This window comes from Variovorax defluvii, assembly GCF_039541515.1.
Lineage (GTDB): Bacteria > Pseudomonadota > Gammaproteobacteria > Burkholderiales > Burkholderiaceae_C > Variovorax > Variovorax defluvii.
Genome location: NZ_BAABGJ010000076.1, coordinates 247,510 through 304,658 on the forward strand (window position 1 = coordinate 247,510; position 57,149 = coordinate 304,658).

48 protein-coding genes and 1 tRNA gene (2 of these 49 only partly in view) are annotated in these 57,149 nt (G+C 68.5%); 23 read left to right on the top strand and 26 right to left on the bottom strand.

Features of this window, described 5'->3' with window-relative positions; translation table 11 throughout:
• Positions 1-142, bottom strand: partial view of a protease HtpX gene (gene htpX / locus ABEA07_RS21510; RefSeq protein WP_345540400.1) — the start only. It extends 737 nt beyond the left edge of the window; the window shows 142 of its 879 coding nt (coding positions 1-142); its start codon is at positions 140-142; the stop codon falls past the left edge of the window.
• Positions 143-330: 188 nt separating this feature from the next.
• Positions 331-1,110, bottom strand: a complete 780-nt coding sequence (locus ABEA07_RS21515) for an IclR family transcriptional regulator domain-containing protein (protein WP_345540401.1) — start codon at positions 1,108-1,110, stop codon at positions 331-333.
• A 107-nt stretch (positions 1,111-1,217) separates the two neighbouring features.
• Between ABEA07_RS21515 and ABEA07_RS21520 the strand changes: the two genes are divergently transcribed.
• From ABEA07_RS21520 to ABEA07_RS21540, 5 genes are read left to right on the top strand one after another with little or no spacing between them, the layout of a single operon-like run.
• Positions 1,218-2,186 carry a Bug family tripartite tricarboxylate transporter substrate binding protein gene (locus ABEA07_RS21520; protein ID WP_345540403.1) on the top strand — a complete coding sequence of 323 codons (969 nt, stop codon included), beginning with the start codon at positions 1,218-1,220 and terminating at the stop codon, positions 2,184-2,186.
• 10 nt (positions 2,187-2,196) lie between these two features.
• The gene (locus ABEA07_RS21525) at positions 2,197-3,438 is read left to right on the top strand and encodes an aromatic ring-hydroxylating dioxygenase subunit alpha (protein WP_345540539.1); all 1,242 of its coding nucleotides are present in this window, start codon (positions 2,197-2,199) and stop codon (positions 3,436-3,438) included.
• Positions 3,439-3,463: 25 nt separating this feature from the next.
• Positions 3,464-3,928, top strand: a complete 465-nt coding sequence (locus ABEA07_RS21530) for an aromatic-ring-hydroxylating dioxygenase subunit beta (RefSeq protein ID WP_345540404.1) — start codon at positions 3,464-3,466, stop codon at positions 3,926-3,928.
• Between the two features lie 5 nt (positions 3,929-3,933).
• Complete coding sequence (locus ABEA07_RS21535) at positions 3,934-4,905, top strand: PdxA family dehydrogenase (RefSeq protein WP_345540540.1); 972 nt, start codon at positions 3,934-3,936, stop codon at positions 4,903-4,905.
• Positions 4,902-5,933: a 2Fe-2S iron-sulfur cluster-binding protein gene (locus ABEA07_RS21540; protein ID WP_345540405.1), complete on the top strand. Its 1,032-nt coding sequence runs from the start codon at positions 4,902-4,904 to the stop codon at positions 5,931-5,933. Before ABEA07_RS21535 ends, ABEA07_RS21540 begins: the two co-directional genes overlap by 4 nt.
• Here ABEA07_RS21540 and ABEA07_RS21545 read toward each other — a convergent pair.
• The 3 genes from ABEA07_RS21545 to pyrC are packed head-to-tail and all read right to left on the bottom strand — an operon-like array spanning position 5,905 to position 8,538.
• Positions 5,905-6,648: a DUF3025 domain-containing protein gene (locus ABEA07_RS21545; protein WP_345540407.1), complete on the bottom strand. Its 744-nt coding sequence runs from the start codon at positions 6,646-6,648 to the stop codon at positions 5,905-5,907. The genes ABEA07_RS21540 and ABEA07_RS21545 overlap by 29 nt on opposite strands.
• On the bottom strand, positions 6,645-7,481 hold the full coding sequence (locus ABEA07_RS21550) for an NYN domain-containing protein (protein WP_345540408.1): 837 nt from the start codon (positions 7,479-7,481) through the stop codon (positions 6,645-6,647). The genes ABEA07_RS21545 and ABEA07_RS21550 overlap by 4 nt, the downstream gene beginning before the upstream one ends.
• Before the next feature lie 16 nt (positions 7,482-7,497).
• Positions 7,498-8,538, bottom strand: coding sequence for a dihydroorotase (gene pyrC, locus ABEA07_RS21555; RefSeq protein WP_345540409.1), 1,041 nt, complete (start codon positions 8,536-8,538; stop codon positions 7,498-7,500).
• A gap of 857 nt (positions 8,539-9,395) precedes the next feature.
• On the opposite strand from pyrC, the gene ABEA07_RS21560 reads away from it, so the two are divergent.
• The gene (locus tag ABEA07_RS21560; RefSeq protein ID WP_345540410.1) at positions 9,396-10,868 is read left to right on the top strand and encodes an ATP-binding protein; all 1,473 of its coding nucleotides are present in this window, start codon (positions 9,396-9,398) and stop codon (positions 10,866-10,868) included.
• Positions 10,869-10,948: 80 nt separating this feature from the next.
• On the opposite strand, the gene ABEA07_RS21565 is transcribed toward ABEA07_RS21560, so the two are convergent.
• Complete coding sequence (locus ABEA07_RS21565) at positions 10,949-11,863, bottom strand: LysR family transcriptional regulator (RefSeq protein ID WP_345540412.1); 915 nt, start codon at positions 11,861-11,863, stop codon at positions 10,949-10,951.
• Positions 11,864-12,008: 145 nt separating this feature from the next.
• Between ABEA07_RS21565 and ABEA07_RS21570 the strand changes: the two genes are divergently transcribed.
• The 6 genes from ABEA07_RS21570 to ABEA07_RS21595 all read left to right on the top strand — a co-directional run bounded on the left by ABEA07_RS21570 (position 12,009) and on the right by ABEA07_RS21595 (position 21,085).
• Positions 12,009-14,144, top strand: coding sequence for a 3-hydroxyacyl-CoA dehydrogenase NAD-binding domain-containing protein (locus ABEA07_RS21570; RefSeq protein ID WP_345540413.1), 2,136 nt, complete (start codon positions 12,009-12,011; stop codon positions 14,142-14,144).
• A gap of 22 nt (positions 14,145-14,166) precedes the next feature.
• Positions 14,167-15,357 carry an acetyl-CoA C-acyltransferase gene (locus tag ABEA07_RS21575; protein WP_345540414.1) on the top strand — a complete coding sequence of 397 codons (1,191 nt, stop codon included), beginning with the start codon at positions 14,167-14,169 and terminating at the stop codon, positions 15,355-15,357.
• Positions 15,358-15,428: 71 nt separating this feature from the next.
• Complete coding sequence (locus ABEA07_RS21580; protein WP_345540415.1) at positions 15,429-16,637, top strand: acyl-CoA dehydrogenase family protein; 1,209 nt, start codon at positions 15,429-15,431, stop codon at positions 16,635-16,637.
• A gap of 163 nt (positions 16,638-16,800) precedes the next feature.
• On the top strand, positions 16,801-17,949 hold the full coding sequence (locus tag ABEA07_RS21585) for an acyl-CoA dehydrogenase family protein (protein WP_345540417.1): 1,149 nt from the start codon (positions 16,801-16,803) through the stop codon (positions 17,947-17,949).
• Between the two features lie 15 nt (positions 17,950-17,964).
• Positions 17,965-19,893: an acyl-CoA synthetase gene (locus ABEA07_RS21590; RefSeq protein WP_345540418.1), complete on the top strand. Its 1,929-nt coding sequence runs from the start codon at positions 17,965-17,967 to the stop codon at positions 19,891-19,893.
• Positions 19,894-20,017: 124 nt separating this feature from the next.
• Positions 20,018-21,085, top strand: coding sequence for an NUDIX domain-containing protein (locus ABEA07_RS21595; RefSeq protein ID WP_345540419.1), 1,068 nt, complete (start codon positions 20,018-20,020; stop codon positions 21,083-21,085).
• Between the two features lie 28 nt (positions 21,086-21,113).
• Here ABEA07_RS21595 and ABEA07_RS21600 read toward each other — a convergent pair whose 3' ends face one another.
• From ABEA07_RS21600 to ABEA07_RS21630, 7 genes are all read right to left on the bottom strand, one after another.
• Positions 21,114-21,590: a hypothetical protein gene (locus ABEA07_RS21600; protein ID WP_345540420.1), complete on the bottom strand. Its 477-nt coding sequence runs from the start codon at positions 21,588-21,590 to the stop codon at positions 21,114-21,116.
• A 290-nt stretch (positions 21,591-21,880) separates the two neighbouring features.
• Positions 21,881-22,624, bottom strand: coding sequence for a lysophospholipid acyltransferase family protein (locus ABEA07_RS21605; protein WP_345540421.1), 744 nt, complete (start codon positions 22,622-22,624; stop codon positions 21,881-21,883).
• 15 nt (positions 22,625-22,639) lie between these two features.
• Entirely contained in the window at positions 22,640-23,911 is a 1,272-nt protein-coding gene (locus ABEA07_RS21610) for a dihydroorotase (protein ID WP_345540422.1), read from the bottom strand.
• A 117-nt stretch (positions 23,912-24,028) separates the two neighbouring features.
• Entirely contained in the window at positions 24,029-24,991 is a 963-nt protein-coding gene (locus ABEA07_RS21615; RefSeq protein ID WP_345540423.1) for an aspartate carbamoyltransferase catalytic subunit, read from the bottom strand.
• The gene (gene pyrR, locus ABEA07_RS21620; protein WP_345540424.1) at positions 24,991-25,485 is read right to left on the bottom strand and encodes a bifunctional pyr operon transcriptional regulator/uracil phosphoribosyltransferase PyrR; all 495 of its coding nucleotides are present in this window, start codon (positions 25,483-25,485) and stop codon (positions 24,991-24,993) included. Before pyrR ends, ABEA07_RS21615 begins: the two co-directional genes overlap by 1 nt.
• Positions 25,482-25,904: a Holliday junction resolvase RuvX gene (gene ruvX, locus ABEA07_RS21625; RefSeq protein ID WP_345540426.1), complete on the bottom strand. Its 423-nt coding sequence runs from the start codon at positions 25,902-25,904 to the stop codon at positions 25,482-25,484. Before ruvX ends, pyrR begins: the two co-directional genes overlap by 4 nt.
• 11 nt (positions 25,905-25,915) lie before the next feature.
• On the bottom strand, positions 25,916-26,515 hold the full coding sequence (locus tag ABEA07_RS21630; protein ID WP_345540428.1) for a YqgE/AlgH family protein: 600 nt from the start codon (positions 26,513-26,515) through the stop codon (positions 25,916-25,918).
• Between ABEA07_RS21630 and ABEA07_RS21635 the strand changes: the two genes are divergently transcribed.
• The gene (locus ABEA07_RS21635; protein WP_345540429.1) at positions 26,514-28,028 is read left to right on the top strand and encodes a cryptochrome/photolyase family protein; all 1,515 of its coding nucleotides are present in this window, start codon (positions 26,514-26,516) and stop codon (positions 28,026-28,028) included. The genes ABEA07_RS21630 and ABEA07_RS21635 overlap by 2 nt on opposite strands.
• Positions 28,029-28,100: 72 nt before the next feature.
• Here ABEA07_RS21635 and ABEA07_RS21640 read toward each other — a convergent pair whose 3' ends face one another.
• From ABEA07_RS21640 to ABEA07_RS21665, 6 genes are all read right to left on the bottom strand, one after another.
• Positions 28,101-34,202: an Hpt domain-containing protein gene (locus tag ABEA07_RS21640; protein ID WP_345540431.1), complete on the bottom strand. Its 6,102-nt coding sequence runs from the start codon at positions 34,200-34,202 to the stop codon at positions 28,101-28,103.
• A 23-nt stretch (positions 34,203-34,225) separates the two neighbouring features.
• A complete protein-coding gene (locus ABEA07_RS21645; RefSeq protein ID WP_345540433.1) occupies positions 34,226-36,577 on the bottom strand; it encodes a methyl-accepting chemotaxis protein in 2,352 nt (783 codons plus the stop codon).
• A gap of 40 nt (positions 36,578-36,617) precedes the next feature.
• Positions 36,618-37,148 carry a chemotaxis protein CheW gene (locus tag ABEA07_RS21650; RefSeq protein ID WP_345540434.1) on the bottom strand — a complete coding sequence of 177 codons (531 nt, stop codon included), beginning with the start codon at positions 37,146-37,148 and terminating at the stop codon, positions 36,618-36,620.
• An 18-nt stretch (positions 37,149-37,166) separates the two neighbouring features.
• Complete coding sequence (locus ABEA07_RS21655) at positions 37,167-37,532, bottom strand: response regulator (RefSeq protein ID WP_345540436.1); 366 nt, start codon at positions 37,530-37,532, stop codon at positions 37,167-37,169.
• Positions 37,533-37,931: a response regulator gene (locus ABEA07_RS21660; protein ID WP_086924244.1), complete on the bottom strand. Its 399-nt coding sequence runs from the start codon at positions 37,929-37,931 to the stop codon at positions 37,533-37,535.
• A gap of 77 nt (positions 37,932-38,008) precedes the next feature.
• Positions 38,009-38,179 carry a rubredoxin gene (locus tag ABEA07_RS21665; RefSeq protein ID WP_007838397.1) on the bottom strand — a complete coding sequence of 57 codons (171 nt, stop codon included), beginning with the start codon at positions 38,177-38,179 and terminating at the stop codon, positions 38,009-38,011.
• A 110-nt stretch (positions 38,180-38,289) separates the two neighbouring features.
• On the opposite strand from ABEA07_RS21665, the gene thiD reads away from it, so the two are divergent.
• Together thiD and hemL are read left to right on the top strand one after the other, a co-directional pair.
• Complete coding sequence (thiD, locus tag ABEA07_RS21670) at positions 38,290-39,255, top strand: bifunctional hydroxymethylpyrimidine kinase/phosphomethylpyrimidine kinase (protein ID WP_345540439.1); 966 nt, start codon at positions 38,290-38,292, stop codon at positions 39,253-39,255.
• Positions 39,256-39,269: 14 nt separating this feature from the next.
• On the top strand, positions 39,270-40,568 hold the full coding sequence (gene hemL, locus ABEA07_RS21675; protein ID WP_345540440.1) for a glutamate-1-semialdehyde 2,1-aminomutase: 1,299 nt from the start codon (positions 39,270-39,272) through the stop codon (positions 40,566-40,568).
• A 147-nt stretch (positions 40,569-40,715) separates the two neighbouring features.
• On the opposite strand, the gene purH is transcribed toward hemL, so the two are convergent.
• From purH to dusB, 3 genes are all read right to left on the bottom strand, one after another.
• On the bottom strand, positions 40,716-42,293 hold the full coding sequence (purH, locus tag ABEA07_RS21680) for a bifunctional phosphoribosylaminoimidazolecarboxamide formyltransferase/IMP cyclohydrolase (RefSeq protein ID WP_345540441.1): 1,578 nt from the start codon (positions 42,291-42,293) through the stop codon (positions 40,716-40,718).
• A gap of 133 nt (positions 42,294-42,426) precedes the next feature.
• Positions 42,427-42,663: a Fis family transcriptional regulator gene (locus ABEA07_RS21685; protein WP_286539439.1), complete on the bottom strand. Its 237-nt coding sequence runs from the start codon at positions 42,661-42,663 to the stop codon at positions 42,427-42,429.
• 30 nt (positions 42,664-42,693) lie between these two features.
• Positions 42,694-43,752 carry a tRNA dihydrouridine synthase DusB gene (dusB, locus tag ABEA07_RS21690; protein ID WP_345540444.1) on the bottom strand — a complete coding sequence of 353 codons (1,059 nt, stop codon included), beginning with the start codon at positions 43,750-43,752 and terminating at the stop codon, positions 42,694-42,696.
• A gap of 173 nt (positions 43,753-43,925) precedes the next feature.
• On the opposite strand from dusB, the gene ABEA07_RS21695 reads away from it, so the two are divergent.
• Positions 43,926-44,396, top strand: coding sequence for a YqaA family protein (locus tag ABEA07_RS21695; protein WP_345540445.1), 471 nt, complete (start codon positions 43,926-43,928; stop codon positions 44,394-44,396).
• 58 nt (positions 44,397-44,454) lie between these two features.
• On the opposite strand, the gene ychF is transcribed toward ABEA07_RS21695, so the two are convergent.
• Positions 44,455-45,546, bottom strand: coding sequence for a redox-regulated ATPase YchF (gene ychF, locus ABEA07_RS21700; RefSeq protein ID WP_345540447.1), 1,092 nt, complete (start codon positions 45,544-45,546; stop codon positions 44,455-44,457).
• A gap of 96 nt (positions 45,547-45,642) precedes the next feature.
• The gene (locus tag ABEA07_RS21705; protein ID WP_345540448.1) at positions 45,643-46,527 is read right to left on the bottom strand and encodes an MOSC domain-containing protein; all 885 of its coding nucleotides are present in this window, start codon (positions 46,525-46,527) and stop codon (positions 45,643-45,645) included.
• Positions 46,528-46,581: 54 nt separating this feature from the next.
• Between ABEA07_RS21705 and ABEA07_RS21710 the strand changes: the two genes are divergently transcribed.
• The 4 genes from ABEA07_RS21710 to ABEA07_RS21725 are packed head-to-tail and all read left to right on the top strand — an operon-like array spanning position 46,582 to position 51,060.
• Positions 46,582-47,691 (top strand): FAD-dependent monooxygenase, encoded by a 1,110-nt coding sequence (locus ABEA07_RS21710; protein ID WP_345540449.1) that lies wholly within the window; start codon positions 46,582-46,584, stop codon positions 47,689-47,691.
• Positions 47,692-47,714: 23 nt separating this feature from the next.
• Entirely contained in the window at positions 47,715-48,440 is a 726-nt protein-coding gene (locus ABEA07_RS21715; RefSeq protein WP_345540450.1) for a DsbC family protein, read from the top strand.
• On the top strand, positions 48,440-50,233 hold the full coding sequence (locus tag ABEA07_RS21720) for a M61 family metallopeptidase (protein WP_345540452.1): 1,794 nt from the start codon (positions 48,440-48,442) through the stop codon (positions 50,231-50,233). Before ABEA07_RS21715 ends, ABEA07_RS21720 begins: the two co-directional genes overlap by 1 nt.
• A 47-nt stretch (positions 50,234-50,280) precedes the next feature.
• The gene (locus ABEA07_RS21725) at positions 50,281-51,060 is read left to right on the top strand and encodes an enoyl-CoA hydratase (protein WP_345540453.1); all 780 of its coding nucleotides are present in this window, start codon (positions 50,281-50,283) and stop codon (positions 51,058-51,060) included.
• Between the two features lies 1 nt (position 51,061).
• On the opposite strand, the gene ABEA07_RS21730 is transcribed toward ABEA07_RS21725, so the two are convergent.
• Together ABEA07_RS21730 and ABEA07_RS21735 are read right to left on the bottom strand one after the other, a co-directional pair.
• Positions 51,062-52,252, bottom strand: coding sequence for a hypothetical protein (locus ABEA07_RS21730; protein WP_345540454.1), 1,191 nt, complete (start codon positions 52,250-52,252; stop codon positions 51,062-51,064).
• Positions 52,249-52,914, bottom strand: coding sequence for a sigma-70 family RNA polymerase sigma factor (locus ABEA07_RS21735; protein ID WP_345540455.1), 666 nt, complete (start codon positions 52,912-52,914; stop codon positions 52,249-52,251). Before ABEA07_RS21735 ends, ABEA07_RS21730 begins: the two co-directional genes overlap by 4 nt.
• Positions 52,915-53,051: 137 nt before the next feature.
• Between ABEA07_RS21735 and ABEA07_RS21740 the strand changes: the two genes are divergently transcribed.
• The 3 genes from ABEA07_RS21740 to hsdR form a co-directional block, all read left to right on the top strand.
• On the top strand, positions 53,052-54,605 hold the full coding sequence (locus ABEA07_RS21740; RefSeq protein WP_345540456.1) for a vWA domain-containing protein: 1,554 nt from the start codon (positions 53,052-53,054) through the stop codon (positions 54,603-54,605).
• A 21-nt stretch (positions 54,606-54,626) separates the two neighbouring features.
• Positions 54,627-54,703 (top strand) — tRNA-Met (locus ABEA07_RS21745).
• Positions 54,704-55,109: 406 nt separating this feature from the next.
• A protein-coding gene (hsdR, locus tag ABEA07_RS21750; RefSeq protein WP_345540457.1) for an EcoAI/FtnUII family type I restriction enzme subunit R crosses the window boundary here: on the top strand, positions 55,110-57,149 show its 5' portion. It continues 330 nt past the right edge of the window; 2,040 of the gene's 2,370 nt are visible here — the first part of the coding sequence; it begins with the start codon at positions 55,110-55,112; its stop codon lies beyond the right edge, outside the window.

A 57,149-nucleotide genomic window follows, 5' to 3' on the forward strand; every position in this document is an offset into this window, starting at 1 on the left:
TCACCAATGCGAAGCCCAGCAGCGCCGACAGGTTCAGGCCGTTGGCCGTGAGGTAGCGGTTGACGCCGAGCAGGCTGGCGACGATGCCCAGCACCGCGACCACGAGTACGTTGGTCAGGACGAACAGAATGATGCGTTTCAAGCTGATTTCTCCGTGGGTTCGGACGAATGCGCCCGCCTTGGCGGGCCATCTGGGGGCCTCGACAGTCATTTCAAGCCGGGCCCTGCCCGGGCGGCGGGCGTGGTTGTGGGTTCTGGCGCCCCTGGCGGCGGCCGGCTCGGCGCGATCATAGGAGCAAAAAATCGCTCTCCCGGGACACGCCACTACGTTCACTCGGGATAAAGCCGGCCCCCCAGCGTGGCGCCGGCCTTGCGCAGCGCAGGCAGGAAGGCATCGCGAAACTCGATGAAGCTCATGCGCTCCGCGCGTACCGCAATGCTCATGGCGGCGACCATCGCGCCGCTGCGGTCGTGCACCGGCACGGCCATGGAGCGCACGCCCAGCTCCAGTTCGCCATCGTTGCTGGCAAAGCCTTCTTCGCGGCAGCGCGCGATCCGTGCCAGCACCGGCCTGGCCTCGTACACGGTGCGGGCGGTGAGGGCATGGCGGGCCATGGCGCGCACCCGGCGCTCGGCCTCCGCCGGCGGCAGGCTGGCGAGCAGCACCCGCCCCAGCGCCGAGCAATAGGCCGGCAGGCGCGAGCCGATGCCCAGGCCCACGCTGAGGCTTCGCCGCGCAGTGGAGCGGGCGATGATGATCGCGTCGTCGCCGAGCAGTTTGCCCAGCGAGGCCGATTCGCGCGTGCGCTCCGACAGCGCATCCAGCAGCGGCTGCGCCAGCGAAGGCGTGGCTCGCGAGGCCAGGTAGGCATGCGCGACCAGCAGCGCCTTGGGCAGCATCCAGTAGCGCTTGCCGTCGCTGTCCAGGTAGCCGAGCGCATGCAGCGTCAGCAGCGAGCGCCGAGCGGAGGCCGGCGACGAGGCGGTGAGCCGCGCCACCTCCGACACCGTGAGGCGGCTGTGCTGGCGGCCGAAGCAGGTCAGCACCTCCAGGCCCTTCTGCAGGGACGCGACGAAATTTCTGTCGTGGACAGCCTCTTCTCCAGGCACGTCTGCTTCCTTTTTGCGCATTGCGCAAATCTAGCTTGTTCGCCGGGGGCTCGCACCGGACACTGTCCCTACCCCTCGATGACCGTCTTCCACGGAGACAAGACCAGATGATGATGACCCCTGTGCGGCGCCTGGGCGCCGCCTGCCTGGCGGCAGCGTGCCTGCTTGGCAGCGCCGCGGCGCAGAACCCGCAATCCCTCAAGATCGTCGTGCCCTACCCGGCCGGCGGCACCGCCGACATCCTGCCGCGCGTGGTGGCCGAGAAACTGCGGCCGCTGTTCCCCGGCGGCGTGGTGATCGACAACCGCACCGGCGCCGGCGGCAACATCGGCGCCGAGGCGGTGTTCCGTGCCGAGCCCGACGGCGGCACGCTGATGGCCTCTCCACCCGGCCCGATCGCGATCAACCAGCATCTCTACAAGAAACTGGGCTTCGATCCGGCGAAATGGGTGCCCGTGACCGTGCTCGCCACCGTGCCCAACGTGCTGGTGGTCAACCCCAAGCTGCCGGTGAAGAACGTGCAGGAGTTCATCGCCTACGCGAAGGCCAACCCGGGCAAGCTGAGCTACGGCTCGCAGGGCAACGGCACCACCTCGCACCTCACGGCGAGCCTGTTCATGCAGCTCACGGGCACGGAGATGGTCCATGTCCCGTACAAGGGCACGGCCCCCGCGCTGGTGGACCTGGTCGGCGGCCAGATCGACGTGTTCTTCGACAACATCAGTTCCTCGCTGCCCTTCCATCAGGCCGGCAAGCTGCGCATCCTGGGCGTGGCCGACGAGCAGCGCTCGCGCGCCCTGCCGGAGGTGCCCACCTTCGCCGAGCAGAAGCTGCCGGCCATGAACGCGGTGACCTGGTTCGTGGTGGTGGCGCCGCCCGGCACCCCGCCCGCCCGGGTCGCCTCCACGCAGAAGGCCTTTGCCGATGCGCTCGCGCATCCCGATGTGAAGCTGAAGTTCGACGAGCAGGGCGCCGAGCCGCGCGGCTGGGACAGCGCCCGCAGCGGGCAGTTCATCCGTGCCGAGGCCGCCAAGTGGGACAAGGTCATCAAGAGCGCCCATGTCAGCCTCGACTGACGACCGCATCATGAACGACATCGCATCCCGACCCATCCATTGGTCCGGCCCCGGCCTGACGCGCATCCCTTTCGGGCTCTACAGCGACGAACGGACCGCCGCGCAAGAGCAGGCCCGCATCTTCCGCGGCGCGGTGTGGAACTACCTGTGCCTGGAGGCCGAGCTGCCCGAGGCCGGCAGCTACCGCAGCACCTTCGCCGGCGAGACGCCGGTGGTGGTGGTGCGCGACGAAGACGGCGAGATCTACGCCTTCGAGAACCGCTGCGCCCACCGCGGCGCCTTGATCGCACTCGAGAAATCGGGTCGCGTCGACAGCTTCCAGTGCGTCTACCACGCCTGGAGCTACAACCGGCAGGGCGAGCTGACCGGCGTCGCCTTCGAGAAGGGCGTCAAGGGCCGGGGCGGCATGCCGCCTTCCTTCTGCAAGGAGGCGCACGGCCCGCGCAAGCTGCGCGTCGCCACCTTCTGCGGCCTGGTCTTCGGCAGCTTCAGCGAGGACGTGCCCGGCATCGAGGACTACCTGGGCGAGTCGATCTGCGAGCGCATCGAGCGCGTGCTGCACAAGCCGGTGGAAGTCATCGGCCGCTTCACCCAGGCGCTGCCCAACAACTGGAAGCTCTATGTCGAGAACGTGAAGGACAGCTACCACGCGAGCCTGCTGCACCTGTTCTTCACCACCTTCGAGTTGAACCGCCTGTCGCAAAAGGGCGGCGTGATCGTCGACGAGAGCGGCGGCCACCACGTGAGCTACTCGATGATCGACCCGGCGGCGGAGAAGGACGCCTCGTACAAGGAGCAGGCCCTGCGCTCCGACAACGACCGCTACCGGCTCAGGGACCCGAGCCTGCTGGCGGGCTTCCAGGAGTACGGCGACGGCGTGACGCTGCAGATCCTCTCGGTCTTCCCGGGCTTCGTGCTGCAGCAGATCCAGAACTGCCTGGCGGTGCGCCAGGTGCTGCCCAAGGGCGTCGATCGCACCGAGCTGAACTGGACCTACCTGGGCTATGCGGACGACACGCCCGAACAGCGCCGGGTGCGCCTGAAGCAATCGAACCTGATCGGCCCGGCCGGCTTCATCTCGATGGAGGACGGCGCGGTGGGCGGCTTCGTGCAGCGCGGCATCGCCGGCGCGCACGACCAGGAGGCGGTGGTCGAGATGGGCGGCGACGCCGTCGAATCCAGCGAGGGACGGGCGACCGAGGCCTCGGTGCGGGGCTTCTGGAAGGCTTACCGCCGGCACATGGGCGCCTGAATTCCATCCGACGAGAGACAGCACGATGATCGACCTGCTGGCGCTGTGCGCCTTCAACGCGGCCTATGCCCACGCCATCGACAGCGACGCGCTGGAGCAGTGGCCCGACTTTTTCACCGAGGATTGCCACTACCGCATCACGCACGTCGAGAACGAGCGTGAGGGGTTGCCGTCCGGCATCGTCTATGCCGACTCGCGCGCGATGCTGGAGGACCGCATCGCGGCCCTGCGCGAGGCCAACATCTACGAGCGGCAGCGCTACCGGCACCTGCTGGGCATCCCGCTCGTCGAGCAGGCGAGCGCCGACGGCGCCGAGGCGCGAACGCCCTTCCTGGTGGCGCGGATCATGGCCACGGGCCAGACCGAAGTCTTCGCCACCGGCGTGTACCGGGATCGCTTCGTGCGGCAGGATGGAAGGCTGCGGCTGCAATCGCGCGTGGCGGTGTGCGACAGCACCGTCACGGACACCTTGCTGGCGCTGCCGTTGTGAGTGAGATGGTCTCCATGGCACCGGCGCGCCGCCTGGCGCTCGCGGTCGGTGATCCCAACGGCATCGGGCCGGAGATCGCGCTGAAGGCGCTGGCCGCGCTGCCGGCCCAGGCGCGCGAGCGCATCACGCTCTTCGGGCCGCGCGCCGTCATCGGGCGCAACGCGGAACAGCTCGGGCTCGGTGCGCTGCTGCGCGACTTGCGCCTCGTCGAAGCCGGCGCACTTCCCGACAGCGCCGCGCAGCCCGGCCGCATCGACGCGGCCGCAGGCGCCTCGGCCGTGGCCTCGGCGACCGCAGCCATCGCAGCCTGCCGCCGCCGGGAGGCCGACGCGGTGGTGGCCTGCCCGCACCACGAGACCGCGATCCACCAGGCCGGCATCGCCTTCAGCGGCTACCCCTCGCTGCTGGCACGCGTCTGCAGCGAGCCGGAGGACCGCGTGTTCCTGATGCTGGTCGGTGGCGGCCTGCGCATCGTGCACGTGACACTGCACGAGAGCGTGCAACACGCGCTGTCGCGCCTGCGTCCCGAGCTGATCGCGGCCGCGGTGCGGGCCGGCGCGCGGGCCTGCGCGCGGCTGGGCATCGCCGCTCCGCGCATCGGCGTGTTCGGCATCAATCCGCATGCCTCCGAGGGCGGGCTGTTCGGCCCGGAGGATAGGGACCATGTCGAGCCAGCCGTGCGCGCGCTGCGGGCCGAGGGCTTGCGCATCGACGGTCCGCAGGGCGCCGACACCCTGCTCGCGCAGCGCGGGCACGACCTGTACGTCGCGATGCTGCACGACCAGGGCCACATCCCGGTCAAGCTGCTGGCGCCGAACGCGGCCAGCGCACTTTCCATCGGCGCCGAGGTGCTGCTGTCCAGCGTGGGCCATGGCAGCGCGATGGACATCGCGGGCCGCGGCATCGCCGACCCGGGCGCGGTGCTGCGCACCATTCACCTCCTGTCGGGCATGGCCCCGGAGAACATCCCGTCATGAACCATCGCATCGCCATCGCCGGCAGCGACATCGCTTTCGACTGCGCCGAGGACCAGAGCGTGCTCGACGCCGCGCTGCGCGCCGGCATCGAGCTGCCCTATTCCTGCCGCAAGGGCGTGTGCGGCAACTGCGCCGGCGGCATCGCGCAAGGCGAGGTCGAAGGCCTCGGCGGCGCGGCCATTCGCAACGAGAGCTGCACGCCGGAGCAGGTGCTCTACTGCATGTGCACGCCCCGCACGGACCTGCAGATCCGGCCCGTCGGCTGGCAGCGCATCGACCCGGGCGCGCGCGGGCGCTTCACCGCCAGGGTGTTCCGCAACCAGCTCGCGGCACCGGACGTGTCGGTGCTGCAGCTGCGCCTGCCCGCCGGGCAGCGCGCGAAATTCCATGCGGGCCAGTACCTGCAGCTCGCACTGGAGGACGGCAGCACGCGCTGCTATTCGATGGCCAATGCGCCGCACGAGAGCGACGCGCTGACGCTCCACGTCCGCCATGTGCCCGGCGGTGCCTTCAGCGCGCGGGTCCCCCTACTGCAGCAGGGAGACCTGCTCGAGGTCGAGCTGCCTTTCGGGGCCGTGACGCTGGAGCCGGGCTCGCCGAAGCCCCTCGTCTTCGTGGCGGGCGGGACGGGCTTCGCGCCGATCCAGTCCATCCTCGACGACATGGCGAAGCGTCGCATCGAGCGGCCGATCACGCTGATCTGGGGTGCGCGCCGCGCCGAGGGGATCTACCTGCGATCGGCCGTGGCGAAGTGGCAGCGCCGATGGCCCGACAGCTTTCGCTTCGTCGCAGCGCTGAGCGAAGAAGACGGCGTGGAAGAGGCCTTTGCGGGACGCGTGGACGAAGCACTGCACACGCACTGCCCCGACCTCGCGGACCACACGGTCTACGCCTGCGGCTCCCCGGGGATGGTGCAGGCGGTACGCGAGCTCGCCGTCCAGCGGCTCGGGCTCGCCGCGGCCGACTTCCATGCCGACGTGTTCGTGGAAGGCCCGGCCCTCAGCGCAGCGGAGAGCGCGGCGGCCTGAACACCGCCGCATCGGCATAGAAGCCCGGAGCCTCGTTGGCCGGCCACCATCCCGGCACGCCCAGCACGGGCAGCGGCGTGAAGGGCTTGGTGGCGAGATGCCCGGCCTGCAGCGCCGCGGCGATGGCGGCGTCGTCGACGGCGATCGCGGGCACGTCGCCCGGCGCGCGCAGCACATGCGCCGTGAGCGCCTTGCGCGGCGCCCTGGCCAACTGCTCCAGCAGCGCATGGCCGAACACCCGCAGCCGCGCATCGCACCACATCGCGCGCTGCGTCACGAACAGCCGGTGCCAGTCTCGTGCGAGCAGGGCCTCCCACAAGGCAGGCGGCGCATCGAGCACGGCTCCGTTCTCGTCGAACAGCGTGGCCGCATCGCGCAGGGGGCCGCGGACCGCACCGACGCCATCCCGCTCGATCGACTCGGCCTGCAATGCGTTGAGCTGCCGCTTGGCCAGCGGGCAGTGCAGCCAGACCAGGCCGTTGAAGAAGTCGTGCAGGTTGTCGCGCGTGGGCACGCAGCGCGTGCGGAAGATGAACTGCTCGTAGGCCTCGCCCGCCGGCAGCGCCGCCTGCGGCACGAAGCGGACCTCGCCGGTGCGACGGCGGTTGAGCGCCTCGGCCACGGAGGCCGCGCCCGCGAGCGCATCCGGCAACGCATAGGGCGCAAGCCAGGGCCGGCCCGCATCGACGCCCTCCGCGAAGACCGCGGCGCTCACGCCTGGCCGTTGCGCCCGCGGCGCTTGTCGCGCACCGACACGCGCGAGGTGCCCTCGTCGCGCAGCTCGAAGGCCTCGGTCGCGGCGAGCAGCTTGGTCAGCGTGGCGTAGCCGTAGTTGCGCGCATCGAAGGAGGTCTTGTTGGCGATCTGCGTGCCCACCGCGCCGACGCGGGCCCAGCCGCCCTCCTCTTCCGAGGCGTTGACCGCATCGCGCAGCAGGTGGAGCAGCCGCGTGTCCCGCCGCAGCTCGGCCGTGGGCACGCGCAGCGTGGCGGGCTTGGCCGGCACGCCGGGCGCGATGGCCTCTGCCGGCTTGCGCAGCTCCGGCTCCGGCAGCTTGGGCAGGGGGTCCGCTTCGTCGTAGCTCACGCTCACCGACGCCAGCGTGGCGCCCAGCGCTTCGAGGTAGAGGAAGCGCGAGCAGGCATTGACGAAGGGCTTGGGAGTCTGGGCGGCGCCGAAGCCGTACACGGCCGCGCCCTTGGACCGCAGGTGCATCACGAGCGGCGTGAAGTCCGCGTCCGAGGACACGATGCCGAAGGCGTCGGGCCGGTCGGCGTAGAGCAGCTCCATCGCGTCGACCGTCATCGCCATGTCGGTGGCGTTCTTGCGCCTGGAATAGTCGAACTGCTGCATCGGGCGGATGGCGTATTCCAGCAGCTTGTCCTGCCAGCCGTCGAGCGCACCCTTGGTCCAGTTGCCGTAGGCGCGCCGGACGTTGATCACGCCCAGGGTCGAGAGCTCGGTGAGGATCTCGTCGATCTTCGAGGCGGGTGCGTTGTCGGCATCGATCAGCAACGCGATGTGGAGTTCCTTCTCGGCGAGCGCCATGGTGCGTCCCTTGCGCTCAGACGAGGCGCCAGGCCACCGGCTCGCCGCCGCGCAGCGGCTTGAGCGTGGCCTCGCCATAGGGCACGGTTTCCGGCACGGTCCAGCTTTCGCGCTGGAGCGTGACGGTGCCGCTGTTGCGCGGCAGGCCGTAGAAGTCGGCGCCGTGGAAGCTGGCGAAGCCTTCCAGCCTGTCCAGGGCGCCGGCCTGGTCGAACGCCTCGGCGTAAAGCTCCAGGGCCGTGAGCGCGGTGTAACAGCCGGCGCAGCCCAGCGCGTGTTCCTTCAGGTGGGCCGGGTGCGGCGCGCTGTCGGTGCCGAGGAAGAAGCGCGGGTTGCCGCTGGTGGCGGCCTCCACCAGCGCGACGCGGTGCGTCTCGCGCTTGAGCACCGGCAGGCAGTAGTAGTGCGGCCGGATGCCGCCGGTGAAGATGGCGTTGCGGTTGTAGAGCAGATGGTGCGCGGTGATGGTGGCGCCGGTGAAGCGGTCCGCGTCGCGGACGTAGTGGGCGCCTTCCTGGGTGGTGAGGTGCTCGAACACCACCTTGAGCTCCGGGAAGTCGCGGCGCAGCGGGATCATCACGCGATCGATGAACACGGCCTCGCGGTCGAACAGGTCCACCGACGGATCGGTGACCTCGCCGTGCACCAGCAGCAGCAGGCCGTGCTTCTGCATGGCCTCCAGTGTCGGGTAGGTCTTGCGGATGTCGGTCACGCCGGCATCGCTGTTGGTGGTGGCGCCGGCCGGGTAAAGCTTGAGCGCACGCACCTCGGCTGCGGCGGCACGGGCGATTTCCTCGGGCGGCAGGTTGTCGGTGAGGTACATCGACATCACCGGCTCGAAGCTCAGTCCCTCGGGCACGGCGGCGCGGATGCGGTCGCGGTAGGCGCTCGCCTGCTCGGCGGTGGTCACGGGCGGGCGCAGGTTGGGCATGATCAGCGCGCGGCCGAACTGGCGGGCCGAATGCGGCACCACGGCTTCGAGCGCGGCGCCGTCGCGCACATGCAGGTGCCAGTCGTCGGGGCGGGTGAGGGTGAGGGTGTCGGCGGGGCGGGTCATGAAGGTGGATTGTCCCACCGGGTTCGGCATCTCCTGCCTCCTGCACCTCCTGGCAGCAGGCGCGCTGCTTACCGCGATCAGCGTGCGGAACAACGCCGGGGTGCCCGCCGGCGCGTGCGGCTTCGACGGCCGCGCGGAGGGCAGTTGGTGGAACTTCCTTTTGACCGGCGTTACTGAAGCTGGTCAACCGAGGGCTAGTTCGTCGCCTGCAGTTGCAAAAATGATCGTATGAGGCCGATGGCACCCGCCGAAGCCCCTGAAGCTCGAAGCTCAAGTGTGTCGGACGGGGGTTCGATTCCCCCCAGCTCCACCAGAGTGCGGATGCGAAGAACGCGTCCCCAGTCTCGTGGGGCTGACTGGTTTCGACGGCGCATGGCGGCCAAGGGTGACGATCCGAGAGGCGACTGCCGTAAGCAGAGCAAATCCAGTAAATGCCAACCAAAGCGTTTACCTGAAGCGAGCCTGACGCCCGCTTCGGAGTGACCCGAAAGGGTTTCCCGGCCCCTGCAGTCACTGCAGGCTCGGCAACAGAAAGGCCGGGACCTTCACGACCCCACCTGCCCAGCCCAGAGGCTCAGGCCCCGGCCGCCTCTCCCACCGCTCGCGTCCTCGCCCGTTCCAGAATGCTGCGCGGTTGGACATCGTCGAGATGACCGAATCGGTCGCGATGCGATACGTGAACGGCAAGTACATCCACGTCGGACGACGTGCCGCCCAAAACATCCAGGTGCGACGCCGATTCACGCGCTGTCGCGCCCGGAAGCCAAGCTCCCCGCGGACGGCGAAACTTCTCTCTCATCGAAATACAATGAAAATACACTTTAACTAAATTCGTCATCCAGGTAGAATTTTTGTCCATGAGAGTCTCAAAGGAGGAGCTCGTCGCCGTCCTCGCCCAGTTCAACCCCTGGTGGCGAGGCGAGGCCATCGCGGACCTGCCCAAATGGCGGCGCGCGGCCTTCCGCGAGTTCCACACCTGGATGACCGCACCGCCGGCACCGCGGGCCGTCATGCTCTCCGGTGCGCGGCAGATCGGCAAGACCACGCTGATGCTGCAAGCCGCCGATGCGGTGCTGCGCGCCGGCGTGCCGGCCGCCAACATCCTCTACGCCACCTTCGACCACCCGATCTTGAAGCTGGCCGGCATCGACGCCGTGATCGATGCCTGGCGCGAACGTGAGCCACGCGCCGAGGGGCCGGAGTACCTGCTGCTCGATGAGGCCCAGTTCATCCGCGATTGGGGGACCTGGATCAAGCACCAGGTCGACTTCCGCAAGGACCGGCGCATCGCCTTCACCGGCTCGACCATGCCGCTGGTGGAGGCCGACCAAGAATCTGGCGTCGGCCGCTGGCACACGATCCGCCTGACCACGCTCTCGTTCTACGAGTACCTGCAGATCAAGCGTCTGCAACTGCCCGAACTGCCCAAGCTGCGCGGCCTGCGCGACCTGTTCGACTGGGCGCCGGCGGACTTCTACCGCGCCACCGACCTGGGCCGAGACTATGTCGGCCACTTCCACGAGTACCTGCTGCGCGGCGGCTTTCCGCAGACCGCGCAGGTGGACAGCGTGACGCAGGCGCAGCGCCTGCTGCGCGAGGACATCATCGACAAGGTGCTCAAGCGCGACATGACCGCGCTGTTCGGCGTGCGCCGCGTACTGGACCTGGAGCACACCTTCCTCTACCTGTGCCTGCACGACGGCGGCCTGCTGGACATGGTGGACCTGTGCAGCAACCTGGAAGTCAAGCGCCCCACGGCGCAGCACTTCATCGAGCTGCTGGAGGCCACCCACCTGATCTACCGCCTGGCGCCCTACGGCTACGGCAAGGACGTACTGCGCGCGCGCTTCAAGATCTACCTGGCCGATGCGGCCATTGCGCCAGCGGTGATGCTCAAGGGCAAGGCGATCCTGGAGGACGCGGCGGCGATGGGCGTGGCCACCGAGACGGCCGTGTTCAAGCACCTGTTCGCCCGCTACTACGCCCAGAACGTGCGCTTCTCGTACTGGCGCGGCAAGCGAGAACACGAGGTCGATCTCGTCGCCGAAGTGGGCGGCGAGCTGATCCCCTTCGAGGTGAAGTACCGCGCCCAGCACACTGGCGCGCGGGAGCTCAAAGGCCTGATCGAGCTGTGCCAGGCCAAGCGCATCGCGCGCGGCTACGTGGTGACGAAGTCGCTGGACGACTTCGGGCCGATGCAGGGCTTGCCGGTCATCGTGCCGGAGACTGCGCCGGATGCGCCCGCCGTTGCCACGCAGATCATGCGCATACCCGCGCCCTTGCTCTGCTATTGGATGGGCGCCACCGAAATACCCACGGACAAAGAATGAGACTGACTCCCTGCAGTCGTGACTGCAGGCTCGGCAACAGAAAGGCCGGGACCTCAAGACCCCACCGCGCGGCCTAAGGCTCAGGCCGCGGCCACCTCTCCCGCCGCCCTTGCCCTCGCCCGCTCCAGGATGAACTCGATGAAGGTCCGCGTCGCCCGCGTGTGCTGCCGGTTCGGCATGTACAGCATGAACATCTGCGTGCCGAAGATGCTCAGGCGCCAGTCGTCCAGCGTGGTCAGCACCGCCCCGCGCCGGACGTCGTCCTGCACCACGTAGTCGGGCACCAGCCCGATGCCCAGCCCGGCCAGGATGGCCTGGCGCAGGAACAGGAAGTTCTCGGAAACCAGCGTGGGCTCCAGCACCACCTCGCGCCGCTCCTCGCCCTGGTAGGCGGCCACGCGCAATTGGCGGCCGATCACCGCGGCCGTGACCATGGGCGCGCCCTGCAGGTCGTCCAGCTGAGTGGGCAGGCCGTGTTCCTGCGCATAGGCCCGCGAGGCGCAGGCCACGTAGCGAACCGGCCCGAGGTCGCGCGCCACCAGGTTCTGCGGCGGCTCGGGGATCACGCGGACGGCAATGTCGACTTCGTCCCGCAGCAGGTCCTGGATGCGGTTCTCGAACAGCACGTCCAGGACGATGCCCGGGTACATGCGCTTGAACTCGATCAGCCAATCGGACATCACGAGCTGGCCGTAGCCGCTGGGCACTGACAGCCGCACGCGGCCCACCAGCCCCTGGCCCAGCGACGAGGCCGATTCGCGCGCCGCCTGCAGCTCGTTCTGGATCGCCAGGCCGTGCTGGTAGAGACGCTGGCCGATCTCGGTCGGCTCGGCACGGCGGGTGGTCCGGCGCACCAGCTGGGCGCCGACCGAGCGCTCCAGCTGGTTGAGGTGGTAGCTCACGTTGGCGCGGCTCATCTTGAGCCGGCGCGCGGCCTCGCTCAGGTTGCCGGCATCCAGGATTTCCACCAGCAGCGTCAAAGATTGCAAGTCCATCGGCGGCCCATTTTGTCAAATATTCTTTGACAGTCTGTCAACGCTCCATGCAATTGTCAAAACAAGAGGCGTGCCCAACAATCGCGGAATCCCCCCGCCCCGCGGACCGGCCCGGTTCGCACCCCCAACGGAGACCTCCCCCCGCATGGCCACCCCTGCCACCTCCTCTCCCGTTTCCGAAGCCGTGCGCTTCTCGCGCCAGTCGGACGTCCTGGTCGTCACCATCGACAACCCGCCGGTCAATGCCCTGGGCGTGGCCGTCCGGCAAGGGCTGGCAGCCGCCATCGATGCGGCCGAGGCGGACGGCGCCGTCGCCGCCGTGCTGCTCGTCGGCGCGGGCCGCGCCTTCATCGCCGGCGCGGACATCCGCGAATTCGGCCAGCCGCCGATGCCGCCCTCGCTGCCCGAGGTGTGCGCGCGCATCGAGAACTGCAGCAAGCCGGTCGTCGCCGCCATCCATGGCGCGGCACTGGGCGGCGGCCTGGAGATCGCGCTTTCGGCGCACTACCGCCTGGCCGTGCCGTCCGCCAGGCTCGGCCTGCCCGAGGTGCAGCTGGGCCTGATCCCCGGCTCCGGCGGCACGCAGCGCACGCCGCGCCTGATCGGCGTGAAGGCGGCGCTGGAACTGGCGCTCAGTGGCCGCCACCTCGGCGCCCAGGAAGCGCTGGCCCTGGGCCTGGTCGATCGCCTGGGCGAAGGCGCCGATGCGCTGGCCGAAGGCCTGGCCTATGCACAGGAACTGGCCGCGGCCAAGGCGCCAGTGCGCCGCACGCGCGATGCCGGCGCCGCGCTGGCCGACAAGGACGCCCAGCACGCCGCGCTCGAGGCCGCCCGGGCCGACACCGCGAGGAAGAGCCGCGGCCTGTTCTCGCCGATGAAGATCATCGAGGCCACCGAGGCCGCGCTGAGCCTGCCCTTCGACGAAGGCATGGCGCTGGAGCGCAAGCTGTTCCTGCAGTGCATCGACAGCCCCCAGCGTGCCGGCCTGATCCATGCCTTCTTCGCCGAGCGCGAGGTGCTGAAGGCGCCCGAGACGAAGGCCGCGAAGCCGCGCGCCATCGAATCCTGCGGCATCGTCGGCGGCGGCACGATGGGCGCGGGCATCGCGGTGGCGATGCTCGACGCCGGCCTGCCGGTGACCATGATCGAGCGCGACGAGCCCAGCCTGGCGCGCGGCCGCGCGCACGTGGAGAAGGTCTACGACGGCCTGATCGCCAAGGGCCGCATGACGCCCGAGGCCAAGGCCGCCGTGATGGCGCGCTTCACCGGCTCGACCGCCTACGACGCGCTGGCGAAGGTCGACCTGGTGGTCGAGGCCGTGTTCGAGGACATGGCGGTGAAGAAGGCCGTCTTCGCCGAACTGGACCGCGTATGCAAGAAGGGTGCGGTGCTGGCCACCAACACCTCCTACCTCGACATCGACGAGATCGCGGCCAGCATCTCGCGTCCGGCCGACGTGCTGGGGCTGCATTTCTTCTCGCCGGCCAACATCATGAAGCTGCTGGAGATCGTGGTGCCGGCGAAGGTCAGCGCCGACGTGGTCGCCACCGGCTTCGAGCTGGCGAAGAAGCTGAAGAAGACCCCGGTGCGCGCCGGCGTGTGCGATGGCTTCATCGGCAACCGCATCCTCGCGGTGTACCGCCAGGCGGCCGACCACATGATGGAAGACGGCGCCTCGCCTTACCAGATCGACAAGGCGGTGCGCGAGTTCGGCTACCCCATGGGCCCGTTCCAGGTGTCGGACCTGGCCGGCGGCGACATCGGCTGGGCCACGCGCAAGCGCAAGGCGGCCACGCGCGACCCGAAGGCGCGCTACGTGCAGATCGCCGACCGCATCTGCGAGCGCGGCTGGTTCGGCCAGAAGACCGGCCGCGGCTACTACCTCTACCCCGAGGGCGCACGCGTCGGCACGCCGGACCCCGAGGTCGAGGCCATCATCGACGCCGAACGCCGGCGCGCCGGCATCACGCCGCGCAGCTTCACCGACGAGGAGATCATGCGCCGCTACATGGCCGCGATGATCAACGAGGGAGCCAACGTCGTGCACCAGCGCATCGCGCTGCGCCCGCTGGACGTGGACGTGACCTTTCTCTACGGTTACGGCTTCCCGCGCCACCGCGGCGGACCGATGAAGTACGCCGACATGGTGGGCCTGCCGAAGGTGCTGGCCGACATCCGCGAGTTCGCCAAGGAAGACCCGCTGTTCTGGCAGCCCTCGCCGCTGCTGGTCGAGCTGGTGGAACGCGGCGCCGATTTCGCAAGCCTCAACCAGTCCGAGTAGATCGACAAGCAGGAGACACCCCATGCGTGAAGCCGTCATCGTTTCCACCGCCCGCACGCCGCTCACCAAGGCGCACCGCGGCGAATTCAACATCACCCCCGGCCCGACGCTGGCGGCCTTCGCCGTCAAGGCGGCGGTGGAGCGCGCCGGCATCGACCCGGCGCTGATCGAGGACGCCATCCTCGGCTGCGGCTACCCCGAAGGCACCACCGGCCGCAACGTCGCGCGCCAGACCATCGTGCGCGCCGGGTTGCCGATCGGCATCGCCGGCACCACAGTCAACCGCTTCTGCGCGTCGGGCCTGCAGGCGATCGCGATGGCGGCGGGCCGCATCGTGCTCGAAGGCGTGCCGGCCATGATCGCCGGCGGCGTGGAGAGCATCTCTCAGATCCGCAGCCGCAGCGCGACCGATTCCGGCGATTCGGGCATGGACCCGTGGATCGTGGAGCACAAGCCCCAGCTCTACCTGTCGATGATCGAGACCGCCGACATCGTCGCCAAGCGCTACGACATCAGCCGCGAGGCGCAGGACCGCTTCTCGGTCGAAAGCCAGCGCAAGACCGCCGAGGCGCAGCAGGCCGGCCGCTACAAGGACGAAATCGTGGCCTGCACCACCACCATGGCGGTGACCGACAAGGAGACCAAGCAGGTCAGCCACCGCGAGGTCACGATCGACCACGACACCTGCAACCGCGCGGGCACGAGCTACGAGGGCCTGGCCAAGCTGGAGCCTGTGATGGGCGCCGGCAAGTTCATCACCGCCGGCAACTCCTCGCAGCTCTCCGACGGCGCATCGGCCTGCGTGATGATGGAAGCCAAGGAGGCAGAGCGCGCCAACCTGAAGCCCCTGGGCGCCTTCCGCGGCCTGGCGCTGGCCGGGTGCGAGCCGGACGAGATGGGCATCGGTCCGGTGTTCGCGGTGCCGAAACTGCTGGCGCGCCACGGCCTGAAGGTCGACGATATCGACCTCTGGGAACTCAACGAGGCCTTTGCCTCGCAGTCCATCTACTGCCAGGAGCAGCTCGGCATCCCGTCCGAGCGGCTCAATGTCGACGGCGGCGCGATCTCCATCGGCCATCCCTTCGGCATGACGGGTGCGCGGCTCGCGGGCCACGTGCTGATCGAGGGACGCCGCCGCGGCGCGAAGTATGCGGTGGTCACGATGTGCATCGCCGGCGGGATGGGCGCTGCCGGGCTGTTCGAAATCTACTGAAACCTTGCGGGACAGACCAGGAAATTGCGAAGCAGTTCTTGCTCTGTCCCCACCTGATTGAAAGGTCAGCGATGGATCTCAACTTCACCCCCGAAGAACAAGCCTTCCGCGACGAGGTGCGCCAGTTTCTCGCCGAGAAGCTGCCCAGACGCCTCTCCGACAAGGTGGCCACCGGCAAGCACCTGAGCAAGGAAGACATGGCGCAGTGGCACGCCATCCTCCATGCGCGCGGCTGGCTCGCCAACCACTGGCCGAAGCAGTACGGCGGCCCCGGCTGGAACGCCGTGCAGAAGTTCATCTTCGAGAACGAGTGCGCGCTGGCCCATGCGCCGCGCATCGTGCCCTTCGGCGTGAACATGCTGGGGCCGGTGCTGATCAAGTACGGCAACGAGGAACAGAAGCAGCGCTGGCTGCCGCGCATCCTCGACGGCTCGGACTGGTGGTGCCAGGGCTATTCCGAGCCGGGCTCGGGCTCGGACCTGGCCTCGGTGAAGACCTCGGCCGTGCGCGGCGTGGACGCCCAGGGGCCGCACTACATCGTCAACGGCCAGAAGACCTGGACCACGCTGGGCCAGCACGCCAACATGATCTTCTGCCTGGTGCGCACCAACCGCGAGGCGAAGAAGCAGGAGGGCATCAGCTTCCTGCTGATCGACATGAATTCGCCCGGCGTCGAGGTGCGGCCGATCATCACGCTGGACGGCGACCACGAGGTGAACGAAGTCTTCTTCTCCGACGTGCGCGTGCCGGCCGAGAACCTGGTGGGCGAGGAGGACAAGGGCTGGACCTGCGCGAAGTTCCTGCTGACCTACGAGCGCACCAACATCGCGGGCGTGGGCTTTTCGGTGGCGGCGATGGAGCAGTTGAAGGCCATTGCCGCGAAGCAGACGAAGAACGGCAAGCCGCTGGCGGAAGACCCGGCCTTCGCGGCGCGCATGGCACGGGTGGAGATCGACCTGGAGAACATGAAGACCACCAACCTGCGGGTGATCGCGGCAGTGGCCGGCGGCGGCGTGCCGGGGGCGGAGAGCTCGATGCTCAAGATCCGCGGCACCGAGATCCGGCAGGAAATCTCCTCGCTGATCCGGCGCGCGATGGGGCCCTACGCGCGGCCCTACGTGCACGAGGCGCTGGAGGAAGGGTTCAGCGGGGTGCCGATCGGCCCCGTCGAGGCAGCGCCCGCAGCGTCGAAGTACTTCAACAACCGCAAGCTGTCGATCTTCGGCGGCTCGAACGAAATCCAGAAAAACATCATCTCCAAGATGATCCTCGGCTTGTAATGGCTCTCCCCCAGGCTCTCCCACTTCGTGTGGTCCGCCAACCCCCTCTCCGGGGGCAACACCAGCGGCCCGGCAAAGCCGGTTCCGCGGTGTTCGCGGTATCGCCCTTTCCGGTGCCGCGTTGATCTAACAGCGTGCGTCGTTTGACGCGAGGAGACTTGAAATGAATTTCGAACACACCGAAGACCGGCGCATGCTCGCCGACAGCCTGAACCGCTTCATCGCCGAGCAGTACGCCTTCGAGGCGCGCGACAAGATCGCGAAGTCCGCCCAGGGCTTCAGCACCGGGATCTGGCAGCAGTTCGCCGAGCTGGGCGTGATCGGCGCCCTGTTCCGCGAGGAGCACGGCGGCTTCGGCGGTGCCGGCTTTGACCTCGCCGTCGTCTTCGAGGCGCTGGGCCGCGGCCTGGTGGTGGAGCCGATGCTGGGCGCGGTGATGGCCGGCGAGGCGATCGCCCTGGCCGGCAGCGAGACGCAGAAGGAACAGCTCGCCGGAATCATCGGCGGCAGCACCATCGCCGCTTTCGCGCACGACGAGCCGGGCACGCATTACGAGATCGCGCACGTGCAGACCCGCGCACAGCGCGACAACGGCGGCTGGCTGCTGAACGGCGCCAAGGCCGTGGTGCCGCACGGCGAGCATGCCGACCTGCTGGTGGTCTCGGCCCGCACGTCGGGCGCGGACGACGACGAGGCGGGCATCTCGCTCTTCCTGGTGCCCGCCAGGACGCCGGGTGTGCTCGTGCGCGGCTGCCCCGCGATCGACGGCGGGCGCGTGGCAGAGGTGGTTCTCGACGGCGCGGCGCTTCCCGCCGAGGCGCTGCTGGGCGCCGAGGGCCAGGGCTACGCGACGCTCGAACGCGCCGTCGGCCGCGGCGTGCTGGCCCTGTGCGCCGAGAGCCTGGGCGCGATGGAAGCGGCCAAGACTGCGACGCTGGAGTACCTGCGCACCCGAAAGCAGTTCGGCCAGCTCATCGGCAGCTTCCAGGCCCTGCAGCACCGCATGGCGGACCTGCTGCTGGAAGTGGAACAGGCGCGCTCGGCGGTGATCAACGCCGCCGCGGCCATCGACGGCGAGGACCGCCTCGCCCGCGAACGCGCCCTGTCGGCGGCCAAGTGCAGCATCGGCCGCATCGGCACGCTGGTGGCGGAGGAAAGCATCCAGCTGCACGGCGGCATCGGCATGACCTGGGAACTGCCGCTGGCCCACTACGCGAAGCGGCTGGTGATGATCGACCACCAGCTCGGCGACGAAGACCACCACCTGCAGCGCTTCGCCGCGCTGGGGCGCAAACTCGCGGCCACGGCCTGAACGGGAACCCTCGCCATGACGCGCCCCGTCGCCGCACCATTCCGCGCATCCTTCCCGGTCCGCAGCATCGAGGACGTCAAGCGCCTGGAGCAGACGCCGCTGGCCGAAGCGCTCACCGTGCGCAGCACCTACGAGATCTTCCGCAACTCGGCCGCCGCCTTCGGCGACAGGACGGCGCTGACCTTCCTGCGCACGGGCGACCCGGCCGACGCACCGATCCGCTGGTCCTATGCGCAGCTGCTGGCCGGCATCCACCAGACCGCCAACCTGCTGCACCGGCTGGGGGTGGGGCCGCAGGACGCGGTGGCGATCCTGCTGCCCGGCTGCCTCGAGTACCACCTCGCGCTGTGGGGCGGCGCGGCCGCCGGCATCGCCCAGCCCCTCAACCCGCTGCTGACCGAGGAGAAGCTGGCCGCGCTGATGACCGCCGGCCGCGCCAAGGTGCTGATCGCCTACGGCACGGAATGCGATGCGGGCCTGTGGTCGAAGGCTCTGCGCCTGCGCACCCAGGTGCCCACGCTGACCACCGTGCTCAGGGTGGCGCCGCACGACGAGGCGCCCGGCAGCGCCGGCACCCTGCCCGAGGGTGTGGCGGATTTCGATGCCCTGCGCGCCTGCGAGGCCGACGATCACCTGGTGAGCGGCCGCGACATCGCGCCGGAAGACATCGCCGCTTACTTCCACACCGGCGGCACGACCGGCGCGCCCAAGCTGGCGCGTCACAGCCATGGTGCCCAGGTGTTCTCCGCCTTCGCCTGCGTGAAGATGACCGGCGTGGGCCCGGACGACACCTCGATCAACGGCTACCCGCTGTTCCACGTGGCCGGCGTGCTGCCCGCCTCGCTGGCCTCGCTCTCGGCCGGGGTGAACATGGTCATTCCGACCCCCACCCTGCTGCGCAACAAGCAGGTGATGGCGAACTACTGGCGCCTGGTCGAGACATACCGCGCGACTTCGCTGTCGGCCGTGCCCACCGTGCTCGCGGCGCTGGCGAACGTGCCGCTGGACGGGGCCGACATCCGCTCGATCCGCTACTGCCGCACCGGCGCCGCCGTGCTGCCGCCCGAGCTGGCGGCGCGCTTCGAGCGCCTCTTCGGCCTGCACGTGCACGAGAGCCTGGGCATGACGGAGATGGCCGGCATCTCCACCATCACGCCGCCGGGGGTGATCGGCCCGCCGGGCTGCGTGGGCTTCCGCCTGCCGTATTCGCAGATCCGCATCGTGGCGCTGGACGCGAATGGCAACGCCAGCGACCGCGAGCTGCCGCCGGGAGAGCAGGGCATGGTGCTGTTCAAGTCGCCCAACCTGTTCTCGGGCTTCGTCGACCCGGCCGACACGGCCAAGGCCTTCACCGCCGACGGCTGGCTGGCCACCGGCGACCTGGGCTGGCTCGACGGCGAGGAGCGCCTTCACCTCAGCGGGCGCTCCAAGGACCTGATCATCCGCAGCGGCCACAACATCGACCCCAAGGCCATCGAGGATGCGCTGGGCGCGCATCCGGCGGTGCAGCTGTGCGCGGCCGTGGGCCAGCCCGATGCCTACGCGGGCGAACTGCCGGTGGCTTTCGCGACGCTGGCGCCGGGCATGCAGGCAACCGAGGCCGAGTTGCTCGCCTTCACCGCCGCGCGGGTGGACGAGGCGCCGGCCAAGCCGAAGTCGGTGGTGGTGATCGATCACATGCCGGTGACCAACGTCGGCAAGATCTACAAGCCCGCGCTGCGCGCGCTCGCCGCGCGCCGGGTGGTCGAGGCGCTGGTCGAGGAGGCCTGGGCCGGACTGGACCTGGGCCCTGCCGCACGCCCTGCCGTGCAACCCGAGGGCGAGAACGCGCTGCGCATCGTCATCGATGCGGCCGCGGCCGGCCCGGCGGCGCAGGCGCTGCAGGAGCGGCTGTCGGAGTCGATCGGGCGGCTGCCCTTCAAGACGGCGGTGGTGCTGCAGTAGGGACCGGAGGCGGATCGGGCCGATCGCGCTGGATTGCGCTGGATGGGCGGCCGCGTCGCCGGCAGCATGACGTGAGTAAGATGCAAGATCCTCAGGCGCTCGCCGCCGCGAGATCCCGCTCACCATGATCCAACGCACGAGCCACGATGCCGCCGTTCTCATCGGCCGCTTCCAGCCTTTCCACAACGCCCACCAGGTCCTGCTGCGCCGTGCCCTCGAAGCGGCGCCCCGCGTGGCGGTGGTGATCGGCTCCGCCTTCCAGGCCCGGTCGCCCAAGAATCCCTTCAGCTGGCAGGAGCGCGCCGAGATGATCCGCCTCGCACTGGACGAGGCCGACCGTGACCGCGTGCTGTTCGTGCCGATGCGGGATCATTTCGACGAGGAGCGGTGGATCGTCGAAACACGGCTCGGCGTCGATGCGGCGCTGACGGCCCAGGGCGCGGCGCATCCGGCCCGCATCGTGCTGGTCGGCCATGCGAAGGACGCCACCCGCGACTATCTGCACGGCTTCGGGGGTTGGACCCTTCGCTCCGTCGAACGCGTGCACAGCGCGAGCGCGGCCACCGTGCGCGACGCACTCTTCAGCGGCGCGGAAGACGCTGCGCAAACCCTGTCGCATGCCGTGCCGGCCGGCACGCGCGGCTTTCTGCAGTCATGGATGGCCGGGCCTCAGCACGACGCGCTTGCGCATGAATGGGAACTGCTGCGCCAGCACGATGCCGCCTGGTCCGTGGCGCCCTACCCCGTCGTGCTGGTCACGGTGGACTGCGTGGTCCGGTGCAGCGGGCATGTGCTGCTGATCCGCCGCGGCCACCCGCCCGGCAAGGGGCTGCGTGCCGTGCCGGGCGGCTTCCTCGAAATGCGGGAAACCACGTTGCAGTCCGCCCTGCGCGAGTTGGAGGAAGAGACGCACCTGGATCTGCCGCCGGCCGAACTGCTGGGCTGTCTGGTCAGCACCGAGGTGTTCGACCGACCGGACCGCAGCCAGCGGGGCCGCACCGTCACGCATGGTCATTTCTTCGACCTGGGCGATCGCCCGCTGCCCACGTTGCGCGCCGACGACGACGCGGCGGCCGCCGAGTGGATTCCGATCGAAGCGTTGACCGGGCTGGAGGACCAGTTGCTGGACGATCACTTCCAGATGCTGGACCACTTTCTCGGACTGCTGCCCCGCCCGCCCATCGACACCTGAGAGCGGGCCTGGCGGGCCGCCGGCTTCTTCAGGGGCGGCGCAGCAACGATCCCCCGTCCGTGTGGGCTTTGGCATCGAAGGCGTCTTGCTGCCGCCGGGAAGCGCGCGCCTGCCGGCGCACGTTGATGAAAACCACCGACCACAGCAGGCTCTGCATGATCAGGGTGTGAAGCGCCAGAGTGAGCTGACGCTCGATGTCGTCCCCGCGCAAGCGCGGCAGTGCGAAAACGACAAGACAAAGCGTGAGGCCACTGAAGGGCCATAGCCACCGGCACTTGCGGACATGGGCCAGCCGCAGGATGCGCATGACATCGGGGAAGCGCCGGAGCCTGAGGCCCTGCGCCTCGGCCTCCTGCAGAAAAGGCACTGAAAGAAAGTTGACCGTGATCAGCAGCAGGATGGCGTCCATGGCATGTCCGAGAGTGGCTCGATGGTCGCGAATGTTGCCGGGCACAGGGCGAGTCACGCCGGGGCCGGCGACTATTGGCAAGATTTGATCGCTCACGCCGGCCGTTGGGCCGAGGGGTCATGGTGGGGCGCCCCCGCGGCCTTTCGCCATGACAAGCGGAGGGCGGGCGTCCTGTAGGTCAAGGACCACGCGCGCGGATTGCGTTTTCCGTCAGGAGAAAGCCGGCGCGGCGACTAAGGTGGTTTCAGTCGCATCGAAATGCGGAGACGAAAAGTGCTCCCCGATTCCGATGGCAAACGCAACTGTTTCCTCCTCCCCGGCGCCCCTGGCGCCGTTGTACAGCGCCCTGCGGGGCGCTGTTTTTTTGGCCGCTCGGATTCCGGAGTTCAGAAGGTCTGCTTCCACAGCGCCTGCACGTCGGCGTGCAGCGACAGCGCCCAGGCCCGCCGGTCCCGCCCCCACGACGCCTGGGGCTCGCCGAAGCGCATGATGGCGAGCAGCGGCGGCGCCTTCAACACCCGCCAGAGCGAGATCCACAGGTTGTCCGCGCCGATGTAGCGCGGCGCCATGCTGGTGGCGCCGCTGGCCGCGTCCGCGAAGCGCAGGGCCATGGGCTGGATCGGCGCCCCGGACGAAATGGCGGCCTGGAGCAGGTTGGCGTGAAAGGGCAACAGGACGTTGCCGTCGCCGGTGGTGCCCTCCGGAAAGACCGCGATCACGTCGCCCTTGCCCAGTGCTTCGGTCATGTGGTGGACCACCCGCAGTGCGTCGCGGCGGCGTTCGCGCTCGATGTAGAGCGAGCCGGCGCCATTGGACAGGGTGCCGATCAGCGGCCAATGTTGCACGTTCGCCTTGGAGACGAAGCGCACGTGGCGTGCGGCGTGAATGGTGAGGATGTCCAGCCAGGACACATGGTTGCTCACCATCAGCACCGGCCCCTGCTCGGGCGGCGTGCCCTGCACCACCAGGCGGATGCCCAAAAGCACGAGCATCTTCTGCGCCCAAGCCTGCACCTGCTGCTCGCGCTCCGCCTGGGAGAGCTTGGGGAACCGGGTGCGGATGATCCACCAGCCGGCGTGGGCATGGGCCAGGGCGCGCAGTAGCTTGATGAATGCAGACAGGGACTGCATCGGCAGCGTGCCGCCTCAGCCGTGGACCAGCCGGCCCGCCACCAGCGTGTGTCTCGCCCGTCCCCGCATGGCGTAGCCGCCAAAGGGCGTGTGCTTGCCCTGGCTGCGCAGCGCCTCGGGTTGCACCTGCCATTCGAGGGCGGGATCGGCCACGCAAAGGTCGCCCGGCGCCCCCCTCATCAGCCGACCGGCCTGTGCCGCGCCGAGCAGCCGCGCCGGCGCGGCACTCACCACCTCGACGGCGCGCATGAGGCCGGCACCGCTCTGCTCGCCCCAGCGAAGGGCCAGCGGCAGCAGCAGTTCGAGGCCGCTGGCGCCGGGCTCGCTCTCGGCGAAGGGCAAGGTCTTGGCGTCGGCTTCGACCGGGGTGTGGTCCGACACCAGCGCATCGATCGTGCCGTCGGCCAGCGCGGCCGAGAGCGCATCGCGGTCGCGCTGCTGGCGCAGTGGCGGGTTGAGCCGCGCGCGGCTGTCGAAGTAACCGATGTCGGTGTCGGCCAAGTGGAGCGAATTGATGCTGACGTCGCAGGACAGCGGCAGACCTTCGGCCTTGGCCGCGCGCACCAGGGCGACGCCGGCGGCGCTGGACAGGCGGCACAGGTGCACGCGCGCGCCCGTGCTGCGCATCAGTTCGAGGATGGTGAAGACCGCGATCGTTTCGGCCGCCACCGGCACGCCGGTCAGGCCCAGGCGGGTCGCGAGCGGCCCGCTGGCCGCCACGCCCTGCCCCAGATCCCGGTCCTGCGGCCGCAGCCACACGGTGTAGCCGAAGGTGCTGGCGTACTGCAGCGCGCGCTGCAGGACCTGGGTGTTGGAAAGGGGCACGTCGGCCTGGCTGAAGCCAATGCAACCGGCTTCAGTGAGTTCGGCCATTTCGGTGAGCACCTCGCCCTTCAGGCTGCGCGTCAGCGCACCCAGCGGGAAAAGGCGTGCGGCCTGCATCTTCTCGGCGCGGAACTTCAGCATCTCGACGAGACCGGGCTCGTCGAGCACCGGATCGGTGTCGGGCGGGCAGACCAGGCTGGTGACTCCACCGGCGACGGCGGCGGCCATCTCGCTTTCCAGCATGCCCTCGTGCTCGTAGCCGGGCTCGCGCAGCCGGACGGCCAGGTCGACGAGGCCGGGCAGGACGAGGCAGCCGGCGGCATCGAGCGTGCGGTCGGCGCCGAAATCGGCAGGCACATCGCCGATGGCAAGCAGCCTGCCGTCCGCGATGGCCACATCGGCCTGCTTGTCGAGGTTGGATGCCGGATCGACGACCCGCCCTTGCTTGATCAAAATTCTCATGCTTGTTCCCTTGAACTCACCAAAAATGGCGGCCGAGCAGCGTAGCGAGGGCCCGGAGCTCGCGCCGAGCAGCGCAGGCGCGCGATCGGACCGCGCAGCACCCGAGCGGCCGCCATTTCAAGCCTCGTTACCGGCGACGATGCTCATCACGGCCATGCGAACGGCGATGCCGAAGGTGACCTGGGGAAGGATCACGCTCTGCTGCCCATCGACCACGGCCGAGTCGATTTCGACCCCGCGGTTGATCGGCCCCGGGTGCATCACGATCGCGTCGGGCTTGGCGAGCTGCAGCTTCTGCGGCGTCAGGCCGTAGGTCTTGAAGAACTCCTGCGACGAAGGCAGCAGCGCGCCGCTCATGCGCTCGTTCTGCAGGCGCAGCATGATGATCACGTCGCAGTCGCGGATGCCCTCCTCCAGCGAGTGGCACACGCGCACGCCCATCTGCGCCATGTCGCCGGGCACCAGGGTCTTGGGGCCCACCACGCGGACCTCGGCGCAGCCCAGGGTGGTGAGCGCATGGATGTCGGAGCGCGCCACGCGCGAATGGAGCACGTCGCCGACGATCGCCACGGTGAGATTGGAGAAGTCCTTCTTGTAGTGGCGGATCGTGTACATGTCGAGCAGCCCCTGCGTCGGATGCGCATGGCGGCCGTCGCCGGCGTTGACCACGTGCACGTGGGGTGCCACGTGCTGGGCGATCAGGAAGGGCGCACCCGACTCGCTGTGTCGCACCACGAACAGGTCCGCCGCCATGGCGCTCAGATTGGCGATGGTGTCGAGCAGCGACTCGCCCTTGCTCGCGGAAGAGCGCGCGATGTCGAGGTTGATCACGTCGGCAGAGAGCCGCTTGGCCGCGATCTCGAAGGTGGTGCGGGTACGCGTCGAGTTCTCGAAGAAGAGGTTGAACACGCTCTTGCCGCGCAGCAGCGGCACCTTCTTGACCTCGCGATCGCTCACGCTGGTGAAGTTGGCCGCGGTGTCCAGGATCTGCGTGAGGATGGCCCTGGGCAGGCCCTCGATGGACAGGAGGTGGATCAGCTCGCCATTCCTGTTGAGCTGGGGGTTGCGCTTGTAGAGCATCAGGCTTGCTCCACCTGGAAGCTGAAGGCGCCCTTGTCGTCGCGGGCCAGGGCGAGCGACTGCGCCGCCGGAAGCTCGAGCCTCGCCGCGGCAAAGTCGGCGGCCACGGGCAGCTCGCGCCCCCCGCGGTCGACCATGACCGCCAGCCGCACGCAAGCGGGGCGACCGAAGTCGAACAGCTCGTTGAGCACCGCGCGGATGGTGCGACCGGTGTAGAGCACGTCGTCCAGCAGGAGCACATCGGCGCCGTTCACGTCGAAGGGCAGCGAGGTCTGCGCACTCGCCGCCAGGCCCCGGCGCGCGAAGTCGTCGCGATGCATGGCGGAGGAAATGATGCCGGGCGCACCGGCCAGGCCGAGGTCCTTCTGCAGGCGCTCGACCAGCCAGGCACCGCCAGAGGTCACGCCGACCAGTCGCGTGTTCTCGCGCACCAGCGCTTTCACGCCGTCCAGCAGCTCAAGGTAGAGCGCTTCGGCATCGGGTATGGCAGTCACGGAAGACTCCTCAGGAACTGTTCAAGAATGATGCAGGCCGAGGCCGCATCGGCATCGCGCGCACCGGCTGCGAGGGCCTCGGTGGTGCTGTAGCGCTCGTCGACCTCGTACACGGGCAGGCCGAAGCGGCCCTTCAACTGGCGGGCGAAGCGCCGGGCCGCGCGGGTGTTGTCGTGCGCCGCGCCGTCGGGGTGGTAGGGCACGCCCACCACCAGCGCATCGGGCTGCCACTCGCGGATGCGGGCCTGGATCTGCGCGAAACGCGCGTCGCCCTCGGCCCGGATGGTGGGCTGCGGCGTCGCGCTGCGCAAGAGCCGGGTGCCACTGGCCACACCGGTGCGCTTCTGGCCGAAGTCGAAGGCCAGGAAGCTTTGGAAATGGGAGGGGACGCAAGCAGGCGGGGCAGCGCTGTCAGGCATTGCCTCAAACCTCATGCATGCCCGGCCTCAGGCGACAGGGTCCAGGCCTGCAGGCCCAGCAGCGACAGCGCCTTGTCGTAGCGCTGCTCGATGGGGGTGTCGAAGATCACGGCAGGGTCTGCGCCCACGGTGAGCCAGCTGTTCTCGGCCAGCTCGGATTCGAGCTGGCCCTCGCCCCAGGCGGCATAGCCCAGCGAGACCAGCACCTTGCGCGGGCCGGCGCCGGTGGCCAGGGCCTCCAGCACGTCCTTGGAGGTGGTCATCTCGAGGCCGCCGGGGATGGTCATGGTCGAGGCATAGACCGACTCGTTGGGCTTCTCGCCTTCGCCGAACACCGGCTCGTGGAGGACGAAGCCGCGCTCGGTCTGGACGGGGCCGCCCTGGAAAACCGGCGCGCTTCCGAGTTCGGGACGCGCGAGGCGCAGTTCGATCTTTTCGAACAGCACGCCGAGGTTGATGTCGCTGGGCTTGTTGATCACCAGCCCGAGCGCGCCGCGCTCGCTGTGCTCGCAGAGGTAGACCACGCTGCGGCTGAATGCCTTGTCCGTCAGCCCCGGCATCGCAATCAGGAAATGATGCGTGAGGTTCATCGGGGCAGAATCGGAAGCCATGCCGCCGATTTTACTGGCCGTCGACAAGACCTACCCCAAGGGCCTGATGTGGTTCCGCCGCGATCTGCGGGTGGACGACAATGCAGCGCTCTACCACGCCCTGCGCGCCTGCCGACAGGTGGTGTGCGTCTTCGTCTTCGACCGGGCGATCCTCGACGAACTGCCGCGAACGGACCGGCGCGTGGAATTCATCCGCGAGTCGCTGGTCGAGCTCCAGGCCGAGCTGCGCGCCCTGGGCGGTGGCCTGATCCTGCGGCACGCAGTGGCGCAGGATGAAATCGCCCCGCTCGCCCGCGCCTTGGAAGTGCAAGCCGTGTTCGCCAATCGGGACGACGAGCCCCAGGCGCTGGCGCGCGATGCGCAGGTGCTCGGTGCGCTGGCCAACGGCGGCATCAGCTTCCACACCTACAAGGACCACAGCATCTTCGACCGCGAGGAGCTGCTGACGAAGACCGGACAGCCCTACACCGTCTACAGCGCCTACCGCCGCGCCTGGCTCGCCAAGGTGGACTCCTTCTACCTGAAGGCCTACCCGGTCCGCAGCCATGCCGATGCCCTGGCGCCGCCTCCTGCCGATCACGTTTCTCCGGTGCCGGCGCTGGCCGACATCGGCTTCGAGAAGAGCAACCTGGCCGAACTGGAGATCCCGACCGGCAGCCAGGGCGGCAGCGCCCTCTTCGAGGATTTCTTCCAGCGCATCGACCGCTACGAGCAGACACGCAACTACCCTGCCGTGCGCGGGCCCAGCTATCTCGGGGTGCATCTGCGCTTCGGCACGGTCTCGGTGCGGCAGGTGGCAGGGGTCGCCCACCAGCTTGCGCTGCAGGGCGACGAAGGTGCTTCCACCTGGCTGAGTGAACTGATCTGGCGCGACTTCTTCTTCCAGGTCCTGGCTCACCACCCACAGGTCGCAGAGGGGAAGAGCTACCGGCCCGAGTACGACCGCATCCAATGGCACCATGGCAAGCATGCCGACATGCTCTTCGAGGCCTGGTGCGCAGGACGCACCGGCTACCCGCTGGTGGATGCGGCGATGGCCCAGATCAACCAGAGCGGCTACATGCACAACCGCCTGCGCATGGTGGTGGCCAGCTTTCTCTGCAAGGACCTGGGGCTGGATTGGCGGCGCGGCGAGCGCTACTTCGCGCAGCATCTCAACGACTTCGAGCTATCGTCGAACAACGGCAACTGGCAGTGGGCGAGTTCCAGCGGCTGCGACGCGCAGCCCTTCTTCCGGATCTTCAATCCGGTCACGCAGAGCGAGCGTTTCGACCCGGAGGGAAAGTTCATTCGCCGCTACCTGCCGCAGCTTTCCAGGCTGTCGAACACGAGCATCCATGCACCCTGGACGGCAACGCCGGTGGAGCTGGAGGCAGCAGGCTTGCGGCTGGGCGACAACTATCCCGCACCCATCGTCGACCACGCCGAGGCGCGGGAGCACACCCTGCACCGTTATGCGGTCGTGCGTGAGCCGGCGCGCGAGCCGGTGCGGGGGAAGAAGCGCCGGGCGTGACGCCTCGCCCGGCCGACCCGAAGGGGCTTCGGCCGCGGCGAAGGCGCTGGGATGCGATGCGCCCGCAGGCCCTCAGGCGGCCAGGGCCTGCGGGGCCTCGGCGCCGGCGTAGTGCCGCACCAGGCGCAGCAGCTCGTCCTCGGAATAGGGCTTGCCGAGGTAATGATTGACGCCCAGCGCGCGCGCATGGTCGTGGTGCTTTTCGGCGATGCGCGAGGTGATCATGATGATCGGCAGGGCCGCCAGTGCAGCGTCGGCGCGGATGTTGCGCGCCAGGTCGAAGCCGTCCATGCGCGGCATCTCGATGTCGGACAGCACCACGGCCGGACGCTCCTGTTGCAACCGCTCCAGCGCCTGCAGGCCGTCGGCCGCCAGCGCGACCCGGTAACCCTCGCGCTGCAGCAGGCGCTGGGTGACCCGGCGCACGGTGATCGAATCGTCGACCACCAGGACCAAGGGCACCTGCGGCGGCGCCTGCACGGGCGGCGTGTCGCTGCCGCGCGCGGCGACCGTCGCCTCCACGGTGCCGGACTGCAGTCGGCGCGCTTCCTCGCCGTGCACAGCCGCCAGCGCGACCGGGTTGTAGATCAGCGCCACCGCGCCGGACGCCAGCACCGAGATGCCCGCCATGCCCGGCAGCCGCGACAGCTGCGGCCCGAGGTTCTTGACCACGACTTCCTGGTTGCCGAGCACTTCGTCCACATGCAGGGCCACGCGCTGGGCTGCGCTTCGCACGATCACGACCGTGTTGGTCTTGCTCGCACCGCTTTGACTGCGCGCCGACGACTGCAGCAGCGCACCGGCCCAGAAGAAGGGGACCTGCTCACCGCCGAAGGAATAGCGCTCGTTCCGGTAGGCCGCCTCGAGTTCCGACGCGCTGGCACGCTGCACCAGTTCCACCAAGTTGGAGGGAACGCCCACGGAGGCCCCCCCGGCACGCAGCATGACCACGTGCGTGACGGCGGTGGTCAGCGGGAGCACGAGCTTGAACTCGGCGCCCTCGCCAGGCTTGCTCCGCGTCTCGATGCGGCCACCGAGGGCGGCCACTTGCGCGCGCACGACGTCCATGCCGATCCCGCGGCCTGCAAGCTCCGAGACCTGCTCTGCCGTGGAGAAGCCGGGCGTGAAGATCAGGTCCGCGGCCTCGGCCTCGCTCAATTGCTGATCGGCGGCGATCAGGCCGAGCGAACGCGCCCGCTCGACGATGCGCGCATGGTTGAGTCCGGCGCCGTCGTCGCGGAAGCCGACCGAGACGTCGTTGCCCTCGTGGTGCAGTTCGATCGCGATCAGGCCGGTGGCGTCCTTGCCGGCTTTCTCGCGCGCCTGCACGTCCTCGATACCGTGCGCCACGCAGTTGCGCAGCAGGTGCTCGAAGGCGGGCGTCATGCGGTCCAGCACGCCGCGGTCCATTTCGATGGTGCCGCCGACGATGTCCAGGCGGACCTGCTTGCCGGTGTCCTTGGAGGCCTGGCGCACGACACGGTAGAGGCGCTCGGAAATGCCCTCGAACTCCACCATGCGCGTGCGCAGCAGGCCGCGCTGGAGTTCGCGTGTCTGGCGCGCCTGGGCGCTCAGGTCGTCCTCGGTGGCCTGCACGGTCTTCTGCAGCGTGCGCTGTACCGTCGCCACGTCGTTGACGGACTCCGCCATCATGCGGGTGAGTTCCTGCACGCGGGTGAAGCGGTCGAATTCGAGCGGATCGAAGGACTGCGCCGAATCCTTGGCCTGGGCCAGGCGCGACTGCATCTGGCTCTCGGCCTGCACTTCGATGTCGCGCAACTGCTGGCGCAGGCGGTCCAGGTTGCCGGTGAGGTCGTGCAGCGAGCTGCGCAGCTGGCTGAGCTCGGCCTCCAGCCGCGAGCGCGTGATCATGACCTCGCCCGCCTGGGCCACCAGGCGATCGAGGAGGTGGGTGCGGATACGCACCGCCTGACTGGCGATCGGACGCAGGGGTGTGAGCGCAGAGGGAGACGGCAGCGCAACGACGGGGCGCGGCGGCGTCTCACCGTCCGTGAGAGAGGTGGAAGCGTCCCCGGCGCCCGCCGTTGCCTGGACAACGGGTGCTTCTTCGGCGAGCGACTCCGCACCAGCCTCCGATGCAGGCGCGGAGACGGGCGCGGGCACAGGCGCAGAGACAGGTGCCGGGACGGGAGCAGGAGCGACCGCACGCTGTGCCAGCTCGGCCTGCAACGCATCGTCGGCCACACGCAGTGCGTCGAAGCTGGCCTGCAGCGCATCGAAGCGCGTCAGAAGGTGGTCGACAGCGGCCCGGTCCGCACCCGGCGTGGCGATCGCTTCGATCTCGGATTCCATGCGGTGCGCACGCTCGCCCAGACGCATGGCGCCGGCCAGGCGGGCACTGCCCTTGAGGGTGTGCAGGGTGCGCAGGGCGGAGGCACGCGGCGCCGGGTCATCCAGGCGCTGCGACCACGCGCGCAGCGCGGCGCTGAGCTGGGGCAGCAGTTCGGCGGCCTCTTCCTCGAAGACCGGGAACAGGTCGACATCGACGGCATCGGCCACGTCGACCGCGTCGTCGCTCTCGTCCAGGGCGACGTCGGCGCCACCGAAGCGCGGTGGCGGCGCCGCGGCTGCCTCGCCCACCGCCTCGGCGGGCATCGGCGATTCCGCAACTTCGCGCAGCGCCTGCAGCGTCGCGAAGGAGGGTTCCTTGAGGAAGCCGGCCGCGAACTGGTGCAGCAGGCGCCGCACCTCCTCGGCCGCGGCCACCAGCACCGCGCCCTGCGCCGGCGTGCCACGGCCCTGCATGTACAAGTGCTGCAGCGCGGCCTCGAAGGAACGGGCCATGTCCGACAAGCCCTGGAAACCGATCGTCGCAGAGCTGCCGGCCAGCGAGTGGGCCAGGTTGATGGCCGATTCCGGCACGCGCTGGTGCGACTCGAGCGCCCATTCGCCGACTTCGTGGGCGAGCTGCCGCGACCATTCGTCGGCTTCGACCAGGTAGACGTTGTAGAGCGCGATGCCGATCCGCAGCGAGCCGATCACCTTGACCTGGTCGTCGGCGCCGGGCGCGGCTGGGCGCTCGACAGGTGCTGCGGCGAAGGGCTCCGGGGAGGCCTCGGCGGACGCGGGAACAGGCTCGGAACCCGGTTCGGCAAACGCCTGCGCCGGTGTGAACTCCGCGACCCGCCCGGCAGGCATGGCGAGCTCGTCCTCGGGCGGCGGCGCCTGCTGGGCGGGCGGCTCCCCGGCGACGGCCTGGGGTTCTGGCGTTGGCGCCGATACCGGCTCCTGTGCCGGCTCCAGGCGCAGCTCCAACGACAGCTCGGGCAGTGCGTCGGCGATCTCGGGCTCGTCCTGCGACTCGGCTCTCAGCAAGGGCGAGGGCAGCGCGTCGAGATCGGGCTCCGCGGTCGGCAGGGCGAGCGGAGCTTCGATCGACACGTGGGCCGTCTCGAGGAAGTCCACCTCCTCCAGTTCGGCGGGCAGGACCGGCTCTTCCACCTGCGGGCTGGGTCGGCCCTCGAAATCGAGGAAATCGGTGATGGCGAATTCGTCGTCGCCGGCGGCAGGCTCGGCCACCGCAGGGGCCTGGAGCGGCTCCTCCGGCGGGGTTGCCGTGGACGCTGCCGCTTCCGGCAAATCGAAGGAAAGAGGCCCCAGTTCGAGGTCGGGCAGGTCCGGCAGCGGCAAGGGCTGGGGCTCGGGCACCGCCACAGCTTCGGGTTCGGCCACGGCCTCGGCCATGGTTTCCTCGGCCGCGATGTGGCGCGCCGCCGCCACCAGCGCATCGGCATCGGCTACAGGCGCCGGCGGCGCGATCGGCTCGCCGGTACGCAGCGCTTCCGCCACGGCGCGGAAAGGCGCGGACTGCCAACCGTGCGGCTCGTTGCCGGCGATGGCTTCGACCCACTTGGCGAAATCGGTGAGCGCGCGGCGCGTGCCGGCCAGCAGTTCCGGCGTCGCGGGGCGCTGGTCGGCCAGCCAGGTGTTGAGTACCTGCTCGAAGGACCAGGCCGCCTCGCCGAAGTCCATCAGCCCCACCATGCGCGAGCTGCCCTTGAGCGTGTGAAAGGCGCGGCGTAGCACGGTCAGCTCGCCGTTGTCGTCCGGGCGCGCACCCAGCACCGAGACGGCCGCCAGGCCGTTGTGCAGCACTTCGCGGGCTTCGTCCAGGAAGATGTTCTGGAGGTCGTCTTCCTCCAGTTCGCGCACCTCGGTGTCCGGCAGCGCCTCCAGCGGGGCGGGGCCGGTGATCTTGGCAGTCCAGCTCGCGGTCGGACGGCTGACTTCCTCGATGGGCGGCGGCGGGGCCTTGCGCGCGGGCGTCGCGAGCGCGGCGAGCTTGGCCGCGATCTGGGCATCGACCTCCTCGACGCTGAGCACCGTCTCGGTGACAGAGACCGGCCCCGAGGCTACGGCAAAGGAAGCCGAGGGAACCGCCGCGTCGGGGGCAGCCGCGTCGGCGGCCTGGCGGCCCATCAAGGGCTTGAGCTCACCGGCCTCGGCGTCGAACACGAACAGTCGCTTGGCCAACGCCGGCTGGTAGCTCAGCATGTCGATCAGGAAGCCCAGCGCGCCCAGGTTGTTGCCGAGCGCATCGAAGTCCTTCACGTCGGTGGCAGACGGGGCTTCGGCGATCAGGCGATCGACGTTGTCCCGCATGCGCTGCACCGTCTGCGCGGCCTGGTCGAGGCCGAGTACGGAGAAGACGCCCTTCATCTGCAGCAGTTGCGTGGGGACCGCGCGCAGCAGGGGCTTCTCGGCGGGCCGGCGGAAGAACTGGTCGAGCGACTTCTCGAGTTCGCTCAGATGGCTGCGCAACTCGCCGACCACGGTGCCCATGGTCTGGCGGTCGCTCACGCGGCGGTAGAGCTCCTCCATCCAGGGTTCCAGCGGCTCCGAGCGGCCGCCGTCGCGCGCGCGTTCGATGCGGCCGGCCAACTGGACGGTGCGGGCGGTCAACTGCCGATCATGGGGATCGAGGTCATCGAACGCGGCTTCAAGGTAGAGGATGGAGGTCGCGACTTCCATCGCCAGCTCGGTGCCCGGCGAACGGCCCGAGCGTACCGAGGCATCGACGGCGTTGTTCAGCGCCTGCGCCATCGGCAGGCTGGGCGGATGCAGCTTCTGCAGCGATTCGCCGAGTTGGGCGAAGGTGTCGGCCACCTGGCGCGTGCGCGAGACATCGCCACCCGACAGGGCCGACCACATCTCCTTGGCAGTCTCGATGCGCTTGCGCGCCTGCGCGAGCACTTGCGGGTCGAAGCGCCCGAATTGCTCGATCGTGTAGTCGACCTTCTGCTCGTTGGTCACGCCCCAGGCCGCCCGCACTGCGCGCAGGGTGGCGGCCTCGTCGCGCGGGCCGGGCACGGCTTGCGCACAGAAAAACAGGAGGTCCTGGCCCAGCCGGTCGGAGACGGTGTTGTCACCGCGCGCCAGCGTGGCGTACTGAAGCAGCACCCGCGAGGCGGCCCGCTTGACGTGCGCATCGGCGGGGATCAGCGCCAGCGCCAGCGCCTCGAAGAAGCCAGCCGCGAGCGTCCAGAAGCTGGCCACGCGCGGGACCGAAGCGCCCCGACCGAGGCTCAGGCACAGGGCCTGCAAGCGCCGCGCGGCATGATCGTCGCCGTTCTTGACGATCTTGAGCACCTCGCGGTCGAGCTTGGAGCGCACCGCCGGGTCGTAGACCATTGCGGTCTGGGTGGGCGAGGGCTTGATCTCGGCCCAGCGCCAGTTCACGTCCCAGAGATCGGCCGGATGAACACGCTCGTTGCCCACCAGTTCGAGGACGTCGCGGTATTGCGGGAAGAGCGCCACCGGGGACACGGTCTTGCCCGCCAGCAAGGCGTTGAGGAAGTCGGTGACTGCGAACCCCGCCCGGTCGATCTTGTGCGCGGCCGCATCGGTGCAACGCGCCGGCTCGGCGACGAAGCTCTGCACGGCGAACTCCATCGCACCCAGCACCAGCGCAGGCGCCGAATGGCCCACCATCTGCAGCGCACCCACCGCCTGGTGCAGTTGCTGCCGGGCTAGGCGCAGAGGCGCGGTATCGGTTTCGCCGCCGCCGGACTCGCGCGCGAAACGCTTGAGTGTCTTGCTCGCGTTGTCGAATGACTTCTGGATTTCACCGAGCACCCAGGCCAGCGGCCCGAGATCTTCATGCGCAGTCGCGTGACCGGCTCGGGGGGCGGCGGCAGGGCTTTGGGTCGACACGGCGGGTGCAGTCCGTCAGGGGTTCAGGCGATCTTGAAACGCGCCACCGATTGGCGCAGTTCCTCGGCCATGTGCGAGAGCTCGCGAACCTGCTGGGCGGTGGTGCGCGTGCCTTCGCCGGTCTGTTCCGTCACCGCGAAGATGTGCTGGATGTTCGCAGCCACCACGTTGGCGGAATCGGCTTCGCGCGAGGCGGACTGCGAGATCTGCTCGATCAGCTCGGCGAGGCGGCGCGAGACGCGGTCGATCTCGGACAGCGCCGTACCGGCGTTGTCGGAGAGCTTGGCCCCCTCGACCACGCCCTGGGTGGAACGCTCCATGGCGCCGACTGCATCCTGCGTGTCAGTCTGAATGGCCTTCACCAGCGCCGAGATCTGGCGCGTGGCGTCCGCGGAGCGTTCGGCCAGCCGCTGCACTTCTTCCGCCACGACCGAGAAGCCTCGGCCGGCTTCACCCGCGGAGGCCGCCTGGATGGCGGCGTTCAGCGCCAGGACGTTGGTCTGCTCCGTGATGTCCGAGATCAGCTCCGTGATTTCGCCGATCTCCTGGGACGATTCGCCGAGGCGCTTGATCCGCTTGGAGGTTTCCTGGATCTGGTCGCGAATCGCGTTCATGCCGCCGATCGCGTTCTGCACCGCCTGCAGGCCCGAAGACGCCGCCTGCAGCGACTGGCGGGCGACCATGGCGGACTCCTGCGCCTGCGAGGACACACCGTTGATTCGCTCGGCCATCGTCAGCACCGATTGGCCGGTTTCGCGGATCTCGCGCAGCTGCTCGGTCGAGGCCGCCAGCAGCTCGGTCGAGGTGCTTTCCACCTGCGAGGTGGTCTGCGCGACCCGCGTCGCCGTGTTCTGGACGTTGCCCACCAGCAGGCGCAGTTCTTCCACGGTGTAGTTCACCGAGTCGGCGATGGCGCCCGTGATGTCTTCCGTCACGGTGGCTTCCTGGGTGAGGTCGCCTTCCGCCACCGTCTGCAGTTCGTTCATCAGTCGCAAGATGGCGGCCTGGTTGGCGGCATTGACACGGCTCGCGTCCTCGCTGGCGCGCTCGGCGGCCAGCCGCTCGCGCTCGGCGGCCAAGGCACGCTCGCGGCCTTCACGCACCTGCACGAAGCCGATGGCACCGGCCAGCGCCAAGGCAGCCAGCGACAGCACGAAGAGCATCACGACCGTGCCGGCGCCAAGGCCGGTGCGGGCGGACAGCTTTTCCTGCAGGTCGCCGAGCGCGGTCCGAAGCGGCTCGCTATCGGCCAGGATCGCGGCCTGCGCCTCGCGCGCGGCCACCAGGCCCTGCAAGTTGCCCAGGATGGCGCCGGCCTGCGTGCGGGTCTGCTCGTAGGTCTTGAGGATGGCTTCGAGCTGCTGGCGGGTCTGCGCGTCGCGTGTGCCCGGCAGACGCTGCTGGGCGTTGCCCTCGAGCAGGCCGCGCGTGACTTCCTGGAAGGTGTTCAGGTCCTTGCCCAAGAGGAACACAGCATCGGGGCTCACGCCTTCGACGGTAAGGAATTCGTTGGCGGACTTGCCGATGCGCTGCGTCAGCATCACCAGCTGGCCGGCGGCCGAGATCTCGGGCAGCGAGGCGTTCTGCTGCATCTTGAGCGAGGCCACGGTCTCGGTCATTTCGAGCAGGTCCGAGGACTGGCGGTTGATGTCGCGCAGCGCTGTGCCGACCTGGGTCAGGATCTTCTGCTGCGCCAGCACGGCCTTGGCGCTCTTGTCGGCGCGCTCGACCAGCGGCGTGATCTTGGCGAGTTCGGCCTCGTACTGGTTGCCGACACGTTCCAGCTTGAGAGCGTCGTCGCCGTTGGCCAGGCCCTGCACGCGGCGCGTGAGGTCGTCGGACGCTTCCCTGACTTCCGTGAAGGCGGGCACGTGGCCCACCAGGGCCTGCGACACCGACTTGGCCAGTCGCTGCGATTGCATCAGCGATTGGCCGGTGGCTGCCACCTGCTGTGCCAGGCGTTCGGCGCGCAGGATGGCGGAGCCGGCCACCAGCAGCAGCAGCAGCACCACCACGCCCAGCAAGATGGCCAGCACACGCTGCTGGCGCGCCGGACTGGAGCGCAGCGAACCGCCCCCCGCCGCTGGCGCCGCCGGCGCGGCGCCAGGCGCCTCGGAAAGCACGGGATCATTGTCGGCGGCGACGGAAGGGGTCACGACCGGAGCCTGATCGTTCGCGGCGTCCATTGCAAGCACCACGGATTCGGGCGGACGGTCGGAAGGCGCATCGCGCCGGATGCGCACCGTCTTCTCTTCGTCGGGCTGCACGGTTTCGGCGCCATCCAGCGACAGGGTCGACCCGCTGTCCACGCGCCCCGCGCCGGCGTCACCACCCACGGGCAGGAATTTCTTGAACTTGTCGGCGATCGAGCTCACGGTCGGTCCTTCAGGTAGTGTTCGTTGCCCGGCATTACGCTCAGGCCCCGATGCTCAAAAATTGCGGCTGCTGAGAGAGCGCCTGCAGGTTGATCTCCTGCCAGCGCGCGCCGGCGGCATCCGTGTAGGCATGCCCTCGCCAGGCGGGTGCGCCGTCCTCCGGCGCCTGCGATGCGGTGAAAGCCTCCACGCCACGCAGGCCGACCAGCCGGTCGATCAGCAGGGCGCAGTTGACTTCCAGCATTTCGTTGAGCGCCACCAGACGCGACTGCGCCCGCGCAGCGTCGCTGGTCGGCGGCGCCGTCTGGCCCGTCGCGAAAGTGGAGAGCTGCACGATGCCGTACACGCCGCCACGCAGGTTGGCGACGCCGAGGAACCACGGCTGCACATAAGGCACCGGCTGCGGCGGGGTCCAGGGGAATATTTCGCCGGCATGGCCAAGTGGAAACAGGTACTTCGCCTCGCCCGCCTCCACGGCGAGCCAGGAAGCGGACACGCCCGAGGTGCGCGCCGCTTGCAGGCGACTGGCAAGCCGGGACTGGAAAGCGCGCAGAGCGTCGCGGTTGGCCATGTAGAAGGAGCGAAACGATCAGGCCAGCGCACTGATCTTGGCGATCAGCTCGGCAGGATTGACCGGCTTGACGATGTAGTCGCGGGCGCCTTGCCGCATGCCCCAGAGCCGGTCCGTTTCCTGGTTCTTGCTGGTGCACATGATGATCGGTACCGACGCGTACTGCGGATTGCGTGCGATCGCGCGCGTGAGCTGGAAGCCGTTCTGGCCCGGCATCACGACGTCCATGAGGATCAGGTCGGGCTGCTCCTCCTCGAGGCGCCGCATGGCGTCGTCGGCGTTCTCGGCCGTTTTCACCGAAAAGCCGTTTTTCTGGAGCAGATCGGTCAGGAAAAGCAACTCCGTCTTGGAGTCATCAACCACGAGAACTTTGCGTATAGCCATTTACTGCACTTCCTGCGAAACGGTGCCGAACTGCTGCACTGCCTGCAGCAGCTGGTCTTTGGTGAAAGGCTTGGTGAGATAGTCCTGGGAGCCGACCATGCGGCCGCGCGCCTTGTCGAACACGCCGTCCTTCGAGGACAGCATAACCACGGGGACCTTGGAGAAGTGGGCGTTGCGCTTGATGATGGCGCAGGTCTGGTAGCCGTCGAGTCGCGGCATCAGGATGTCACAGAAGATCAGATGCGGCTTGTGGTCGTTGACCTTGGACAGCGCGTCGAAGCCGTCCTCGGCAAGCAGCACTTCATGCCCTCCCTGCTTGAGAAAGATCTCGGCGCTGCGCCGAATGGTGTTGCTGTCATCGATGACGAGCACTTTGTAACCGGATCCATTCGAGCTCATTCGCGCCGCTCCTTTATGACACTCTAAGACCGAAGCGCCCCGACCGGGGCGCCAGAAGCACGGCCCTGTGCCATGCTTCAGATTTCAACCATCTCGAAGTCTTCCTTGCGTGCTCCGCATTCGGGGCAGGTCCAATTCATCGGAACATCCGCCCACGCCGTGCCGGCCGCAATACCATCTTCAGGCACGCCCACCGCTTCGTCGTAGATCCACCCGCAAATCAGGCACATCCAGGTTTTCGTGTTCATCGCAGCTTAAAGTCCCTGTTCATCAAATGCAACGATCGTATCTAAACGTATCTGCGAAACGCGTGAGAAGCGTCTCAGATACGCCACCAACGGACGGGCCTTGCGCGCGCATGACAACTTACTTATTACCACCGGAGCAAGACCACAAAGTGAGCGATCTTAACGACCCGACCACCGAGGAAGACAGCGCAGACCAAAGTGCCAATCCACCCTGCGTGCTGGTCTTCAACGCAAGCGATCCCAGCGGTGCGGGCGGCCTGGCCTGCGATGCGGTCGCCATGGCCTCGGTCGGGGCACACATGCTGCCCGTGGTGACCGGCGCCTATGCACGCGACACCGCCGAGATCTTCGATCACTTTCCCTTCGATGAGGACGCCGTCGCCGAACAGGCGCGCACCATCCTGGAAGACGTGGAGGTGCAGTTGATCAAGGTGGGCTTCGTCGGAACGCCGGAGAACCTCAGCACCGTGGCCGAGACGGCGACCGACTACCCCGACGTCCCCGTGGTCGCCTACATGCCCAACCTCTCGTGGTGGGAAGACACCCAGATCGAGGCGTACCTCGATGCCTTCCGCGACCTGGTGCTGCCGCAGACGACGGTGCTGGTGGGCAACCACAGTACGCTGTGGCGCTGGCTGCTGCCCGACTGGGCCGGCGAGCGTCCACCCGGCCCGCGCGACATCGCCCGCGCCGCCAGCGAGTTCGGCGTGCCCTACACGCTCGTGACCGGCATGGTGTCGCCGGACCAGTTCATCGACAACGTGCTGGCGTCTCCGCAGACGGTGCTCGCCAGCGAGAAGTACGAGCGGCTCGATGCCGTCTTCGCAGGCGCCGGCGACACGCTCTCGGGCGCCCTGGCCGCGCTGCTGGCCAGCGGCAGCGACCTGGCTGCCGCCACCACCGAGGCGCTGAGCTACATGGACCGCTGCCTCGACGCGGGCTTCCGTCCCGGCATGGGGCATGTGCTGCCCGATCGCCTGTTCTGGGCGCAACCGGAAGAAGAAGACGAAGCCGTGTCGGAAGGCGAGTCCCCCACGATCGACCTCGCCCTGCCCCCTCACGACACCCGCCATTGACTGCGCTTTTCACCATGTCAGACCACAACGCCAACGACATCCTCTTCGAGCGCGCCCGTGCCGTGATCCCCGGCGGCGTCAACTCGCCCGTGCGGGCCTTTCGCGCCGTGGGCGGCACACCGCGTTTCGTGCAACGCGCCCAGGGCGCCTACTTCTGGGACGCGGCCGGCCAGCGCTACATCGACTACATCGGCTCCTGGGGGCCCATGATCCTGGGCCACGGCCACCCCGCCGTGGTCGAGGCGGTGCAGCGCGCCGTGACCGACGGCTTCTCTTTCGGCGCACCCACCGAGCGCGAGATCGAACTCGCGGAAGCCATCCTCGCACTGCTGCCTTCGATGGAGATGGTGCGCCTGGTGAGTTCGGGCACCGAGGCCGCGATGAGTGCGCTGCGCCTCGCGCGCGGCGCCACGGACCGCAAGTACATCATCAAGTTCGAGGGCTGCTACCACGGGCACGCCGATGCGCTGCTGGTGAAGGCCGGCTCCGGCCTCGCCACCTTCGGCAACCCGACCTCGGCCGGCGTGCCGCCCGAGGTGGTGCAGCACACGCTGGTGCTCGAGTACAACAACATCGCGCAATTGGAAGAAGCCTTCACGCTGCACGGCCACGAGATCGCGGGCCTGATGATCGAGGCCATCGCCGGCAACATGAACTTCGTGCGCGCGGGCAGCGACTTCGCCAAGCGCTGCCGCGAGCTGTGCACGCAACACGGCGCGCTGCTGATCTTCGACGAGGTCATGACCGGCTTCCGCGTCGGCTTGCACGGTGCGCAGGGCGTGCTGGGCATCCGGCCCGACCTCACGGTCCTGGGCAAGGTGATCGGCGGCGGCATGCCGCTGGCGGCGTTCGGCGGGCCGCGCGCCATCATGGAGCAACTCGCGCCGCTGGGTCCGGTCTACCAGGCGGGCACGCTGTCGGGCAATCCGGTGGCCACGGCCTGCGGACTCGCGACGCTGAAGGAGATCGCCAAGCCCGGCTTCTACGAAGCGCTGTCGCAGAAAACACGGTCGCTGGTCGAGGGACTGAAGGCCGCGGCGGCCGCCGAAGGGCAACCCTTCAGTGCCGACAGCGAAGGCGGCATGTTCGGCTTCTTCCTCTTGAACGAATTGCCGCAGAACTATGCCGAGGTGATGACGACCGACAGCGCCCGCTTCAACATGCTGTTCCACGGCCTGCTCGAGCGCGGCGTGTACATCGCACCCGCGCTGTACGAAGCCGGCTTCGTCAGCGCCGCCCACAGCGACGAAGACATCGCGGCCACCATCGAAGCGGCCCGCCAGATCTTCAGCAAGGCCGCGCCACCAAAATGAGTTCCCTGCGCCTTGGAATCCGGAAGAGGGCCGCGTAGCCGGCCCCTTCGGGAGCACCCGCGGAACCGGCCTTGCCGGCCCGCCGGGCGCGCCCCCGGTGAGGGGGTTGGCGAACCTCGCGCAGCGAGGGTAGCCTGGGGGAGAGCTTCAATGCCGGAAATGGCGAACGCCGGAAAACACCATCGCCACGCCGCGCTCATCTGCCGCGTCGATCACCTCCTGATCGCGCATCGAGCCGCCCGGCTGGATCACGCAGGTGGCACCGGCATCCACCACCACATCCAGGCCATCGCGGAAGGGGAAGAAGGCATCGCTCGCCACTGCCGTGCCCTGCAGCGACAGGCCGGCGTGCTCGGCCTTGATGCTGGCGATGCGGGCCGAGTCGAGGCGACTCATCTGGCCGGCGCCGACGCCCATGGTCATGCCGTCGGCGCAGAACACGATCGCATTGCTCTTGACGTACTTTGCGACCTTCCAGGCGAACAGCAGGTCCTGCAGTTGCTGCGCCGTCGGCTGCTTCTTGCTCACCACCTTCAGCTCTTCGATGGAAAGCTCGCGGTTGTCGGCCGTCTGCATCAACAGACCGGACCCGATGCGCTTGACGTCCACCAGGTTGCGCCCCTGCTCCCAGGCCGTCTTCCCGCCGGGCGGCAATGCGATCTCCAGGATGCGCACGTTGACCTTGCTCTTGAAGACTTCCAGCGCATCCGGCGCATAGCCGGGCGCCATCAACACTTCCACGAACTGCTTGGAGACGGCCTCGGCGGCGGTGCGATCGAGCGGCCGGTTGAAGGCGATGATGCCGCCGAAGGCCGAGGTCGGATCGGTCTTGAAGGCCTTGGCATAGGCTTCGTGCGCATCCTTGCCGATGGCAACGCCGCATGGGTTGGCATGCTTGACGATCACGCAGGCCGGCGTGTCGAAGCTCTTCACGCATTCCCAGGCCGCGTCTGCATCGGCGATGTTGTTGTAGCTGAGCTCCTTGCCCTGCAGTTGCTTCGCGCTGACCAGCGAGCCCGGGGCCGGATAGAGGTCGCGGTAGAAGGCGGCCTGTTGGTGCGGGTTCTCGCCGTAGCGCAGGTCCTGCAGCTTGATGAAGCGCCCATTGCTCTGCGCGGGGAACAGGGCTCGGGTGCCGTCCTCCTGCAGGGCTGAGAGGTAGTCGCTGATCGCACCGTCGTACTGGCTGATGCGGTTGAAGGCGGCCACCGAGAGGGCGAACCTGGTCTTCTGGCTCAGCTTGCCGTCGGCCTGGAGCTCGGCCAGCGCCTGCGGGTACTGCGAGGCATCGGTGAGCACGCCGACGTCCTTCCAGTTCTTGGCGGCGCTGCGGACCATTGCGGGCCCGCCGATGTCGATGTTCTCGATCGCGTCTTCCAGGGTGCACCCGGGCTTGGCCACGGTGGCCTCGAAGGGGTAGAGGTTGACCACCAGGAGGTCGATGGTGTCGATGCCGTGCTGCGCGAGCGCCGCCATGTGCGCCGGCACGTCGCGCCGCGCCAGGAGGCCGCCGTGCACCTTGGGATGCAGAGTCTTGACCCGGCCATCCAGCATCTCGGGAAAACCGGTGAGTTCGGCCACCTCGGTCACGGGCAGGCCGGCATCGGCGAGGAGCTTGGCGGTGCCGCCGGTGGACAGCAGGCGGATGCCCAGGCCGTGCAGCGCTTGGGCGAATTCGAGGATGCCGGTCTTGTCGGAGACGGAGATGAGTGCGTTGAGTGCCATGTTGGCCTTGGGGTCAGTTTGAAATCCAGGAACACCGCGGTGCCCGGTCTGCCGGGCCGCGGGTGTTGCCCCTTGGTGAGGGGTCGGCTGCGCGACACGCGTGCGCGAAGCGGGGGGGCGAGAGCCGCTGCTTCTATTTCAGGAGTTTGTGCTCGACCAGTTTCTTGCGCAGCGTGTTGCGGTTGAGGCCCAGCCATTGGGCCGCTCTCGACTGGTTGCCTTCGGCCCGCGTCATGACGACGTCGAGCAAGGGCTTCTCCACCACGCGCACCAGCATGTCGTACATGCCGTCGGGCTCCGTGCCCCGCAGATCGCGGAAGTAGCTGTCCAGACTGCTTCGCACGCAGTCTTCGATATGTTTCTTGCTCATGGCCCTCTTCTCTTCTTTTCTTGGTCTTCCTCAGGCGAGCGCATCGGCCTGCTCGTCGCTCGGCGTCTCGGCGCCGCTGCCGGCATGCGCGGGGATGCGGTCCATCCGCGCTGCCAGGCCATCGAAAAATTCAGCGACAGCGCGCCACTGCGCGTCGCATTCCTCGATGGCGTTCATGCTGTCGCGGAAAGCATCGCCGCCCGGCAGCGCGCGCACATACCAGCCGATGTGCTTGCGCGCGCTGCGCACGCCGCTGTACTCGCCGTAAAGCGCATAGTGCTGCTGCAGGTGATCGAGCAGCAGGCGCCGCACCTCGGCCACGAGCGGCGGCGCCAGATGGGTGCCGGTCGTGAAGTAGTGCGCGATCTCGCGAAAAATCCAGGGGCGGCCCTGCGCAGCGCGACCCACCATCAGGGCGTCGGCGCCAGTGCGCGCGAGCACCTGCCTTGCTTTCTCGGGCGAATCGATGTCGCCGTTGGCCACCACCGGCACGCGCACCGCCGACTTGACCGCGGCAATGGTGTCGTACTCTGCCTCGCCCTTGTAGCCTTGCTCCCGCGTGCGGCCATGCACCGTAAGCATGCGCACACCTGCGTCCTCGAATCGCCGCGCCAGCGCGACGGCGTTGCGATGGTCCGCGCTCCAGCCGGTGCGCATCTTGAGCGTGACCGGCACGCCATGCGGCGTTGCAGCACGAACCACGGCCTCGACGATCTCCAGGGCCAGGGGCTCGTCGCGCATCAGTGCCGAGCCGGCCCACTTGTTGCAGACCTTCTTGGCGGGACAGCCCATGTTGATGTCGATGACCTGGGCGCCGCGATCGATGTTGTACTGCGCGGCCTCGGCCATCATGGCGGCATCGGTGCCCGCAATCTGCACTGCGATGGGGCCCGGCTCGCCTTCGTGGTTGGCACGGCGCGATGTCTTCAGCGAGTTCCACAGTTCCTTGCGCGAAGTCACCATCTCGCTCACGGCATAGCCGGCGCCGAGTTCGCGGCACAGCATGCGGAAGGGCCGGTCGGTGACGCCCGCCATGGGCGCGACGAACAGGCGGTTCTCCAGCACGATGTTGCCGATCTGCAGGGTCATGGAGAGAAAAGTGGCGAGCGCGCCGGGGGTGCTGCTGAAAAATGAGGCACGATTGTAGCGGCGCCTCGACGCCGCCGCTGCAACGATTTGCACTTTACGCGACAGCCGGCCACGGACGGATCGCGTATACGCCAAGCCCGAATAACAGCGCGACTTTCTATACTGCGGCGCACATGCAAGCCTGGCTCGACTCCCTCCTCGCGCTCATCGCGCTCCCGCAGTACGGGCTCAGCACGCTGTTCATCGTCGCATTCATTTCCGCCACCCTGCTGCCGGTCGGCTCGGAGCCGGCGCTCTTCGGCCTGCTCAAGCTCAATCCGGAATTGTTCTGGCCGGCCGTGATGGTGGCGACCGCCGGCAACACGCTGGGCGGCATCGTCGACTGGTGGATGGGCTACGCCGCGCACCAGGTGGCGGACAAGTACTCTCATTCCAAGCACCACATGCGCGTGCTGGCCTGGCTGGAGCGGCTGGGCCCCAAGGCCTGCCTGCTGGCCTGGCTGCCGGTCGTGGGCGATCCGCTGTGCGCCGTCGCCGGCTGGCTGCGGCTGTCCTTCTGGCCTTGCGTGATCTACATGGCGATCGGCAAGTTCGCGCGCTACATCACGATGACAGTCGCGCTGCTGTACATCTGGCCGAACTGAGAGAGGCCGCGACCCGTGGCGACCGTGAGGTTGCTCAAAAGGCAGACGGCTGTGATGTTCAGGCGCTGAACAGAAAGTTCATCACGTCTCCATCCTTCACCACATAGTCCTTTCCTTCCGCCCGCATTTTCCCGGCGTCCTTCGCGCCCTGCTCGCCCTTGTAGGCGATGTAGTCGGCGAATGAAATCGTCTGCGCGCGGATGTAGCCCTTCTCGAAATCGGTGTGGATGACGCCGGCCGCCTGCGGGCCGGTGTCGCCGATGTGGATGGTCCAGGCCCGCACCTCCTTCACGCCGGCGGTGAAGTAGGTCTGCAGGCCCAGCAGCGAATAGGCGGCGCGGATCAGGCGGTTGAGGCCCGGCTCCTCCTGGCCGATCTCGGCGAGGAACATCTTCTTGTCTTCTTCGTCCATGTCGGCCAGCTCCGACTCGATCTTGGCGCTGATGGCCACCACCGGCGCGTCCTGCGCGGCCGCGTAGTCGCGCAGGCGATCGAGGAAGGGGTTGTTCTCGAAACCGTCCTCGGACACGTTGCCGACGAACATGGCCGGTTTGGCGGTGATCAGCGAGAACTGCTTCATCAGCGGCTTGTCCTCCTTGCTGAACTCGATCGTGCGCACCGGTTTGTTGTCGTTGAGTGCGGCCTGGCACCGCTCCAGCAGGGCCACCAGCTTGATCGCCTCCTTGTCGCCGGAGCGCGCGGTCTTGGTGTGGCGCGCGAGCGCCTTTTCGACGGTGGCGAGGTCGGCCAGGCACAGCTCGGTCTGGATCACCTCGATGTCGGAGATCGGGTCGACCTTGCCGGCCACGTGCACCACGTTGTCGTCCTCGAAGCAGCGCACCACGTTCACGATGGCGTCGGTCTCGCGGATGTGCGCGAGGAACTGGTTGCCCAGGCCCTCGCCCTTGCTGGCACCGGCCACCAGGCCGGCGATGTCGACGAACTCCACGATGGCCGGCACGACGCGCTCCGGCTTGACGATGTCGGCCAGTTGGGCCAGGCGGGGATCGGGCACCTCGACCACGCCGACGTTGGGCTCGATGGTGCAGAAGGGGTAGTTCTCGGCGGCGATGCCTGCCTTGGTCAGGGCGTTGAAAAGAGTGGACTTGCCGACGTTGGGCAGGCCGACGATGCCGCACTGGAGACTCATGGCGGGGCTTTCTCAGGATGCTTGGGAAGCCGGCGATTTTAGGCGCTGGCTCACCGCGCTCCCGGGGCCGCCCGCAGTGCCACTGCCGCAGGCAGGTCAATCGAAGCGGTAGTTCGCCGCCACCGGCTGGCCGACCTTGAGCAGATGCTCCACGCCCTCGCGCACGATGCAGTTCATGCCGAAGGTGATGGCGCCGTCCACGCGCGGATCAGCCCGGTAGTGGCGCAGCGTGTCGCCGACCTCGGGGCTGGATGCGGCCGTGGCGGGATCGATGTCGGGAATGGGGCAGCGCGCACAGGGCTTCACCGGCTGAAGCCGGGCTTCGCCTTCACCGGTGCGCACGTGCAGCACCTCCAGCCGGTCCTCGTCGTGCGCCTCGATGCCGGTCAGCACGATGTTCGGGCGGAAGCGCTCGATCCCGACGGGCGCATGGCCGCCGTCCGCCAGGCGCGCATTGAGTTCGGCCAGCGAGCCCTCGCTGGCCACCAGCAGCGGATAGCCGTCGGCGAACTGATTGAGGGCCTCGACGCCGCCGGTCCACTTCATGCTCGACAGCCGCCGGTGCTCGGGGTCGAAGCGCACCAGGCGCAGCCGGCGCGGCCGGCCCGGTTCGGACAGGAAGTCGCTGAACCACTGGGCCGCGATGTCGCCCATGTCGTAGGCCGCCACCTCGTCGTCCCACACGCGCACCCGCACCGGCTGCTCGACTCTGTCGAAGGCGATGTGCAGGGCCAGCATGCCGGGGGCCCGCAGCACCAACTCGGAATACTTCATCTGCGGACGGATCAGCACCATCCGGGGCAGCTCGCGCTGAGTGACGAACTCGCGGTGCTCGTCGACCACCATCCAGGCGCGGTCGAACTCCAGGCCGGTCTCGGTCAGCAGGGCCTCGGGCAACTCGACGCCGGCGCAGGACTTGATCGGATAGACGAAGAGGCGGGCGATGCGGGCCTGAAGGTCGAAGGCGTCGGAAGCGGTCACTGGCAAGTCCTCGGAGCGATGGGCGCGATTGTCCCGCACTCCTACAATGCCGCGATGGCTCTTCCTCCCGAGGTTTGCATTCGCGGCGCCGGCATCGTCGGCCGTGCGCTGGCGCTGCTGCTGGCACGCGAACGCGTGCGCGTGGCGCTGGTGGCGCCGGCCGCCGCCCCCGAGCGCCAGGACGTGCGCGCCTATGCGCTCAATGCCGCCTCCCGGACCCTGCTCGAATCGCTGCGCGGCTGGCCCGAAGCCGCCCACGCCACGCCGGTGCGCGAGATGCTGGTGTACGGCGACGAGGGCGGCCGCGTGCAGTTCAACGCGGCGCGCCAGAAGGTCGAGGCCCTGGCCTGGATCGTCGACGTGCCGGCGCTCGAGCAGCAACTGGCCGACGCAGTGCGCTTCCAGTCCCGCATCGAAGTGGTGGCCCAGCCGGTGGCAGCGCCGCTGACGGTGGTCTGCGAAGGCCGCATCAGCGCCACGCGCGAGCAGTTGGGCGTGCGCTACGAGGTCACGCGCTACCCGCAACATGCGATCGCGGCACGCGTGGTCGCCGACGAGCCCCACGACGGTGCCGCGCGCCAGTGGTTCAACGACCGGGGCGAGGTCTTCGCCTTGCTGCCGATGGCGGGCAAGCAGCTTGCGCTGGTCTGGTCGGTCGACCAGCTGCGCGCGCCCGAGTTGCTGGCGCTCGATGCCGATGCGTTCAACCATGCCCTGCACGAAGCCAGCCATGGCGCGTTGGGCGGGCTGCGCCTGACCAGCGAGCGCGCCGCGTGGCCGCTGCAGCGCGCCATCGCCGACCGCTGGACCGGCCGCCTGCCCGACGGCAACGCCTGGGCCCTGGCCGGCGATGCCGCCCACACCGTGCATCCGCTGGCGGGCCAGGGCCTGAACCTGGGCCTGGCCGATGCTGCGGCACTGGCCGGCGTGATCAGGGACCGCGACTACTGGCGCAGCGTGGGCGATGCCCGTCTGTTGCGCCGATACGAACGCGCGCGCCGCGCCGACGTGCTGTCGATGAGCCTGGCCACCGACAGCCTGCAGCAGCTTTTCGCGCACAGCGCCGACCCGCTCCCGGCCCTGCGCAACTGGGGCATGCGCGGCTTCGACCGCACGCGCCTGATCAAGAACTGGGTCGCGAAGCAGGCCATGGGTCTGTCCTGACATCCGCACGAGCACCACCAACCATGAAATCCGCATCCGCCCCTTTCGCTGCCGCATGGCTGGCCGCACTGATCCTGGGCTTCAGCCTGAACGCCACGGCCGGCGAAGCCGAAATACGCCAGAACCTGGCCGCGCGCATTCCGCAGTTCGCGAAGATCGACGAGATCCGCAAGGCGCCGATGCCCGGCCTTTATGAAGTGCGCATCAACGGCTTCGAGATTTACTACACCGACGAGCAGGGCAACTACCTGCTGCAGGGCAACCTGATCGACGTCAAGGCCCGGCGCAACCTGACCGAGGAGCGCGTGGAGAAACTCAGCGAGGTCGCTTTCGACAAGTTGCCCGTGAAGGATGCGATCAAGATCGTGCGCGGCAACGGCAAGCGCAAGCTGGCCGTCTTCGAGGATCCGAACTGCGGTTACTGCAAGCAGTTCGAGCGCGACCTGACCAAGGTCGACAACGTCACCATCCATCTCTTCCTGTATCCCGTTCTGGGGCCGGATTCGGTGACCAAGTCGCGCAATATCTGGTGCGCGAAGGACAAGGCCAAGGCCTGGGCCGACTGGATGCAGCGCGGCGTCACACCCGAGACGGCCGAGTGCGACGCGGCCGCGCTCACGCGCAACCGCGAGTTCGGCCAGAAGTACAACATCAGCGGCACCCCCACGCTGATCTTCGGCGACGGTTCACGTGCGCCGGGCGCCATTCCGGCAGCGCAGGTCGAAAAGCAGCTGGCCGCGATCAACTGATGGTCGCCCCGGCCATCCACTTCCGCATCGAGTCCGCGGACCGGCACGCCCATCTCTTCGCCGTCCTGCTGCGCATCGAGAAGCCTCAAGCCAGCCAGCGCGTGGCACTGCCGGTCTGGATCCCCGGCAGCTACCTGGTGCGCGAGTTCGCGAAGAACCTGCAGGACCTCGAGGCCCGGCAAGGCCGCCGCGCACTGGCCGTGCACCAGCTCGACAAGTGCACCTGGCAGATCGACTGCACCCCCGGCAAGCCTCTCGAGCTGCGCTACCGCGTCTGCGCCTACGACCACTCGGTGCGCACCGCCTGGCTCGATGCGACGCGCGGCTTCTTCAACGGCACCAGCCTGTGCCTGCGCGTGGACGGGCAGGCACAGCTGCCGCATGCGGTCGAGATCGTTGCACCGAAGCTGGCCCCGGGCGAGCTTCGCTGGTCCTGCGCCACTGCACTGAAGCCCACCAAGACCGACCGCCAGGGCTTCGGCCACTACCTGGCCGACGGCTACGACGAGCTCGCCGACAGCCCGGTGGAGATGGGCGCCTTCTGGAGCGCCGAGTTCGAGGCCTGCGGCGTGCCGCACCGCTTCGTCGTCGCCGGCGCACCGCCCTCCTTCGACGGCGAGCGGCTGATCGCCGACACACAGGCCATCTGCGAGACCCAGATGCGCTTCTGGCACGGCCCGAAAGTCGGCAAGCGCGGCGGGACGAAGCCGCCGCACGACCGCTACGTCTTCATGCTGAACGCGGTGGACGATGGCTACGGCGGATTGGAACACCGCCATTCCACCGCCCTCATCTGCACCCGGCGCGACCTGCCGCAGCTCGGCGTGCAGAAGCAGGGCGAGGGCTACACCACGCTGCTCGGGCTGATCAGCCACGAGTACTTCCATACCTGGAACGTGAAGCGCCTGCGGCCGGCGGAGTTCGAGCGCTACGACTACGCGCAGGAGAACTACACGCAGCTGCTGTGGCTGTTCGAGGGCTTCACCAGCTATTACGACGACCTGCTGCTGCGCCGCGCCGGACGCCTCGACGATGCGGGCTACCTGCGGCTGGTCAACAAGACCGCCAACCAGGTGCTGCAGGCGCCCGGGCGCCATGTGCAGTCGGTGGCGCAGGCGAGTTTCGATGCGTGGGTCAAGTACTACCGGCAGGACGAGCAGACCGCCAACACCACCATCAGCTACTACACCAAGGGCGCGCTGGTGGCGCTGTGCTTCGACCTGACGCTGCGCGCCGAGGGCCCGGGCTCGCTGGACGATGTGATGCGGCTGCTGTGGACGAAGAGCGGCGGCGGCCCGGTGGCCGAATCGGACTTCGCTTCCGCCCTCGAAGCCGTGGGCGGACGCTCCTACGCTGGCGAGATCGCGCGCTGGGTGCATTCGACCGACGAACTGCCGCTGGCCGAGCTGCTCGCCCGGCACGGCGTGAGCGCCAACGAAGACCCGGCCCAGCGCGCCCAGGAGCTGGGCCTGCGCGTGGCCGAGGCCAACGGCAGCGTGCAGGTCAAGATGGTGCTGCGCGGCGGCGCGGCCGAGCAGGCCGGCTTCTCGGCCAACGACGAATGGATCGGCATCGAGCTGGGCGCGCACAAGGGCCGCCCGGCGCAGGGCTGGCGCATCGCGCGGCTGGAGGACCTGGCGCTCTACCTCGGCCCGCTGAAGAAGATCACCGCGCTGGTCGCGCGCGACCGGCGCCTTCTGCGCCTGCCGCTCACGCTGCCCAGCGGTGTCACCACCTGGCGGCTCGCCGTGCAGGACGCCGCGAAGCTCGCGCAATGGCTGGCGCCGCAGTAGCAGCGCAACGCATTCCGATTCCCGCTTCTTACTCCCAGGAGACCTCCATGAGCTACGAAAACATCGAAGTGCGCACCGAAGCCGGCAAGGTCGGCATCGTGACGCTGAACCGGCCCAAGGCGCTGAACGCGCTCAACGACGCGCTGATGACCGAGCTGGGCGCCGCGCTCAAGGCCTTCGATGCCGACCCTGCCATCGGATGCATCGTCGTCACCGGCAGCGAGCGCGCCTTCGCGGCGGGTGCAGACATCGGCGCCATGGCGAGCTACAGCTTCGTCGATGTCTACAAGGGCGACTACATCACGCGCAACTGGGAAACCATCCGCAGCGTGCGCAAGCCGGTGATCGCGGCGGTGAGCGGCTTCGCGCTGGGCGGCGGCTGCGAGCTGGCGATGATGTGCGACTTCATCATCGCGGCAGACAACGCCAAGTTCGGCCAGCCCGAGATCAAGCTCGGCGTGATCCCCGGCGCCGGCGGCACGCAGCGCCTGCCGCGCGCGGTGGGCAAGGCCAAGGCCATGGACATGGCGCTGACCGGCCGCATGATGGATGCGAACGAGGCCGAGCGTTCGGGCCTGGTCAGCCGCGTCGTGCCCTACGACAAGCTGATGGACGAGGCACTGGGCGCCGCGCTGATCATTGCCGACTTCTCGCAGGTGGCGGTGATGGCGGCCAAGGAGTCGGTCAACCGCGCCTTCGAAAGCGGCCTGTCCGACGGCGTGATGTTCGAGCGGCGCCTGTTCCACGCGCTGTTCGCCACCACGGACCAGAAGGAAGGCATGGACGCCTTCGTCAACAAGCGCAAGGCGGCCTTCAGGCACGAGTGATTCAGCGCGGCGGTGCCGTCTCGGGCGGAGCAGTCGGTCCAGCGGCAGGTTCGCCTGCCGGATCGGCGGGCGGCTGCGAGGGCCGCCAACGCAGCGGCGGCGCCGGGGCCGGAGGCTCCAGCGCCTGCTGCAGGGCAGCGCGCAGGGCGGCCAGCGAGCCGGCCGACGGCGCACCGGTGGTCGCCGGCTTCTGCCCTTCGCGCCAGCGCACCTGGTTGCGGCCCAATTCGAATGTGGCCAGCACGTCTCCGTTGGCGCGCTCCAGCGTGACGCGCCACTCGACCGCGCCCGCCAGCGGCTGCGGACCGACCGCCGACAGCGCAGCCGAGCCAATGAGCGCATTGAGTTCCATCGCGTCCCGCCGCGACAGGCTGCGTCCGGTGCCGCCGCGCGGCGTGATGGTCATGCGGCTCCATTGCGACAACGCGGCGAAGCTGGGGAGTTCGCCCGGTTCCGCCGCGCGCGGCACCGGAGCCGCCGGTGCGGCAGCGGCCGGGCGTTGCGCTTCGACGGCGTCGCGCGCCGCGCCGGGCGCCGGGGCGGAGGGCGCGGCGAAGCGCTGGGTCGATGCGCTTCGCTCTGTTTCCCGGCGCAGCCCCTCGGGCGACGCGTCGCGTGAAGCGGCTGCGCCGGCAGCACCGGCTGCCGCGGAGGAGGCTGCTGCCGGCGGGGGCAAGGGCGTCCCCGGTATGTCCTCGCTCGAAGGCAGCACCCGCTCGCTCGCCTGGGGCGACGGGGCGGGCACCGCCGCCGGCGCGGGGGGCGGTTCGGCGACCGGAGCCGCGGGTGCAGCGGCTGCAGCAGGCGCGGAAGGCGATTCCGCAGCCGCCCCCGGGGGCGCTGCAGCCGGCGCCTCGCCATCGAGCCGCGCACCGGGCACCGGCTCGCGCTGCCACAGCACCGTCACCAGCACCGCGATCAGCACGGTCGCGAAGGCGGCATTCCAGGGCATGCGCCCATCGCCGCCCGGTCCGCCCAGGCCCAGCAGGCGCTGCCACCACGCGCGCGCCGGGCGCGACGGCGCCGCCGGCAGCGAAGGGGCCACCGCCTCGTGCGCCTGCTCGAGGATGGTCTTGCGGGTGCGCCAGTCCGGCATGGCGCCGTGGTCCGGCGCATGCGCGAGCGCACGCCGCAGCCGGTCGTCGCACAGGTCGTCGTCCATGCCTTCGCTGCCTTCCATCGCGCCGCTCATGACCGGAACTCCAGCACCGACAGGTAGCGGTCCATGCAGGCCCGCAGCTTCTTGAGCCCGTAGCGCAGGCGGCTGCGCACCGTCTCGAAATTGATCTCCAGCGTCTTCGCCATCAACTCGACGGTGAATCCCTCTTCGTGGTGCAGCAGGAAGGCCGAGCGTTGCTCGTCAGGCAGTTCGTCCAGACAGGCGAGCAGGCGGCGGCCGGCGGCGCGCCAGAAGGCGAGCTCCTCGGCCGAGGGATGCGCCGCGTCGGCGGCCGCCCCGCCGCCCACCAGCCCGCGGCTGAAAAGGCGCGCGGCTTCGAGGCCGTCGCCGTCCTCGTCGTGGGCATAGAAAGCGACCTCGCGGCCGCTCAGGCGCAGGCGGTCCATCGCCAGGTTGTGGGCGATGGTGAAAGCCCAGGTGCGCCAGCTCGCGCCCTGGGGCGAGAAGCTCTCGCGCGCCGCGATGATGCGCATCCAAGTCTCCTGGAACACCTCCTCGACCTCGGCCGCGAGGCGCAGGCCCAGCAGCCGCCGCACGAAGCGGAACAGCGCGCTCTCGTGGCGTGCGTAGAGGGCATCGAAGGCGGTCGTGTCCCCGGCGACGTAGGCGAGCATCAGTTGGTCGTCCGGCAAGGTGTCGTGGAGCGCGGGGTTCGCGGCGGGTGGCGCAAGCATCGGCAGATTTTCACCTCACGTTCTACGGAGGACGGCGCCGCCCGGGGTTAGCGATGCCGCGAAAAAAAGCCCGGCGTCAACCCGCTTCGCGGCCGGCGGCCGTATCAGGCTGCATCCACCACCCACTGGAGCTGCTGATGAATCCCCGCCATTTCTTTCTCTGCCAGCGATCCCTGGCCGCGCTGCTGTGCGGCCAGCTCCTGCTCGCCGGCTGCAGCACGGGCGCCACCGAGTTCGCGCCCGGGCCCACGCGCTGGCCGACGCCGGCGCCGCAGCCCGAGCCGCCGCGCTTTCCCACGCCTCCCTGGCCGGCTCCGATCGCGCGCACGGTGCCGAACTTCGAGGCGCCCTCGGCCACGCACTGCGCGCGGGCGGTCCAGACCACCGAGACGCCCGGGCACCTGGCCGGCCAGCGCGACGACACCGACGCCGCGGGCGGCCATGGCGCGGCCCGCTCGTCGTCGGCCCACGAGGAGCGGGCTCGCCGGATCGCGCCGGGCGAGCCTTCGGCAGAGGCCCCGGCGGCGATGCCGGCGCCGGCCAGCCCCTCGCTCGCGGGCGCCGGCAAGGAGGCGCTTTCAGCCGACAGCGACGCGGCGCCGCGCTTCGCACCGCCTGCGCCCAGCCCGCAGCCGACCCAGCGCCAGCACCCCGTCCAGGAGATCGTGACCGCCGGCATGGTGGACGACAACGCCGACTTCGGCGCCTACCTGCAGTTCCGGCAACGTACCCAGGTGACCCATCGCCCGCGCGACGTGAGCGAACGTTACCTGCTGCAGGTGCGCAACGCCCGCGGCGTGCCCGTGGCCGATGCCGAGGTGGCGGTCCAGGCGCCCAGCGGCGCCGCCATGTGGGCACGCACCGACGCGAGCGGCCAGGCCTGGCTGCACCCCAACGCCTTCGACCCCTCCGGCAGCGCCGTCTACGAAGTGGCCGTGCGCAAGAACGGGCGGCAGGGCACCGCCTTCCTGCGCCGCGGCCAGAAGAGCGGGGTCGACCTGGTGCTCGATGCGGCGCCGCCGGGGCAGCGCGCGCGCCTGGACCTGGTCTTCCTCATCGACGCCACGGGCTCCATGGGCGACGAGATCGGCAAGCTCCGGGCCAGCGTGCGCAGCATCGCCGCCGAGGTGGCACGGCTGCCGAGCCGGCCCGACACCTGCTTCGGCCTGGTCGCCTACCGCGATCGGGGCGACGAGTTCCTGGTGCGCCGCCATGATTTCACCAACGACCTCGGCGCCTTCCAGTCCGTGCTGGACGCGCTCCAGGCCCACGGCGGCGGGGACTATCCCGAAGCAATGACCGAGGCCTTGAACGAGACCGTGCACCGGCTCAGCTGGCGCGGCAACGACACCACCCGGATGGTGGTGCTGCTGGCCGATGCGCCGCCCCACCTGGACTACGGCGGCCCGCAGTACGACGAGGACATGATGGCGGCGCTCGGCAAGGGCATCAAATTGTTCAGTGTGGGCGCCAGCGGACTCGACAAGCAGGGGGAATACATCCACCGCCAGATGGCTCAGTACACCGGGGGGCGCTTCGTGTTCCTGACCTACCGCGATGCCCACCGTCCGGGGAGCGGGCCGGGCCGCGAGACGGTGCACGAGGTGAGCAACTACTCGGTGCAGACGCTGGACCGGCTGATCGTGCGCCTGGTCAGCGAAGAACTCGCCAGGCTGCCGAAGGCCGGATGATCTGGCTATAATCCGAGGCTCGGCTCTTTAGCTCAGTCGGTTAGAGCGATGGAATCATAATCCACAGGTCCGCGGTTCGAGTCCGTGAAGAGCCACCAAACGATAACCCCCGTGGTTACTGGAAGGCCCGCTATCAGAAAGGTAGCGGGCTTTTCTCTTATTGGCGCGCCCGGCCTAGCGATGTAACGGTGGATGTAAGAGCATTTTCTGATTGCACGCGAGTCCGTCAAAGCTCCATCGGCCGGGCCGCGCGCTTCTGTCTCCTCGATCCCCGGGGCTCGGGAATCCGCTTCACCCGAGGGTCAGGCGCCCCGTCGTTCAGCCACGCAAAGCCTGCGCCCATCGAGTGGATATGCCACCAAGACTTCGACTGCGGCGTCCCAGGAAGGATGTGGAATGCCGGCGCCACTTTCCGCGCGCGGCATTCTTGGCTTCAACTTCAGATTGCACATAATTCCGCGGCGTACTATTTCTCGAGGGTCGAAGGTTCCACGCGGCATTCACATGAACAAGAAATCGCTCTCCGAAACAGACATCCGCTCCAAGTTCATCACACCAGCGATCTGTGGGGTCGGAGGTGCTGGCTGGAATCTAATGACCCAGGTTCGCGAGGAAGCCTATTTCACGAAGGGCCGCGTCATCGTGCGTGGAAAGAGGGTTCAGCGTGGCGAGGCCAAGAAGGCAGACTACGTTCTCTACTACAAACCCAATCTGCCCATCGCCATCGTCGAGGCAAAAGACAACACGCATTCGGTCGGTGCTGGAATGCAACAGGCACTCGACTACGCCGAGATTCTGGATGTGCCATTCGCCTACAGTTCCAACGGCGACGCCTTCCTCGAGCATGACCGCACCGCAACCGGTGGAGGGGTGACGCGGGAAATTCCTCTCAATCAGTTCCCCTCGCCTGACGAACTCTGGTCCCGCTACTGTGCGTCCAAAAAGCTGACGCCCCCACAAGTCGCCGTTACCACGCAAGACTACTACGACGACGGCTCTCGCAAATCGCCGCGCTACTACCAGCTCATCGCGATTAATCGCACTGTCGAAGCCATTGCCCGTGGCAACAACCGCATCCTGTTGGTCATGGCCACCGGCACGGGCAAGACGTACACCGCTTTCCAGATAATCTGGCGTTTATGGAAGGCCGGGGCGAAGAAGCGAATCCTATTCTTGGTCGATCGCAACATCCTCGCCGACCAGACCAAGACCAACGACTTCAAGCCCTTCGGCCAAGCGATGACGAAGATCGCCAACCGTACGGTTGACAAAGCCTTCGAGATTTATCTTTGCCTCTACCAAGCTGTCACCGGCGTCGAGGACGACAAGAACATCTACAAGCAATTCTCGTCAGACTTTTTCGATCTCGTCGTCGTCGACGAGTGCCATCGCGGTAGCGCGGCCGACGATGCAGCATGGCGGCAGGTGCTCGAATACTTTTCCACCGCTACACAGATCGGCCTCACGGCCACGCCGAAGGAAACCAAGGAAGTCTCCAACATCGAGTATTTCGGCGAACCGATCTACACGTACTCGTTGCGTCAGGGCATTGCCGATGGGTTTCTCGCGCCCTACAAGGTGGTCCGCATTGGCCTCGACAAGGACATGCTGGGCTGGCGTCCGCAGCTCGGGCAACTCGACAAGCACGGTCAGCTCATCGAAGACCGCGATTACAACCTGAGTGACTTCGACCGCAAACTTTTTCTCGAGAAGCGCACCGAACTGGTCGCTGGCAAGGTGAGCGAGTTCCTGCGGACGACCAACCGCTTCGCCAAGACCATCATCTTCTGCGAGACCACCGATCATGCGGAGCGCATGCGCCAGGCGGTGGTCAACGCCAACTCGGACCTCGCCGCCGCCAACAGCAAGTACGTCATGCGCATCACTGGGGACGACGAAGAGGGCAAGGCCCAGCTCGACAACTTCATTGACCCGGAGGCGACCTACCCGGTCATTGCTTGCACCTCGCGCCTGATGAGCACGGGCGTCGATGCCCAGACCTGCCAGCTCATCGTGCTCGACAAGCGCATCGGCTCGATGACTGAGTTCAAGCAGATCATTGGTCGTGGCACGCGCATCAACGAGGACTACGGCAAGCTCTTCTTCACCATCATGGATTTTCGCGGCGCAACGGCACTGTTTGCAGACCCAAATTTTGACGGCGACCCAGTGCAGGTCTACGAGCCCGGCCCGGACGATCCACCGGTCCCGCCGAGCGATCCACCAGTTCCACCTTCCTCCGGAGACGTCGGCAATGCCGAACCCCCACCCCCCCCTTACGGCCCGAGCGACATCGATTCGGAACGGCGCACCCGCTACTACGTAGACAACGTCCCCGTCAGCGTGATCGTCGAGCGCGTCCAGTATCTTGACGGCAGCGGCCGGCTAATCACCGAATCACTGAAGGACTACAGCCGCAAAGCCGTGCGCAAGCACTACGCCTCGCTCGACGCCTTCCTCAACGCCTGGAACGAGGCCGAGCGCAAGCAGTCCATCGTCGACGAGTTGGCTACGCAGGGTGTTTTTCTCGACGAACTGGCCGAA

Bases quoted from the DNA above. Each gene is read 5' to 3' on its own strand.
- ABEA07_RS21610 (WP_345540422.1), bottom strand. From the start codon at position 23,911: ATGAGAATTTTGATCAAGCAAGGGCGGGTCGTCGATCCGGCATCCAAC.
- ABEA07_RS21585 (WP_345540417.1), top strand. From the start codon at position 16,801: ATGAATTTCGAACACACCGAAGACCGGCGCATGCTCGCCGACAGCCTG.
- ABEA07_RS21525 (WP_345540539.1), top strand. From the start codon at position 2,197: ATGAACGACATCGCATCCCGACCCATCCATTGGTCCGGCCCCGGCCTG.
- ABEA07_RS21540 (WP_345540405.1), top strand. From the start codon at position 4,902: ATGAACCATCGCATCGCCATCGCCGGCAGCGACATCGCTTTCGACTGC.
- ABEA07_RS21590 (WP_345540418.1), top strand. From the start codon at position 17,965: ATGACGCGCCCCGTCGCCGCACCATTCCGCGCATCCTTCCCGGTCCGC.
- ABEA07_RS21565 (WP_345540412.1), bottom strand. From the start codon at position 11,863: ATGGACTTGCAATCTTTGACGCTGCTGGTGGAAATCCTGGATGCCGGC.
- ruvX (WP_345540426.1), bottom strand. From the start codon at position 25,904: ATGCCTGACAGCGCTGCCCCGCCTGCTTGCGTCCCCTCCCATTTCCAA.
- hemL (WP_345540440.1), top strand. From the start codon at position 39,270: ATGTCAGACCACAACGCCAACGACATCCTCTTCGAGCGCGCCCGTGCC.
- ABEA07_RS21550 (WP_345540408.1), bottom strand. From the start codon at position 7,481: ATGGCGCTCGCCGAGAAGGAACTCCACATCGCGTTGCTGATCGATGCC.
- ABEA07_RS21735 (WP_345540455.1), bottom strand. From the start codon at position 52,914: ATGCTTGCGCCACCCGCCGCGAACCCCGCGCTCCACGACACCTTGCCG.
- ABEA07_RS21630 (WP_345540428.1), bottom strand. From the start codon at position 26,515: ATGGCTTCCGATTCTGCCCCGATGAACCTCACGCATCATTTCCTGATT.
- thiD (WP_345540439.1), top strand. From the start codon at position 38,290: ATGACAACTTACTTATTACCACCGGAGCAAGACCACAAAGTGAGCGAT.
- ABEA07_RS21595 (WP_345540419.1), top strand. From the start codon at position 20,018: ATGATCCAACGCACGAGCCACGATGCCGCCGTTCTCATCGGCCGCTTC.
- ABEA07_RS21530 (WP_345540404.1), top strand. From the start codon at position 3,464: ATGATCGACCTGCTGGCGCTGTGCGCCTTCAACGCGGCCTATGCCCAC.
- ychF (WP_345540447.1), bottom strand. From the start codon at position 45,546: ATGAGTCTCCAGTGCGGCATCGTCGGCCTGCCCAACGTCGGCAAGTCC.
- ABEA07_RS21665 (WP_007838397.1), bottom strand. From the start codon at position 38,179: ATGAACACGAAAACCTGGATGTGCCTGATTTGCGGGTGGATCTACGAC.
- purH (WP_345540441.1), bottom strand. From the start codon at position 42,293: ATGGCACTCAACGCACTCATCTCCGTCTCCGACAAGACCGGCATCCTC.
- ABEA07_RS21615 (WP_345540423.1), bottom strand. From the start codon at position 24,991: ATGCTCTACAAGCGCAACCCCCAGCTCAACAGGAATGGCGAGCTGATC.
- ABEA07_RS21655 (WP_345540436.1), bottom strand. From the start codon at position 37,532: ATGGCTATACGCAAAGTTCTCGTGGTTGATGACTCCAAGACGGAGTTG.
- ABEA07_RS21725 (WP_345540453.1), top strand. From the start codon at position 50,281: ATGAGCTACGAAAACATCGAAGTGCGCACCGAAGCCGGCAAGGTCGGC.
- ABEA07_RS21715 (WP_345540450.1), top strand. From the start codon at position 47,715: ATGAAATCCGCATCCGCCCCTTTCGCTGCCGCATGGCTGGCCGCACTG.
- ABEA07_RS21695 (WP_345540445.1), top strand. From the start codon at position 43,926: ATGCAAGCCTGGCTCGACTCCCTCCTCGCGCTCATCGCGCTCCCGCAG.
- dusB (WP_345540444.1), bottom strand. From the start codon at position 43,752: ATGACCCTGCAGATCGGCAACATCGTGCTGGAGAACCGCCTGTTCGTC.
- ABEA07_RS21720 (WP_345540452.1), top strand. From the start codon at position 48,440: ATGGTCGCCCCGGCCATCCACTTCCGCATCGAGTCCGCGGACCGGCAC.
- ABEA07_RS21535 (WP_345540540.1), top strand. From the start codon at position 3,934: ATGGTCTCCATGGCACCGGCGCGCCGCCTGGCGCTCGCGGTCGGTGAT.
- ABEA07_RS21660 (WP_086924244.1), bottom strand. From the start codon at position 37,931: ATGAGCTCGAATGGATCCGGTTACAAAGTGCTCGTCATCGATGACAGC.
- ABEA07_RS21740 (WP_345540456.1), top strand. From the start codon at position 53,052: ATGAATCCCCGCCATTTCTTTCTCTGCCAGCGATCCCTGGCCGCGCTG.
- ABEA07_RS21570 (WP_345540413.1), top strand. From the start codon at position 12,009: ATGGCCACCCCTGCCACCTCCTCTCCCGTTTCCGAAGCCGTGCGCTTC.
- ABEA07_RS21730 (WP_345540454.1), bottom strand. From the start codon at position 52,252: ATGAGCGGCGCGATGGAAGGCAGCGAAGGCATGGACGACGACCTGTGC.
- ABEA07_RS21520 (WP_345540403.1), top strand. From the start codon at position 1,218: ATGATGATGACCCCTGTGCGGCGCCTGGGCGCCGCCTGCCTGGCGGCA.
- pyrC (WP_345540409.1), bottom strand. From the start codon at position 8,538: ATGACCCGCCCCGCCGACACCCTCACCCTCACCCGCCCCGACGACTGG.
- ABEA07_RS21575 (WP_345540414.1), top strand. From the start codon at position 14,167: ATGCGTGAAGCCGTCATCGTTTCCACCGCCCGCACGCCGCTCACCAAG.
- ABEA07_RS21580 (WP_345540415.1), top strand. From the start codon at position 15,429: ATGGATCTCAACTTCACCCCCGAAGAACAAGCCTTCCGCGACGAGGTG.
- ABEA07_RS21650 (WP_345540434.1), bottom strand. From the start codon at position 37,148: ATGGCCAACCGCGACGCTCTGCGCGCTTTCCAGTCCCGGCTTGCCAGT.
- ABEA07_RS21710 (WP_345540449.1), top strand. From the start codon at position 46,582: ATGGCTCTTCCTCCCGAGGTTTGCATTCGCGGCGCCGGCATCGTCGGC.
- ABEA07_RS21605 (WP_345540421.1), bottom strand. From the start codon at position 22,624: ATGCAGTCCCTGTCTGCATTCATCAAGCTACTGCGCGCCCTGGCCCAT.
- ABEA07_RS21560 (WP_345540410.1), top strand. From the start codon at position 9,396: ATGAGAGTCTCAAAGGAGGAGCTCGTCGCCGTCCTCGCCCAGTTCAAC.
- ABEA07_RS21685 (WP_286539439.1), bottom strand. From the start codon at position 42,663: ATGAGCAAGAAACATATCGAAGACTGCGTGCGAAGCAGTCTGGACAGC.
- ABEA07_RS21635 (WP_345540429.1), top strand. From the start codon at position 26,514: ATGCCGCCGATTTTACTGGCCGTCGACAAGACCTACCCCAAGGGCCTG.